The sequence below is a fragment of the Streptomyces caelestis genome (assembly GCF_001279005.1).
In the GTDB taxonomy this organism is placed as follows: Bacteria; Actinomycetota; Actinomycetes; order Streptomycetales; family Streptomycetaceae; genus Streptomyces; species Streptomyces heliomycini.
Window position 1 is genome coordinate 1 of sequence record NZ_LGCN01000166.1, and the last position, 56,480, is coordinate 56,480.

Annotated in this window: 55 protein-coding genes and 1 pseudogene (1 of these 56 running past the window's edge); 25 read left to right on the plus strand and 31 right to left on the minus strand. The window is 69.8% G+C overall.

Annotated elements, in window-relative coordinates:
* Positions 1-238, plus strand: a 238-nt coding sequence (locus ADK41_RS14915) for a transposase (protein ID WP_209438647.1), incomplete at its 5' end; no start/stop codon positions are given.
* 333 nt (positions 239-571) lie between these two features.
* On the opposite strand, the gene ADK41_RS14920 is transcribed toward ADK41_RS14915, so the two are convergent.
* The 9 genes from ADK41_RS14920 to dndB form a co-directional block, all read right to left on the minus strand.
* Positions 572-1,039, minus strand: coding sequence for a DNA phosphorothioation-associated protein 4 (locus ADK41_RS14920; protein WP_030834284.1), 468 nt, complete (start codon positions 1,037-1,039; stop codon positions 572-574).
* A complete protein-coding gene (locus tag ADK41_RS14925; protein WP_030834281.1) occupies positions 1,039-3,093 on the minus strand; it encodes an AAA family ATPase in 2,055 nt (684 codons plus the stop codon). The genes ADK41_RS14920 and ADK41_RS14925 overlap by 1 nt, the downstream gene beginning before the upstream one ends.
* Complete coding sequence (locus ADK41_RS41675) at positions 3,090-3,254, minus strand: hypothetical protein (protein ID WP_158717711.1); 165 nt, start codon at positions 3,252-3,254, stop codon at positions 3,090-3,092. Before ADK41_RS41675 ends, ADK41_RS14925 begins: the two co-directional genes overlap by 4 nt.
* A 27-nt stretch (positions 3,255-3,281) precedes the next feature.
* The gene (locus tag ADK41_RS14930; RefSeq protein ID WP_030834278.1) at positions 3,282-5,426 is read right to left on the minus strand and encodes a DNA phosphorothioation system restriction enzyme; all 2,145 of its coding nucleotides are present in this window, start codon (positions 5,424-5,426) and stop codon (positions 3,282-3,284) included.
* The gene (locus tag ADK41_RS42510) at positions 5,426-7,477 is read right to left on the minus strand and encodes an Lsr2 family DNA-binding protein (protein ID WP_199822418.1); all 2,052 of its coding nucleotides are present in this window, start codon (positions 7,475-7,477) and stop codon (positions 5,426-5,428) included. The genes ADK41_RS14930 and ADK41_RS42510 overlap by 1 nt, the downstream gene beginning before the upstream one ends.
* Positions 7,478-8,790: 1,313 nt before the next feature.
* Positions 8,791-9,171, minus strand: a complete 381-nt coding sequence (gene dndE, locus ADK41_RS14945; protein ID WP_030834271.1) for a DNA sulfur modification protein DndE — start codon at positions 9,169-9,171, stop codon at positions 8,791-8,793.
* On the minus strand, positions 9,161-11,188 hold the full coding sequence (gene dndD, locus ADK41_RS14950) for a DNA sulfur modification protein DndD (protein WP_030834269.1): 2,028 nt from the start codon (positions 11,186-11,188) through the stop codon (positions 9,161-9,163). Before dndD ends, dndE begins: the two co-directional genes overlap by 11 nt.
* Positions 11,175-12,755, minus strand: a complete 1,581-nt coding sequence (gene dndC, locus ADK41_RS14955) for a DNA phosphorothioation system sulfurtransferase DndC (protein WP_030834267.1) — start codon at positions 12,753-12,755, stop codon at positions 11,175-11,177. The genes dndD and dndC overlap by 14 nt, the downstream gene beginning before the upstream one ends.
* Complete coding sequence (gene dndB, locus ADK41_RS14960; protein ID WP_037805139.1) at positions 12,752-13,891, minus strand: DNA sulfur modification protein DndB; 1,140 nt, start codon at positions 13,889-13,891, stop codon at positions 12,752-12,754. The genes dndC and dndB overlap by 4 nt, the downstream gene beginning before the upstream one ends.
* A 245-nt stretch (positions 13,892-14,136) precedes the next feature.
* On the opposite strand from dndB, the gene dndA reads away from it, so the two are divergent.
* A complete protein-coding gene (gene dndA, locus ADK41_RS14965) occupies positions 14,137-15,291 on the plus strand; it encodes a cysteine desulfurase DndA (protein ID WP_030834262.1) in 1,155 nt (384 codons plus the stop codon).
* 6 nt (positions 15,292-15,297) lie between these two features.
* On the opposite strand, the gene ADK41_RS14970 is transcribed toward dndA, so the two are convergent.
* The 3 genes from ADK41_RS14970 to ADK41_RS14975 form a co-directional block, all read right to left on the minus strand.
* Positions 15,298-16,734 carry a DNA phosphorothioation-associated putative methyltransferase gene (locus ADK41_RS14970; RefSeq protein WP_030834260.1) on the minus strand — a complete coding sequence of 479 codons (1,437 nt, stop codon included), beginning with the start codon at positions 16,732-16,734 and terminating at the stop codon, positions 15,298-15,300.
* 421 nt (positions 16,735-17,155) lie between these two features.
* Positions 17,156-17,410 carry a winged helix-turn-helix transcriptional regulator gene (locus ADK41_RS44250; protein ID WP_078662140.1) on the minus strand — a complete coding sequence of 85 codons (255 nt, stop codon included), beginning with the start codon at positions 17,408-17,410 and terminating at the stop codon, positions 17,156-17,158.
* Positions 17,338-17,751: an ATP-binding protein gene (locus ADK41_RS14975; RefSeq protein ID WP_030834256.1), complete on the minus strand. Its 414-nt coding sequence runs from the start codon at positions 17,749-17,751 to the stop codon at positions 17,338-17,340. The genes ADK41_RS44250 and ADK41_RS14975 overlap by 73 nt, the downstream gene beginning before the upstream one ends.
* Before the next feature lie 255 nt (positions 17,752-18,006).
* Here ADK41_RS14975 and ADK41_RS14980 point away from each other — a divergent pair, with 255 nt between their 5' ends.
* The 5 genes from ADK41_RS14980 (at position 18,007) to ADK41_RS14995 (ending at position 20,264) form a co-directional block, all read left to right on the plus strand.
* Positions 18,007-18,855: a helix-turn-helix domain-containing protein gene (locus tag ADK41_RS14980; protein ID WP_030834254.1), complete on the plus strand. Its 849-nt coding sequence runs from the start codon at positions 18,007-18,009 to the stop codon at positions 18,853-18,855.
* A gap of 9 nt (positions 18,856-18,864) precedes the next feature.
* The gene (locus ADK41_RS14985; RefSeq protein ID WP_030834250.1) at positions 18,865-19,056 is read left to right on the plus strand and encodes a hypothetical protein; all 192 of its coding nucleotides are present in this window, start codon (positions 18,865-18,867) and stop codon (positions 19,054-19,056) included.
* 326 nt (positions 19,057-19,382) lie between these two features.
* Positions 19,383-19,499 carry an SMI1/KNR4 family protein gene (locus ADK41_RS44255; protein WP_380955770.1) on the plus strand — a complete coding sequence of 39 codons (117 nt, stop codon included), beginning with the start codon at positions 19,383-19,385 and terminating at the stop codon, positions 19,497-19,499.
* Positions 19,499-19,927, plus strand: coding sequence for a hypothetical protein (locus tag ADK41_RS14990; protein ID WP_158717710.1), 429 nt, complete (start codon positions 19,499-19,501; stop codon positions 19,925-19,927). Before ADK41_RS44255 ends, ADK41_RS14990 begins: the two co-directional genes overlap by 1 nt.
* A 4-nt stretch (positions 19,928-19,931) precedes the next feature.
* A complete protein-coding gene (locus ADK41_RS14995) occupies positions 19,932-20,264 on the plus strand; it encodes a hypothetical protein (protein WP_199822417.1) in 333 nt (110 codons plus the stop codon).
* Between the two features lie 51 nt (positions 20,265-20,315).
* On the opposite strand, the gene ADK41_RS15000 is transcribed toward ADK41_RS14995, so the two are convergent.
* Complete coding sequence (locus ADK41_RS15000; RefSeq protein ID WP_030834244.1) at positions 20,316-20,699, minus strand: DUF6083 domain-containing protein; 384 nt, start codon at positions 20,697-20,699, stop codon at positions 20,316-20,318.
* A 315-nt stretch (positions 20,700-21,014) separates the two neighbouring features.
* Positions 21,015-21,158, minus strand: coding sequence for a DUF6086 family protein (locus tag ADK41_RS43145; RefSeq protein ID WP_324604916.1), 144 nt, complete (start codon positions 21,156-21,158; stop codon positions 21,015-21,017).
* Positions 21,159-21,316: 158 nt separating this feature from the next.
* On the opposite strand from ADK41_RS43145, the gene ADK41_RS15005 reads away from it, so the two are divergent.
* Positions 21,317-21,538, plus strand: coding sequence for a CarD family transcriptional regulator (locus tag ADK41_RS15005; RefSeq protein WP_030834242.1), 222 nt, complete (start codon positions 21,317-21,319; stop codon positions 21,536-21,538).
* 724 nt (positions 21,539-22,262) lie between these two features.
* Here the strand turns inward: ADK41_RS15005 and ADK41_RS15010 are convergent.
* Together ADK41_RS15010 and ADK41_RS15015 are read right to left on the minus strand one after the other, a co-directional pair.
* On the minus strand, positions 22,263-23,084 hold the full coding sequence (locus ADK41_RS15010; RefSeq protein WP_106979574.1) for a hypothetical protein: 822 nt from the start codon (positions 23,082-23,084) through the stop codon (positions 22,263-22,265).
* Positions 23,085-23,216: 132 nt separating this feature from the next.
* Positions 23,217-24,077 carry a class I SAM-dependent methyltransferase gene (locus tag ADK41_RS15015; RefSeq protein ID WP_030834237.1) on the minus strand — a complete coding sequence of 287 codons (861 nt, stop codon included), beginning with the start codon at positions 24,075-24,077 and terminating at the stop codon, positions 23,217-23,219.
* A gap of 187 nt (positions 24,078-24,264) precedes the next feature.
* On the opposite strand from ADK41_RS15015, the gene ADK41_RS15020 reads away from it, so the two are divergent.
* Genes ADK41_RS15020 through ADK41_RS15030 form a run of 3 tightly spaced genes read left to right on the plus strand, consistent with a single transcriptional unit; the run spans position 24,265 to position 25,805 of the window.
* Positions 24,265-25,095 carry a hypothetical protein gene (locus ADK41_RS15020; RefSeq protein ID WP_030834235.1) on the plus strand — a complete coding sequence of 277 codons (831 nt, stop codon included), beginning with the start codon at positions 24,265-24,267 and terminating at the stop codon, positions 25,093-25,095.
* 36 nt (positions 25,096-25,131) lie between these two features.
* Entirely contained in the window at positions 25,132-25,395 is a 264-nt protein-coding gene (locus tag ADK41_RS15025) for a hypothetical protein (RefSeq protein ID WP_030834233.1), read from the plus strand.
* Complete coding sequence (locus ADK41_RS15030; RefSeq protein WP_030834232.1) at positions 25,392-25,805, plus strand: DNA-binding protein; 414 nt, start codon at positions 25,392-25,394, stop codon at positions 25,803-25,805. The genes ADK41_RS15025 and ADK41_RS15030 overlap by 4 nt, the downstream gene beginning before the upstream one ends.
* A gap of 86 nt (positions 25,806-25,891) precedes the next feature.
* Here ADK41_RS15030 and ADK41_RS15035 read toward each other — a convergent pair whose 3' ends face one another.
* The 6 genes from ADK41_RS15035 to ADK41_RS15060 form a co-directional block, all read right to left on the minus strand.
* Positions 25,892-26,560 carry a fasciclin domain-containing protein gene (locus ADK41_RS15035; RefSeq protein WP_030834228.1) on the minus strand — a complete coding sequence of 223 codons (669 nt, stop codon included), beginning with the start codon at positions 26,558-26,560 and terminating at the stop codon, positions 25,892-25,894.
* Positions 26,561-26,675: 115 nt separating this feature from the next.
* A complete protein-coding gene (locus tag ADK41_RS15040; protein WP_030834226.1) occupies positions 26,676-28,244 on the minus strand; it encodes a molybdopterin-dependent oxidoreductase in 1,569 nt (522 codons plus the stop codon).
* 107 nt (positions 28,245-28,351) lie between these two features.
* Entirely contained in the window at positions 28,352-29,104 is a 753-nt protein-coding gene (locus tag ADK41_RS15045; RefSeq protein ID WP_030834223.1) for an anti-sigma factor, read from the minus strand.
* Positions 29,101-29,685, minus strand: a complete 585-nt coding sequence (locus tag ADK41_RS15050; RefSeq protein WP_030834220.1) for a sigma-70 family RNA polymerase sigma factor — start codon at positions 29,683-29,685, stop codon at positions 29,101-29,103. Before ADK41_RS15050 ends, ADK41_RS15045 begins: the two co-directional genes overlap by 4 nt.
* 135 nt (positions 29,686-29,820) lie before the next feature.
* The gene (locus tag ADK41_RS15055; RefSeq protein ID WP_063781736.1) at positions 29,821-30,618 is read right to left on the minus strand and encodes a hypothetical protein; all 798 of its coding nucleotides are present in this window, start codon (positions 30,616-30,618) and stop codon (positions 29,821-29,823) included.
* Positions 30,608-31,123, minus strand: a complete 516-nt coding sequence (locus ADK41_RS15060) for a SigE family RNA polymerase sigma factor (RefSeq protein ID WP_030834214.1) — start codon at positions 31,121-31,123, stop codon at positions 30,608-30,610. Before ADK41_RS15060 ends, ADK41_RS15055 begins: the two co-directional genes overlap by 11 nt.
* 146 nt (positions 31,124-31,269) lie before the next feature.
* Here ADK41_RS15060 and ADK41_RS15065 point away from each other — a divergent pair, with 146 nt between their 5' ends.
* From ADK41_RS15065 to ADK41_RS15075, 3 genes and pseudogenes are all read left to right on the plus strand, one after another.
* Positions 31,270-32,358 (plus strand): sigma factor-like helix-turn-helix DNA-binding protein, encoded by a 1,089-nt coding sequence (locus ADK41_RS15065; protein ID WP_234319040.1) that lies wholly within the window; start codon positions 31,270-31,272, stop codon positions 32,356-32,358.
* Positions 32,359-32,399: 41 nt separating this feature from the next.
* The gene (locus ADK41_RS15070) at positions 32,400-34,028 is read left to right on the plus strand and encodes a transglycosylase domain-containing protein (RefSeq protein WP_234319037.1); all 1,629 of its coding nucleotides are present in this window, start codon (positions 32,400-32,402) and stop codon (positions 34,026-34,028) included.
* A gap of 270 nt (positions 34,029-34,298) precedes the next feature.
* A pseudogene (locus tag ADK41_RS15075) lies at positions 34,299-34,664 on the plus strand (3-oxoacyl-ACP synthase); the annotation flags it as partial.
* 79 nt (positions 34,665-34,743) lie between these two features.
* Here the strand turns inward: ADK41_RS15075 and ADK41_RS15080 are convergent.
* Together ADK41_RS15080 and ADK41_RS15085 are read right to left on the minus strand one after the other, a co-directional pair.
* A complete protein-coding gene (locus ADK41_RS15080) occupies positions 34,744-35,883 on the minus strand; it encodes a Ku protein (RefSeq protein WP_037805131.1) in 1,140 nt (379 codons plus the stop codon).
* Between the two features lie 169 nt (positions 35,884-36,052).
* Positions 36,053-36,856: a nuclease-related domain-containing protein gene (locus ADK41_RS15085; RefSeq protein ID WP_030834205.1), complete on the minus strand. Its 804-nt coding sequence runs from the start codon at positions 36,854-36,856 to the stop codon at positions 36,053-36,055.
* A 99-nt stretch (positions 36,857-36,955) separates the two neighbouring features.
* Between ADK41_RS15085 and ADK41_RS15090 the strand changes: the two genes are divergently transcribed.
* The 9 genes from ADK41_RS15090 (at position 36,956) to ADK41_RS15130 (ending at position 45,429) form a co-directional block, all read left to right on the plus strand.
* Positions 36,956-37,462 carry a protein-tyrosine phosphatase family protein gene (locus ADK41_RS15090; RefSeq protein ID WP_030834200.1) on the plus strand — a complete coding sequence of 169 codons (507 nt, stop codon included), beginning with the start codon at positions 36,956-36,958 and terminating at the stop codon, positions 37,460-37,462.
* A gap of 116 nt (positions 37,463-37,578) precedes the next feature.
* Positions 37,579-38,580 (plus strand): SH3 domain-containing protein, encoded by a 1,002-nt coding sequence (locus ADK41_RS40830; protein WP_030834197.1) that lies wholly within the window; start codon positions 37,579-37,581, stop codon positions 38,578-38,580.
* 43 nt (positions 38,581-38,623) lie between these two features.
* Entirely contained in the window at positions 38,624-39,985 is a 1,362-nt protein-coding gene (locus ADK41_RS15100; protein ID WP_030834194.1) for an FtsW/RodA/SpoVE family cell cycle protein, read from the plus strand.
* 37 nt (positions 39,986-40,022) lie between these two features.
* Positions 40,023-41,480: a penicillin-binding transpeptidase domain-containing protein gene (locus ADK41_RS15105; protein ID WP_030834191.1), complete on the plus strand. Its 1,458-nt coding sequence runs from the start codon at positions 40,023-40,025 to the stop codon at positions 41,478-41,480.
* Between the two features lie 66 nt (positions 41,481-41,546).
* Positions 41,547-42,050, plus strand: coding sequence for a DUF3291 domain-containing protein (locus tag ADK41_RS15110; RefSeq protein WP_030834189.1), 504 nt, complete (start codon positions 41,547-41,549; stop codon positions 42,048-42,050).
* A gap of 109 nt (positions 42,051-42,159) precedes the next feature.
* Positions 42,160-43,098, plus strand: coding sequence for an AurF N-oxygenase family protein (locus tag ADK41_RS15115; RefSeq protein ID WP_030834187.1), 939 nt, complete (start codon positions 42,160-42,162; stop codon positions 43,096-43,098).
* 34 nt (positions 43,099-43,132) lie between these two features.
* A complete protein-coding gene (locus ADK41_RS15120) occupies positions 43,133-43,786 on the plus strand; it encodes a TetR/AcrR family transcriptional regulator (RefSeq protein WP_030834184.1) in 654 nt (217 codons plus the stop codon).
* 64 nt (positions 43,787-43,850) lie between these two features.
* Entirely contained in the window at positions 43,851-44,162 is a 312-nt protein-coding gene (locus ADK41_RS15125; protein WP_030834181.1) for a hypothetical protein, read from the plus strand.
* A 103-nt stretch (positions 44,163-44,265) separates the two neighbouring features.
* On the plus strand, positions 44,266-45,429 hold the full coding sequence (locus tag ADK41_RS15130; RefSeq protein ID WP_030834178.1) for a C40 family peptidase: 1,164 nt from the start codon (positions 44,266-44,268) through the stop codon (positions 45,427-45,429).
* Here ADK41_RS15130 and ADK41_RS15135 read toward each other — a convergent pair.
* Genes ADK41_RS15135 through ADK41_RS15155 form a run of 5 tightly spaced genes read right to left on the minus strand, consistent with a single transcriptional unit; the run spans position 45,393 to position 51,559 of the window.
* Entirely contained in the window at positions 45,393-46,655 is a 1,263-nt protein-coding gene (locus ADK41_RS15135; protein WP_030834175.1) for a styrene monooxygenase/indole monooxygenase family protein, read from the minus strand. The two genes, ADK41_RS15130 and ADK41_RS15135, sit on opposite strands and share 37 nt — an antisense overlap.
* A 33-nt stretch (positions 46,656-46,688) precedes the next feature.
* Positions 46,689-47,327, minus strand: a complete 639-nt coding sequence (locus ADK41_RS15140) for a GTP-binding protein (protein ID WP_030834172.1) — start codon at positions 47,325-47,327, stop codon at positions 46,689-46,691.
* Complete coding sequence (locus tag ADK41_RS15145) at positions 47,308-47,727, minus strand: DUF742 domain-containing protein (protein WP_030834169.1); 420 nt, start codon at positions 47,725-47,727, stop codon at positions 47,308-47,310. The genes ADK41_RS15140 and ADK41_RS15145 overlap by 20 nt, the downstream gene beginning before the upstream one ends.
* Complete coding sequence (locus tag ADK41_RS15150) at positions 47,724-48,227, minus strand: roadblock/LC7 domain-containing protein (protein WP_030834166.1); 504 nt, start codon at positions 48,225-48,227, stop codon at positions 47,724-47,726. The genes ADK41_RS15145 and ADK41_RS15150 overlap by 4 nt, the downstream gene beginning before the upstream one ends.
* Positions 48,224-51,559 carry a sensor histidine kinase gene (locus tag ADK41_RS15155; RefSeq protein ID WP_078662136.1) on the minus strand — a complete coding sequence of 1,112 codons (3,336 nt, stop codon included), beginning with the start codon at positions 51,557-51,559 and terminating at the stop codon, positions 48,224-48,226. Before ADK41_RS15155 ends, ADK41_RS15150 begins: the two co-directional genes overlap by 4 nt.
* Positions 51,560-51,954: 395 nt before the next feature.
* Here ADK41_RS15155 and ADK41_RS15160 point away from each other — a divergent pair, with 395 nt between their 5' ends.
* On the plus strand, positions 51,955-52,755 hold the full coding sequence (locus ADK41_RS15160; RefSeq protein ID WP_030834160.1) for a protein phosphatase 2C domain-containing protein: 801 nt from the start codon (positions 51,955-51,957) through the stop codon (positions 52,753-52,755).
* An 11-nt stretch (positions 52,756-52,766) separates the two neighbouring features.
* Here the strand turns inward: ADK41_RS15160 and ADK41_RS15165 are convergent, their stop codons facing one another.
* Positions 52,767-53,261 (minus strand): MarR family winged helix-turn-helix transcriptional regulator, encoded by a 495-nt coding sequence (locus ADK41_RS15165; protein WP_030834157.1) that lies wholly within the window; start codon positions 53,259-53,261, stop codon positions 52,767-52,769.
* 232 nt (positions 53,262-53,493) lie between these two features.
* On the opposite strand from ADK41_RS15165, the gene ADK41_RS15170 reads away from it, so the two are divergent.
* Positions 53,494-54,318: a lysozyme gene (locus tag ADK41_RS15170; RefSeq protein ID WP_030834154.1), complete on the plus strand. Its 825-nt coding sequence runs from the start codon at positions 53,494-53,496 to the stop codon at positions 54,316-54,318.
* Positions 54,319-54,551: 233 nt separating this feature from the next.
* Here the strand turns inward: ADK41_RS15170 and lon are convergent, their stop codons facing one another.
* A protein-coding gene (gene lon, locus ADK41_RS15175; RefSeq protein ID WP_030834152.1) for an endopeptidase La crosses the window boundary here: on the minus strand, positions 54,552-56,480 show its 3' portion. It continues 486 nt past the right edge of the window; only the last 1,929 of its 2,415 coding nucleotides appear in the window; its start codon lies beyond the right edge, outside the window — the gene reads right to left on this strand; its stop codon occupies positions 54,552-54,554.

Consider the following 56,480-nt stretch of genomic DNA (forward strand, 5'->3'; position numbering starts at 1 on the left):
CTGGCTCGAGATCGTCCAGATCGCCCTCGACCTGCTGGCCTGGATGCCCATGCTCGCCCTCACCGGCACCGCCAGGCTCTGGGAACCCCGCCGCCTGCGATTCCGCCTCTTCTCCGCGGCCGCCCAACTCGTCACCACCGGCCGACGCAGGATCCTTCGCCTCACCCAGCACTGGCCCTGGACCAGCGAGATCGCCACCGCCCTCAAACGACTCACGCTCCTGCCCAACCCCGGCTGACCAGCAACCTCAACCGTCCCGACGACAGCACCACCCGATCCCGGCCAGTGGAAGCCGGCGCCCACCCGACGCGAAAACCGGGCCACCGGCCTGCCCACCACCAGCTCCAGAAAGCGTGAGGGCCCACCGACTCCGTCGGCGGACCCTCACGAAAGATCGAGGCTAAGCTCCCCGCCGCCAGACCGTTGACCAGGACAAATACAGAAATCCTGCTGGAGTATTAACTGGCATATATTTTTCTGGACCGCAAGCACCGAAAACGGACTCGGTCTGCAGAAGACGTCCGGGACTGCAGCCACAATGCCACGTTGGCTTGTCCCGGACTCCTACATGCTACCAATCTAGATCTGCGGCTCGCACCAGTGCGGAGAATTCGTTCTGCCGCTCGTCGGGTGTGGTCAGAGCGTCCATGACTAGGGTGCTGATGATGGAGACGTAGTCGTGGCCGCCGCTGGCGTTGATCTCGCCCTGGATGTAGTTGAGTCCACCGTTTGCGTACTCCTCGAAGATTTCAACCCGGTCGGGCTGGCGCTCGTCGGCGAGGATTTTCGGATCGTTGGGTTCCTCCGCTACTGCGATCATGTCGATGAGTACATCACCGTATTGACGGCCTTCAATCAGCGCCAGGCGAATGGGCTCGCCAGGTTTGTCGAAGGGCTCGCGTTTGCCCTTGTTGCGGCCCAGCACAGCGGCGAACATGAGGACATCCACCATGGCGTTGAAAGGTCCCTCTTTGCCGGCCAGGGCCGAGATGAGATCCTCGTGGGCGGCTGGCCTGCGGAAACGGTCTTCATATGCCATCAGAAGGCCACCTCTTCCAAGACGGTGTGCTCGAAATCTCCGTGCGTGACGTAGGCGACGGCCCGGTTATTGATCTCGATAGTCTCTTGCGCGGCGCCGGTGTTAGGGGTAACAGTGCGCAGCACGTACATACGGGTGGCTGCCCCTTGGAGGTTGTCCATCACTTTGCCGCTCGCTTGGGAGTTGGATAGCAGGGTGACGATCTGCGAGGTGAGCTTCGGCAGCGCTTGAGAGATTTCTTCTTGGTAGGTGAAATCCAGGCTACCGAAGGGGGCGTCCATGACGACCGGGTAAATGCCCCCCTCGCCAATGATGTCCTCGCTGTCTTTGGCCTTGCGCTGGTGGATCTGCTTGGCGATCTCCGAGACTGCGCCGACGAAGGACAGGCCCAGGACCTGGTTTTCGCCTGTGCTGCGGATGGCAATGCCAGCGGGGGACTTCAGCAACAGCTCAAAGGAGTCAGTCAGTTCAGGCTCGTAGGACTTGATGAAAATCCTCGAGAATACCTCCTTGAGCTTCACATCAAGCTGTTCGCGGACCTCTTCGGTCTTCAGTTCCAGTGCTTCGCGGAAGGTGTCCAGAACCTCGTTGACGAGATTGACCTGCCGCTGGACCTTGCGGGATGCTTCGTCCGCTGCCTGCGCGGATCTGAAAAGCCTCTTCATCTTGTCGATCTGGGCTTCAAACTCGATCCGGCGCTCTTCCAGACGGCGATGTTCTGCGAGTCCGTCAATGCGTTTTTCGTCGTACTCCTTGCGCCGCTGCTCGAGGCGCTGTACGTCTTCAATGTTGACGCCCTGCAGTTGGCGGTCGATTTCGCTCTTTTCTTCCTCCAGGCTCTTTATCTCGTTCTGGCAGTTTTGGATTTCGAATGTAGCCTGCCGCAAGTCGTCGAGGAGCTTTTGACGTGCCTCGCTGAGGTGCTTCATCTGTCCACTGACATACATCCAGCGGGATTCCACATCGGCAAGACCAGCGTTATAGCGGCGCTTGTCCAGCTCGTGATATGCCGCGCTCCCCTCAGGAACGGGAGTGCCGCACATGCATATTCCTTCTTCGAGGAGGCCCTCGATGAAGTCGCGTTGGATGCCGGCGGGCAGTTGGCGGCGTTCGCGCATAGCTTCTGCCAGCCCAATCACAGTCTCGTCGATGTGCGACGTGAAGGCAAGAAATGCCCCCTTGGACAGGATCTCACGCTTGCGTGCATACCGGTCCTGCAGTTGCCCGCCCATCTCGTTGATTTTCCATTCGAGTTTTTTGCGAGCATTTTGCAGAGGCTTGGACTCCGAGTGGCTGCGTAGCGCTCGCTCCATCTCCCGAACTTCGCTCTCGTAGCTGCTGATGTCGCGGGAGACTTTCTGCGCACGCCGGGCGGCATCATCACGCTGCTGTTCGAGACCTTCCTGTTGATCGCGCAGCTGCTGAAGGCGGCTGTCGCCACCTTTGTCGATCTCCTTCGCGAGGCGTCGTGCGGCTGCGGGAAGGTGCTCGGTGATCGCCCGCTCCATCGGTTCAAGATCCATCAGGGTCTTGATGGCGCGTTTGACCTCGTCGTTGTTCTCCTCGCCGGCGAACATCTTCTCCATGCGCTCACCGTTGAAGAAGAAGAAGCGACGTAGGCCTTCGGGAAGGATCTTCTCGATGCGGTCCTGGCCGTTGGCTACGGGCTTGCTCTCGCCGTTTCTAATCTCGTTGAGGGTGAGTTTGGCTGCGACAGCTATCTGCTCGTCAGTGTTCTTGACGGTGGCCACCTCACGCAGCGCGGTGAAGATTACCCCTGCGTGTTCGAATTTCAGCTCCACCGAGGCGCTGACCGGCGTGCCGTGCGGGGTCTCCGCCCATTTGTGGTCATGGATGACGCGGTGCTGCTGCTCTACGTCGGCGGAGAACTTGCCGTACAACGCCCAGGCGAATGCATTGAGGAGGGTGGTCTTACCTGCACCGTTGTTACCGAAGATCAGCACCGCCGGCTTGGAGTCATCGACGGCGAGATCCAGCGTCTGACGGCCGTAGAACGCACGAAAGTTGTCCAGGGTCAGCCTCAGCAGCTTCACTTGATCAGCCCCTTCACAGCCGTCACGATCTCATTGACCACGGTGGTGGAACTTCTGATGTGCAAGTTCTCACGCTCCAATTCGATGACGCGCCTCGCCAGTTTGACGCCCTCGGGCGACAGCTGACTTAGCACGTCCTGCGCAGTTTTCTTCTCGCTCACGTCTACTCCGTTTGGTGATGCGGTGGATTAGGTGTCGAGCAGGCCATATCGCAGGCGTAGCGGACGAAGGAGGTCGAGGGTCTCGGCTTCGTTGTCCGCCAGTTGCGCGAACTCCGTCACGCGGGCCAGCTCGCGGGCCACCATGCTGCGTTCGGTGCGGTCCTGCAGATCGGGCATGTCGGTCGGGGGGACCACGACGAAGTCCACGATGTCGGCCATGGTCTTGCCCGGTGCCTGTCGCAGCACTCGGCCGCGGCGTTGAATGAACTGCCGGGGGTTGGAGGAGCTGGCCAGCAGATATGCGGTGCGGGCGGCGGGCACGTCGACGCCTTCGTCCAGGCAGCGCATAGAGGCGATGACTTGCAGCTTTCGATCGGCGAACCGCTCCAGGATTTGGCGACGTTCGGATCGTTTGGTCTCGGCGGTGTAGCGAGCAGCGGGCATCTGCAGCTGGTTGCCGACAAGGTCCAGTACTTGATCGATCTGCGCTGGCTCCGGTGCGGCGCCGTCTTCGTAGGACAGGGGGTGCTGTCCCTCTGCGCAGTACAGCAGCTGATACCACTCCTCACTGCGTTGGCTGATCTCCCGTCGTAGCACTGGAAGTTTCGCGCGGGCGTGACCGAGGAGGTTGGCTCGTTTACGCAGCAGGTGGCCTAGAGGGCTGTTGTCGTCGGCTTGGTCGGAGAACTGTTGCATCGCGAACAGCCTGCCGATCTTTTCGGTGATCTCTATGTAAAGGTCGGTCTCATCGGCATCCAGTTCTACTATCACGGGCTTATAGGTGTAGCGACACAGTGCTCCTGCTTTGATGGCATCACCGAGGCCCAGCTCGAAGACCACCGGGCCAAAGTAGTCGGTGAGTGCGGTGGTGCCTTCGTCATCGAACCAGCGTTCCGGGGTAGCTGACAGTCCGAGGCGAAACTGCGCGCTGTCGGGCAGCTTGGAGCGGATATGCCGGGCGCCAAGGTTGTGTGCCTCGTCGGCGATGAGGAGGAGCTGGCCGCGGTAGCGCTGGAGGATGCTTTGGAAGGCGGTCTCGCCGAAGGTCTTGTTCGTGGTGATGATGACGCCACCACGGATGGCGTGCAGCGCCAGCGCATCCAACATTTGGGAGGCGTGGGGAAACCATGAGGTGGTCGACTCGTAGGCACGCAGGGGGTGCACGCCGAACCACTCGATGTCTTTCGCCCACTGGTCGACCAAGTGCTGGTAGGGGGCGATCACGACGGTGAGCAGTGGTTCGCCGGCCTTGTGGAGCATCTTGGTCACCTGGGCGGCGGCGGACAGGGCGGTGAGGGTCTTGCCGGTGCCGGTTGCCATGCGCAGGATGCCGCAGCCCTGCTGGGCAAACCACTGGGTGACGGCCCTCTTCTGGTAGTCGCGCACTCGCAGCTGCGGAGGGATGGTCAGCATGCCGGTGCGGTCTTCGCGGATGACAGTGATCGGTGCGCCGGACGGGGGGATTACTGTGTCGTCGTTGGGGTCAGCTCCAGCGCAGCTGCTGCGCTCGATGATCTGCTTGGCGGCGTCGGTGAAGGGCATGACACGAAGCAGGGGGGTCTTGTCATGCCACAGGTCGTCGAAGTCTTTGCTGATACGCAAGGCCCGTTCACGGTCTCGCTCGTCCCAGCTACGGAAGACCTCGATGGATTCAAAGTTGCCCACCAGGCCCGACAGCGTCTCATTCGCGCTGCCCTTGAACGCGACGAGGTCGTGGTCATCGCGGAAGACGCCGATCTTTTCGTGATACATGCCGACCCGGCTGCCGGCCGTGACGTAGGCGAGCTTCATGTCCAATCGCCCCTCGGCGATGAGCGCGCCGAGCTTGCCCAGTCCGCGTACCGCCCTGACGTCTTCCGTCGCACGCTCCAGGTCACGTAGGGCAGCCTTCTCCATGACGGCGCGGAGCTCGTAGCCCGCTTCGATCTCGGCGATATCTTCGGCGAGGAGATAGGGCGAGGCCACGATGCGCATCGTCCCAGCGCGCCGGGTGAATTCTTCTATGCCCTCGCCGATGACGGCCAGGACAGACGCCGTGAAATACCCGACAGCACGATCGTACGCGGTCGATGCCCGCAGAGCCGGTACGTAGAACTCATCGACAACATTGCCGCGGTCACTACGGTACTCTCCCCCAAGACCGGCATCCCGGAGAGCTTCAATAGCGTGCACTAGAAGTCCAATCCGAGATCCCGGGCGAGCTGAACACCCGCACTGTTGTCGGCGGGCTCGTCGACCCGGTGCGTGTCGCCTTGGTACCTCCCGCTCTCGAGGTCGCTGAGGCGTTGCACTCGTCCCCCGCGAGCAGTGAAAGGTGCAGAGGAGAACACCTGTCGCAGGGTGGATTCTTTGATGGAAAAAGCTTGCGTCAACACCTTCACGAGCTCGCCACTTTCTATACTGCCGCCCGCCTTATCGACTTCTTCTTCCACCAGTTCACGCACGCTGGTGTAAGGGCGCAATTGCCATTCTGTCAGCGCCCAGGAGTCAATATCGCTGCGCGTGAAACGCAGGTCCGCGGCAAGTTGCACCTTCAAGGACCGCTCATTTACGGTGTCGCCCATGCGTGAGGCGAGTTCGCCGGTCGAAAGCGGATGATCGGCCGCCTGGAGCACTTCCCGAGCGCGCTGCTTAAGCGTTTTCCGGACAGGAGCACCCGCGCTAGCCTGTGCGGCTTCTTCCCTGTCCACGATCCAGCCATTTTCCCCCAGGGTGGCGTTCAGGATGCGGTGGACAATGTTTTGCGCCTGCGGCGGCAGCTCTTCCCCGAGTCTCAAGAGAGAACCGATTGTTATGCCCTGCTCATCGGGGTTTAGCAGAGCAGCGAGCGTCGCGAACTCCTCGGCAAGCGCGCTATCCGGCGAGCGGGAAGGGTCATCCCGGGTGAGAGATAGTGGTGGCGTCTCTCGCGGAGAGGCAGCATGGGACATGTCACCGCGCGCCGCAGCATAGGCTTCTTGAATAACTCTCGAAATACGCCCGCGCTCACCTATGGCAAATCCGTTGCTGCGCGCCCATGCGCGAATAGCCACGGCATCTGCCTGCGATGATGTGCCGTCAGCCGAAGAAGGAGACTCCGAATCCCCGTCATGATCGTGCGTGCCAGACTGTGGCGCACTGTCGAGATTTTTCGCAGGTGGGTGATTGATTGGCGCGGGCTGAGCATCCCGTCGCGGAAGATTACCGAGTTCGAGGGTGGACATGCCACTAAACTGCAGCTGACCCGATTGGGAAGGAATCCCGCAAAAGTCGAGCCAGGCATCAATGTACGCTGCAACCCATCCCCGTTGACTCAATATTCTCCGAGCAACGGGAAGTGCCATAACCTCATCCTCTTCAAAACCAAGGATGCTCAGAGTTTTCTGCACTTGCCCGCACACAGAGGGACGACATATCCATTGTTCCCGCACTTCGGCATGCCGCAGGGAGGACAACAGCGTCACGAGACTCACATCGCTACCCGGCAAAAAGCCGCCTAGCCACGGACGACGGCACTGGAGCTGCGCCATAGGTGTCGGCGTATGGGTGACGTGGTCGAAATCCGCCACGGCTGCCCGCAAAGCAGAGGATGTGGCCATGGCAGCGTCGAAGCGATGGGATAGCTCTTCACAGAGTTCCTGCAAGCGTTCCAAAGGCATGCGGTGCTGCATCGCCAGTGTGGACAGTTCCTGACGTTTTGGGGCACATCGATGCAAGAGCAGGATACTTTGCTCCACGCTGTCCAGCTCACTGAACCACTGTGTTACCGCTACAGCGTGCGAGCTCTCGTTTGGCAGGGCGACTGCACGTATTACAGCACCCAGGAGGGTGACCACCTCATCGTGCGTCAGGGGAAGGTGCAAACTGAGATCATGCGGTGTTATGCCCCGCAAATCACCCAGCGCAAGAACTCCGAACTCCACCAATGCTGCAGTAGCACCGTCGTTTTCCATATCGAGGTCTTCGATGACAGTGGTGGCATGCAAAGCAGGAAAGAGTATTACGCAGTCTTCGTCCACGAGGTTCCCGCTAGACAGCAGAATGCCACCGAGCAGGTCAAAGACTTCTTCCATGGAAGCTCGTCTCATCGCCGTCTGCGTCGGACTTTCCTTACTCCACCACTGAGCGGGTCCCCCGAGTCGTTGGAGGTCGATAAGGTCTGGGGCATCGAGATATTCGACCCACGGGAAAAAATCAATCCACGTGTCAACATGCTCCGACGACTCCGTTGAGAACGCTGACACTTTATGCTCCCACCATGGTTACTTCACTGCCATATCGGATATGCACTTCACCCGTACGGAAGGTCAGCGGCCCGAGAAGTCGGCCTTCATTGATGACCCCGCGGTATTTCTCGCAGCTTCGCATGCGGCAAACCCCCCGCCCCCGATAGTCCGTTACATCGCCGAGCCCCTCAACGGGGCAAGGGCCAGCCCCCGTCGGCCCGAGTATGCAGGGTGGGTTGTCGCCTGCCTTGGGGCAACGGCGTGAGTGCGATGGATGTCGACCGTACTTGCTGCACTTCACCATCGTGTGCCGCCCACGTTCGAAGCTGGGCGTGGGCAGCGGGGCTGCTGCAGCACAGGCGGAGGTCAGACCACACCTGCTGAGCAGGGCACAACCTGAGGGCACCCTGTTGGCCGACCAGTGCCGCCCCTATGGAGCCGCCGCCATCACCGGGTACAGAGTGTGCAGTAGTCGGCGCGCACGTTCCCTCGGCGGCTTGATCCGGTCGTGTGCGGTGCAAAAGGTTCTGCAGCATGAAGAGTTGAGTCCTGCCCTTTCGCGCGTACCAATCACCGAAGGCGACGCATCGTCATGGTGCGACGAGTCAGTGCGGGCAATGCCACGCTCTGCCTCGCACTTTGCGTCTCGGCAAGCGGAACGTGGCGGTGGGGGCGTCCACTTTCCGCCCGGCATCGTAGCGGAACGTGCAGGTAGGCGTCTTCTCTTCGATGTATCACGATTCAACCACTATCCCCCTCGGAGGCTGAATCAGGACCTGCTGCATACCGGGCGCTTGGTGGTGTGAACGGTCCCCCGCTGGATCGCCCTCAATGACATACATGTTCAAATGTGACATACCGTGATGTTCTGCGTGAGTGGTTGCCGCCGTCCCGTCGCATGAATGGCTCCCTGCGGGCCAATTGGTGGCACGGAACGGAGCGTCATGTGCGCACACCCCCTCGCTGCCTGCACGAAGCCGACGTCGCGCTCGGGGGCCGAAAAGGAGCTAAGCGCCCGTTATTGACGTGGAAGCTTGGCCGCCTGCGTGAGCTGCCGGCTGGAGCAAGCTCACGGCGAAGCGGAGCGGTCTCGGTGGCGTCGCAGTCGTGTCCATGGCTCGTGCAAGGCCTCTCCGCGGTGACTGCGCAGGGCGAGGGATACTGCAGAGGCTGCGGGAGCGTGCGGTGCTTCGGACATGAAGTTGTCGGGCACACGAGGGCTCGCATGCCCGACAGAGGGGGGAAGAGTGTGCCTTGTCTTAGCGGACGGGTCGTGGGGCGTGCCAGGCGGGCAAATGTGTGCCCTCGGCAGTCACTCAGGGGGAGGAGCGTCAGGAGGGCACGACGGCGCCGATCATTCCTTCGATGGTGGCCATCGCCTTGTCCGCGCCCAGATATCCGATGCCACGGTGCAGGTGCACGGTCAGCATGCGAGCGACGTTCTCATCGGAGACTTCCTGCCCAATCGCCGCGCATCGCTGCTTGAGTAGGGCCAGATAGACATCACCGTGCTGGCCGGCGAAGGTCTTCCAGGTCATTTCCACGTTGGAGTCGGTGACGATGTCCTTGACCAGCGGAGTCGAGGGGTCTTTGAGGGACAGCAGCAGCGCCCAGCGGCACAGTACGTTCCACTGGGTGATGCCGGTGGTGCGCTTGAGGTAGATCAGCCGGTCCTTGGCTGGCTGGGACAGGCGGACGTTGTCAACCGGCATGCTGTGCTCCTGCGTTCCACCAGTAGCCTTCGACGACAGCGGTGGTGAACTCAGTGTCGTCGTGGACAAGGGTGTAGGTCTGGGCGACGGACTTCTTCAAGCGGCCCAGCAGGTACTCGTCGATCTCCTCGTCGGTGGACAGCAAGAGGACCTGGTCGCTGGCATTGGGGAAGTAGCGGTCGACGAGGTGCTCGCGATGACGGCTGTCGAGGCGGCCCAGCGGGGTGTCGATAACGCTGGGCAGGCGGTTGCCCGCGACCCGCATCAGGCCCCACAGCAAGGAGACGGCCAAGAGCTGGCGCTCGCCGGCACTCAGGCGCGCGGGGTCGATGGGCTCCCCGTCGGCATCGGCGAGGGTGAGGGTGAACTTATCGGTGTCGATGCGCAGGTCGTGCACGAGTCCTTGCTTGCGCATGAGGACCTTGAAGCTCTGCAGAACGGCCACTTCGAGTCGGCTGATGTGCCGCTTGAGGAGTGCGGAGCCGAAGCGTTCGAGAGTGTCGCGGGCCTTTTCAGAGTATTTGATGATCCGCTCGACTTCTTCTGCTTTGACCTTGGTGCGAACGAACTCCTTGTGGGCCCGTTCGAGCAGGGTGGTGACGTGCTCGCGGCGTCGCTTGAGGTCCTCCAGCTTGGCCGTGGCGCGGTCACAGGCGGCTTGGTTGCGGGCAACCTCCACGATCTGCTCATCCCGGGCGACTTGCAGGGCTTCGACCTTGTCCTGGGCAGGGACGCCGGCGAGCTGCCGGTCCAGTTGGTCGAGTTGTTCTGTCAGTTCTGCAGCGCTGTGCAGTAGTTGCTGTGAGCGCTCCTGGTCCCGCTGCAGGAGTTCATTCAAGACGGTGAGCTGAGCCAGTGCGTCGTGCGGCAAGCGTAGGTCCACCGGCAGCTGCGTCTTGTCAGCACGCTCGGCGCGGTCGGCGTCCAGTTGCTTGAGCACATCGGCGCGGACGGTGTCGGGCACCAGATCCAGCAACCACTGGTCACGCGCTTCGAGTACCTCCAGAACCTGTGCCGATTGCTGGGCTTCCTGCTCCTTTTCGGCCTGCCAGCGCACGTCCTGCAGGAGCGGTTGGGCCATCAGCAGGGGCAGCGGGCCCGCGGCAAGCTGGATCAGCTCGGCGCGCACCTGGGCCAGGCGGGCGGCGGTCTGCTTTTTGTCGTTCTCCAGCTCGATGCGCCTAGTGAACAGATCGCCGCCCTCGTCGGCGAACGCCTTCTCCAGGCTGTCCAGCTTGCGCTGCGCCTTACCGAACTCGGCGCGGGAGTGGGCGAGTTCCTGATGGGCGATGTCGTACTGGGAGAGCACCGCTTCGCGTTCGACTTCCTGGGTGCGGATGTTATCCAGCAGGTGCTGTTCCTCGTCGGACAGCTTCTGGCGACGCTGCAGGGCCAGCAAATCGTTGCGCAGCTGCTGGACGGTGCTCACGCCCAGGAGAGAGTGGACGGCGGACTCGATGACGGAGGCGGCCCGTTCGGGGTCGGCCAGTGATTCGATCTTCTCACCATCGAAGAAAGCCAGGGAGGCGATCTCCAGAGGGAGGAGGGATTCGACGTGGTCGGCCCAGCCCTCGCTCAACAGCCGATTGAACTTGCCCTCGGGCGTGACGTCGCGTTGGGTCTTTGCGCGTGCGCCGTAGGTGTCGTCAACGTAGACGTTGAGGAATTCCTTGAGGGTTTTGCCGCTGATGTGCCAGCTGCGGACGACGCGGTAGTAGTGCTCGTGCCCGCCGGTCATGACGGTGAACTCGAGAGTGATGGCAGAGCCACGGGTGGGGTCGGCCTTGCGGTTGATGCTTTCGCGCAGGTAGGCGTCGTAAGCCTTGGTGCCGCGCCCGCTGCAGCGGGCCCGGTTTCCGTAGAGCGCCAGCTGGATGGCATCGAGAAGGGTCGTCTTGCCGCACCCGTTCAACCCGCCGATCAGGATGATCGGCTTGTTCTTCTTGGGGGTGAGATCAAGAGACTGCTTGCCGCGGTAGGCCCCGAATTCTTCGAGGGTGATCTTACGCAGGAGCATCAAGTTCGTTTTCGTCGTCGAAGGTCAGGTTCTCAGCGATGTCTTCACGCCACTTTTTCTTGCGCGTAGCGAATTCCACGGCATCTTCGTGGTTGTCGTAGTAGCCCTTTTGCACGGCTTGCTCGAGAGCCTGGAAGAGGCCGGAACGGCGAGCCATGGTGCGGTACTTCCGCTCGACGGCGAGGAGTTCGCGGACCATGTTGTAGTGCAGGTCGTCGCCGTCGCACACCTGCTTGAGGACATCCATCTCGTCAGAGCCCATGACAAGCTGCTCATCCAGCGGGCCACCCGGGAACGGCTCGCCGGTGGCGTCCCGGTAGATCTGCGGCAGGCTGTCCTCGACCTCATGCTTGTCGAACACCCAGATCCGGCGGATCTCATGGAGTTCGTCGAGCGTGATGAGTTCGATGTTCTGCACGTGCTCGGGCGCGTGGGCACGGATCCATGTTTGCGCCTGGAGCAGCTCCTTGAGCCACTCTTCGCGGTAGGACTGCAGATAGGGGCCGTGGATGGCACCGTCGTTGAACAGCATCACCTTGCCGTTCATCCGGCGGAAGTCACGGGCCGGCTTGTCGGGGCGCGGGAAGGGTGCCTTGCGGCCGGGCGGGAGATCGGGGTCGCCCTCCTGGTAGTGGCCGAAGGGGGCGTCGAGCTTGTTGCGCAGATCCAGCAGGGGGAGCATCCACTCCTTTTCCTCGTCGTTCTGGATCATGGCGGACATGGACTTGTCCTGCTCGACGAGGGTGCAGGTCCAGCAGCCGAAGCGGCTGGAGCCGCAGGAGGGGGTGGTGGAGTCGACCACGAGGGGGCATTCGCCGTCCCCGGAAGCACCCTGGTACATGGTGAGCAGGTCCTGATTGTTGTAGCCCCAGGGGTTGGGCTTCTGCATCAGGAACTCCCACACATCGTCGTTGGTCCAGTCCTCAACAGGGCTGTAGACGAGGGAGTTGGGCAGGTTGGCGTTGGGGGAGAGGCGGTCGCGCACGCGCCGCTTCTCATGCTTTTCCATGGCGCGGGCGCGGGCTTGGCTTTCTGCCTTGCGAATACCCAGCACCATGATCGCTTCGCCGTGGGCAGCGACCACGCTGCGGATGAAGCTGTTAGACGGCTTGATCTTCAGTCGTTCGGTGCACCAGCGGAACTTCGGGCGCGGGGCAGGATAGCCGCGGCCGATGAGGTTCACCCAGAAGGTGTCCTTTATCTCCGGCGTGAGGCGGTGCGGTTCGATCGGCAGGCTCTGCGCCTGTGCCGCGTCCTGCATGGTGCCCAGCGAGGCGGAGACCCAGGCTGCGACGACGGGGTTCTCCACGAGGGTGTCGGTGGAGATGACGTGCACGGCCTTGGTGCGCTGCTCGGCGGGCAGGTCTGCGAGGGCCATCCACACCAGCTGCAGGACGGCGGTGGAGTCCTTGCCTCCGCTGTAGCCGATGACCCAGGGCACCTGGTCAGCGGTGTAGAGCTCGCGGATCTCCTCGGTGAGCTCGGTAACGACCTCGTCCAGCGAACGCCCGTTAAAGGGCTTGCGACGTACGGGGGTGAGCCCGAGGTTGAGGGGGATGGTGGTCATGCCTCGCCTCGCAGGTATGCGTCTTCCACGCGCTGTTCTTCTGGGCTCAGCTCCAGACCCAGATGCTTGCGCAGATAATTTACGGTGAGTGTCACGTTTTGATGGCTTTTAGAGACGCGGCCGCCGACGATAGCGCGTCCCTCCCAGTCGGTGTTGGCCCGGCTCCAGTCCACGTGCTTCAGCGGAGCCAGCCTCTTCTTCCATGCGGTCGCCTTGGTTGATTCCCGCAGCAGGGAGTTGCCGATACGACCGAGCGCATGCAGGGCGATGCCGTGGCTGTGGATGAAGTCCCGGCGCATCTCCTGAGCGGACAGCTGCTTGTCACGCACCATCGCCCACTCGGGCAGCGCCGTATCCATGGTCTCCCAGAACGACTGCGCAAGCTGGCTGGCCTCCTCCTGCTTCAGCTCGAGGCCCTGGAGCAGGGACTGGTTGCCGAAGTACAAGGCGCTGAGGGTGAACAGCTTGCGGGACCGGGCGGACAGGGTGCTCTTTTCCATCTCCACAAAGCCCTTGAAGATGGTCGAGCGCTCGGTGAGGGACCGGGTGATCTGTGCGTTGACGTCCCGGTGGTCGTACAGCACGCCGATGGAACGCGCCGGGCGGACGGCGTGCCGGTTGAGGTCGGCGAACATCTGCTGGGAGCGGGCGAGCCCAGTGTCGTGGAAGAAAACCACGGCGATGGTCTCGTCACCCAGGTCCGGGTTTTCCTTCAACGCCAGCTCGATTGCGGCACGACGGTGCTGTCCGTCGTTGATGAGGAAGCGTGCGTCCATCGGGATGCGCAAGTGCCCGGTGCGGTGCGCCGCTCCTTCGGCTCCCTGGCTATCGAAGAGCATGTCTCCGTCCACGGAGGCGGTGAGGGCACTGAAGACGTAGTCCTCGGGGTTGTCGAGGATGTAGCGGGCGAGCGCCGGCAGGCGTCCCTTGTTCAGGACGCGCTGGGCTCTCAGTTCGGCAGAGAGATCATCTTCGTCGAAAAGGAAGATCTTTGGGATGAGCCGCAACGGGCACATCGATGCATAAAACTCCCGTCCCGCCTGCACCCCGCGGATCGCAGGGAAGATGTACTCAAAGCCATTAGACACTCGCGAGACAGCCCGCCCCGCAGCTTTGCTCGCCGCTTCAGTCTGCACCCGTGCACTCTAGCGTGCGCGTACGTCTCCTGAGAAACGTACGTCACTCTCGTCTCGACGTACTCAGGTGCACAAAATGACGTACCACTCCTTCGACCATGCGTCTGCAGTCGGCGAAGCGACACGGGAACAAGCACCGCAAGGACGATGTTGACGTACTGGGGCGATGGCTTCGTGCGCTGCAGTCTCAGCATGTACGTTAACCACTTGACGTACGACCGTTATGCAAGCGTGCAAAGAGGCGGGTGAGCGCCGTGGTGGCGTATCTGGATGTGGCGGCGACGACACGGGTGGACCCGCGGGTTGCCGAGGTGGTGCTGCACTGGATGACCGAAGACTTCGGCAACGCTGGCAGCCGCACCCACGAGTACGGTGCACGCGCCAAGAAGGCGGTTCAGCAGGCGCGTTCCTTCATCGCCAGCACCGTGGGCGCCAAGACGGAAGAAGTGATCTTCACCAGCGGGGCGACGGAGTCCAACAACATCGCTTTGCTCGGGCTGGCGCCGCACGGCGAGCTCACGGGTCGCAAGCACATCATCACCTCCGCCATCGAGCACAAGGCGGTACTGGAGCCGCTGACGCACCTACGCGATACCCGCGGCTTCGAGGTCGACTTCCTCTCCCCCGGCCCCAGCGGCCGCATCACCGCCGACGCCGTGCTGGAGCGGCTGCGTCCGGACACCCTGGCGGTGTCGCTGATGCACGTCAACAACGAAACCGGCGTCATCCAGCCGGTCGCCGAACTCGCCGAGAAGCTGCGCGTCACGCCCACCTATCTGCATGTCGACGCCGCTCAGGGCTACGGCAAGGTCCCCGCCGACCTGATGGCGCCCATCGACCTGATCAGCATCTCCGGCCACAAGATCGGCGCCCCAAAGGGCGTCGGCGCTCTTGTCACCCGCCGACGGGGATGGGACAGGGTGCCGCTGGAGCCGATCATGTTCGGCGGTGGACAGGAGCGCAAACTGCGCCCTGGCACCCTCGCTGTTCCATTGATCATGGGTCTGTCCGAGGCCGTGAAGATCTTCACCGAGAGCCGGGAAACTTGGGAGCGGGAGGCGAAGGCGATGCGCGAACGGATCCTTGCTGCGCTCAGCGCGACGCGCTTCCGCCTCAACGGAGACCCCGAGCACAGCGTCCCCCACATCCTCAACGTCAGCTTCGATGAGCTGAATGCCGAAGCACTCATCGTCCGTCTCAAAGACCAGGTCGCCATCGCCACCGGCTCGGCCTGCACCAGCGCCTCCTACACGCCCAGCCATGTCCTTCAGGCGATGGGCCTGGACGACGCCGTGGCTGCCAACGGGCTGCGTCTTTCCTGGTTCCCTTCCCAGGCAGCCGATTTCGATCCACTCCCGCTCGCCGAGACGATCGCCAGCATGCAGCCTCAGGGAGGTTGACCAGCCCTACGCCTCGGAGCGACGCACCAGCCGGTGCCCGCGTAGCTGTCGGCCGCACCTAACGAGCTCGGCGTCCCAGCCGTTCTCGGTCCCGATCAGGTGCGGCCGTTCATACAACCCCGCCCGCATCTCACCCTCGGTCAACCGGCGGTATCGCGGCACGTCCGGATCATCCGGTGCCAGGAACTCGTGCTTGCGGTGCAGCAGCGGCCGGTTGGCCGAGCTCTCGTATGAGAGATGGGACGCCTCAAGCGTCTGCAGGTCCACCATGTAGGAGGACCGGATCCGTGGATGCGGGTCTTTGTCAAAGTCCGGGTAGTCCAGCCACGACACCGCTCGCCCTTGGTGCTTGAGCTTGGCCACGGTCCACTGCTCCGGGCGACCGGCAGCGATCGATGCGCAGTGCTCGTACAAGCGCAAAACCGTCGGGATCCGATCCAGCGCGCGTCGATGCACATACAGCGCCGTCGGTGTCACCTTGCCGGCAACGGAGGCATTCATAGCATTGCGCACATAGCCGTCCTCGCGGAGCTTCAACAACAGTCGGTCAGCCCGCTGACACGCTTCCTTGTAGGAACTGAAGAACGTGCGCACGTCCTGTTGCAAGCCCACTGGCAGGCTCCCGAACGGCCCGCGACCGTTGAACAGCTCCACCGCCAGGTAGAGCAACGTGTTCAGCGTCGATCGCTTAGCTCCCGCAGTGGCCCGCTCAGGATCAGCACCATCCCGCACCAGGCGCTTGACGTCGCCAGGCCGCAGGTGAGCCAAGAGCTCCGCGACGGTCCGCGGCATCTCCTCAATCCGCGGCGGACGTCCCCTGCGCTCGAAGAAGTCCACCACCGCACGCACCGCTGAGGCAGTGTCCTCGGAAGCAAGCCACTCGGCATCCGGAATCACACGCTGCGCCAGATAGCTCAGACGGGCGCCCTCGTCCCGGAACGCGTAGACGACTCCGGGCGCAGCCGCCACCACCCGCACGCCGGTCACCTGCTCCACATACTCCCGAAGCTCACTCGCGGCGTATAGATGCTGGAACGTCTGCCGACTCGTCAGTAGGCCATCACCGAACTGCTGACCGCGAACCTTTGACTGCTCCCAGGTCAGCCGGGCTGAGACAACCAGCAGCGTCGAGGTCAGCTCCCACGCCTGCTTTAAGGTCTGCCGACGCTCTACCGGATCCTCGATCACGTTCAACACGTAGGTCAGCAACACGACGTCGCTTGCGACCAGTTGAGTGTCGGAGCGGTAATACGGATCCCACCCAGCCACCTGGCAGTCCAATTGCTCCAAAGCTCTAACATCGTCACCACGGCCACAGCCGTAGTCGAGGATCGTCCGCTCAGGTAGCAACTGGCGGTCCGCCAGCGCCTGACGCGCGGGCACCGACAACGCCATCCGACCGATCGCCGTGCGGCGACGCTCACTACCCCACATCTGCTGCATCACAGGCACTGCATCCAGGTAACGACACGATCAGCAGGGTAGAAGACAGACGCCAGGCACGCTCACGCAACGACGAACATGCCCCTCAAGTGTCAACAAGGCACCGTCCCGGGGTGTGGCCTGCGACGATGCCTGAAAGGCGATCCCCCCTCCGGAGCCGTGTACGCAGGTTCGACTCCTGCCGGGGGCACACTGTGTAAGTGCGACTTGGATCCCGTCATCAGCGGAAACGCTGATGACGGGGTCTTCGCGTATGTACAAACGGATGCCGCCCGAAGCGTCCCTACGCTGAGCCGGTGGGCCAGAGGCGGACGGAGTCTTGGGCATTGCCACAGGTGAGACGGCTGGCCGGCCGGTCAGCGAAGAGGGCTTGTCCCACGGCTGCTCTCAGTTCCGTCGTCTTGTGTCGAGGTCTCCGTCTTCAGTCCCGCAAAGCCCGGAAGGCAGGGTCGAGGCGGTGTCCACTCCAGGTGAGTTCGTGGCGCACTCTCGGTGGCCGGCCTGGTCGACGGGCGCGCTCGACGATTCCGACTTCGCCGAGTTGGGCCAGCCGGTCGGACAGCGCAGGCAGGGCCGTGCTGTCCGACCGGCTGTTCTGCCGGGTCAGGCGCCTTGGCGGAAAGAGAGGCCCGCGATCACGGATGTTCCGCGCGTGGGGCGGGGGCGGACGGTCCAGGCGGTGGCGAGGCGGTCGACGAGGAGCAGGCCCCGGCCGCTCTCGGAGTCCGCGTCCGGGTGGGCCAGTACGGGCTTGCCGGTGCCGGGGTCGGAGACGGCGAGCCAGTAATGGCCGTCGGCGGGCCACAGCACGAGTTCGATGAGGTCCTCGTCCTCCCGGCAGACCCCGTGGCGGATGGCGTTGGTGACCAGCTCGGAGGTCAGGAGGCCCAGGTCGTCACCCAGGCGCGGGCGGAGGACGTGCGGCAGCGATTCGGCGACGGCGTGACGGGCCCTCCGTACGGAGGCGGGGTGGGCGGGGAAGTGCCAGTGGACGGGTACCAGGGGGATTTCGGGCATGACGAACTCCATTGCAATACGAGGGGTTTGAGGTCGCCGGTGGCCTACCGCCCTGGTCGCGGGCACACCCGTCCCAGGGCAGGCGGGCATGCTCGCGCGGTGCGCTTCCGATATTGCGGTGCGTAGCTTGCGCGATACTGACAGTAGAGCAGCCGGTGGTAAATTTCCCACGCACTCAAGAGAAATCACCACGGAGAGGTAGGGCGGCCTCCGAGTGCCGCCGAGCGACCCCTGCCCCGGACGGAAGGAATCCCGATGCCCCCGAGGACGACCCCCACAGAACGACAGAAGAGGCTGGGAAGCGAGCTGCGGCGGATCCGTACTGCGTCAGGGATGTCCGCAGAGTTCGCGGCGGGCCTGCTGGGTGTGGACCGAGGCAAGATCTCCAACATCGAGTCCGGCGTCCGGGGCATCAGCGCCGATCGCCTGCGCACATTGGCCTGCAACTGTGATGTGACCGATGAGACGTACGTCGAGGCGCTCGTCGAGATGGCTCAGGCGCGTACGGGCTGGTGGGAGCGTTACCGAGGCATCCTGCCTCAAGGCTTGCTGGACATCGCGGAGACGGAAAGCCACGCGGTGCGCATGCGTGGCGCCAACACCGTGCACGTGCCCGGCCTGCTCCAGACCTCGGAACAGGCGATGGCCATCTTCCGGGCTGCGGTTCCCGCCTTGCCCGAGCACGAGGTTGCTCTGCGACTTGCGCTGCGTGCCGAACGCCAACAGGTGATCACCGGCGACAGGGCGGTCCCGTACGTCGCGGTCATCCACGAGGCGGCACTCCGGATGCAGTTCGGCGGTACCGACGTGGCCCGTGCCCAGTTGGAGTACCTGCTGGAGGTCTCTGAGCGGGACAATGTCACCGTGCTCGTTCTGCCCTTCGCCCACGGTGCCTTCCCTGGTGCCGGGCAGACGGTCGTCCACATCGAAGGGCCCGTTCCACAGCTCGATACGGTGCAGGTGGACAGCTCCCACGGGCCCACTTTCCTCCACGCCGAAAGTCAGTTGGCGAAATACCGGGCGCAACTCGATCTGTTGGAAAGTTTGGCTCTGCCGCCAGAGCAGTCCAGAGACTTCGTTCGTGACATCTCACGCCAACTATGAGGAGCACCGATGCCCGACATCATCTGGGAAGACCCGTTCTGCGCCGAGGGCAGCTCCTGCTTCCGTCTCGGTACCGATGCCGACGGCAATGGGTACATAGCTGTCGCCGGTCAGGAGGAGAGCCCTCTCACCGACTCCCTCGAAGCTCTGCGCACCCTCATCACCGACATCAAGGCCGGTAAGGCCGATCACCTGCTGTAGGGCCCACAGCGCGCCGTCACCAAGCGGCACGGCGGACGGTACGCGTTGTCGATCGGCTTTCCCAAGGGGGTCGGCTCCCGGTAGCTGCGGACCACCCGTGGACAGGCCCGGTCGGGCGATCCCGGCACCCCCGGCTCAGCGGCCTGGGGTTTGTCCTTGCTCCACGGAAAAATCCGGTGCCGGTACGGTGCGCGTCTCACTAGCGTGAGCCCGTGAGCGAAGAGATGTGGGCAGGAGTGCGGGAGCGGGTGCTTCGGCGTGCCGGACGTCCCGGAGCGGACAAGATCTTCGGGGCCCGGGGGCATGGCTTTCGCCTCGGTCCGGTCATGAGCGAAGAACAGGTCCGAGCGCTGGAAGCGAACCTGGGCACCGGTCTGCCGGCGCAGTACCGGAGTTTCCTGCTCCACGTCGGAGCGGGGGAGCCAGCCCCCACTACGGTCTGATGACACCGACCATGGGCGACGGTGGGTGGCAGTGGCTCGGCGCCGGACTTGTCTTCCCCGCACAGCCGACCACCGCCGAATTCGCCGGACGCCCCTTCGCGGCCGAGGTGCTGCGAAGCGAGCCCGCCGCGGTCGAGGCAGAGGAGCCCACACCGGACGCCTTCGCGACCGACGAGGAGTTCAGTCGCGCGTACGCGGCCTGGGAGGCACGCTACGAGGAGCTGTACGACGCGCAGGAGGCGGGAGCGGTGTTCCTCAGCGAGCAGGGATGCGGCTACACGTCGCTGCTCGTGATGACGGGCCCGCACCGAGGCGCCGTCTGGGAGGATCCGAGACCGATGGGCGGAGGAATCGAGCCGACCGGGCATGACTTCGCGCACTGGTACCTGAGGTGGCTCGAGCGCACCGAGCGACAGCTCGGGACCTGACGGGGTGAGGACGATGCGGTACTGCGAACGCCATGAGATGCACAACTGCGCCGACTGCGGCGCTCCGCGCACGCCTCACGGCAGCGTGCCTCCCACCGGCGAATGGGACGGCTGGCCGACGGCCTCGATCATCATCCACGCCAGTGGCAAGGCCCACCTTCCGGGCTGCACGCACATCGTCCCGGCCGACATCCGGCCGCCCCGCTACGGCTGGGTGCTCACCCCCTCGCCCGGGGCATGGCGTCGTCTCGCTCCCTCCAGCCCGCTGCGCGCCACCGAGGGCAACACCGAGCGGGCGGCTGTCAGCCGCTGCGAGAGCTGCGACGCGACGCAGTAGGGGGCACTCCTCGGTGCGCGGACCTCGGCCGGCAAGGTGACCTGCTGAGCGTCAGCCGACGTCCGGCCATTCCTCGGGCGGCGGAGACGGTTCCGGGTCTTCCTGCCGGGCTGCTTGCCGGGCGTTCTCCTCCCGCAGGGTCGTCAGCCATCGCCACAGGTCCGGCAGAGGTTGTTCGGGGCAGGCGAGGCGGTGTTCGATGCGGCAGCGCTGGAACTGGTCCGGTGGGCATACTCCGTAGACCGTCACCCGGCCGTCGGACAGTTCGATCCAGCGGTGCTCCGCCGGCACCGTGTGGGCCAGTGGGTGCATGTCGGGTTCCAGCAGGACCCAGTCGTGCTCCAGCGTTGCCGCCCGTTCCTGCGGCAGCCCGCAGTACGGGCAGTGGAACCGTCCACCGCCCAGTCGCCGCGGCTCCTCCTCCAAAACCCCCATACCGTGAGAGTCGCCAGCTCGGCGGCCCAGGCGTAGAGCGCGAACCGGACGGGACGTCTGGGGCGGGAGTCCGTCGGCGGGGTGGAAAGCGACGCAGCAGGTGCGGTCGGCAACCGACGGACGACGGCACACGGCCGAAATGCGGCGAAACCCCTCGGTCCTCACGGGGCGGGGCCGAGCCGGAGAGGCGGGTTCAGGGGAGGCCGGCGCGGAACGATCAGCGCGCATCACAGCCATGCGGGAACCCGCCCGGCCCCGGTGGGAGGCAGCCGGCGACAGGGACGCGCTCCAGCGGTTCCTCGAGGGCAGCGGGTGTCACGGGGGTGGAAGCGGTGTTCGTGACCCCCGAGGTGCGTCGAGCTCCGCCTTGAAGACCCCGGTCTGCTGTAGGAAGAGGCGGCCGGCGCCGTTCGACGGGTTCCGCAGTGTCTCGCCGCCAGTGTCGAAGTACACGCTCATCGCGGATCCCCCGCCTCCGCGCAGCCGCCTCGACGCAGGTCAGAGGCCCAGATGGTCGGCGGCCACCCGGACGAGAGGGACCCTGACGGGGCCTGACCCTCCGGTCTCCCTGAGCATCTCCGACTCCCTGGGCCCGTGATGGGCGCATACTGGAGGCAATGACAAAGTCTGCTGCGCCCAAACGCCATCTGCCCACCAGCCCCTTCAAGGCCCCGGTCGCGCTGCCTCCCAAGCAGTTCGCCGTGGGCGACCAGGTCACGCACGACATGTACGGCCTCGGCCGGGTCACCGGTATCGAGGAGGGGATCGCCGCGGTCGTGGACTTCGGATCGGCGGAACGGCGGATCCTGAGCCCGTACTCCAAGATGACCAAGCTGTAGGACCGCTGTGCCCTGTCACAGTACGTCGGGTCCCCTCAGGGGCTCGTCATGAATAGGAGCCTCTCATCGACCTGACCTCGCAGTTCTCCGCTCCGGAAGGAGCCCCTCGCCCTGCTTCCGCAGTGGCTCCGCCTCCGGCGACGCAGCCCTTTTGCGCCCCGGACTTCGGGGACGACGAGTACCTCCACCCGGAGGACGGTCCGGAATCGTTCCCGCACGCGGGTGCGGTGCGGCCCAAGGCGGCCGGCCGCCGTTCGTGACGGCGGTCCGGCGTGCCCCTGCTGAGGCCGGGCGGCACCGGAGGTGACCGGGCTCACCCGCTGGAAAGCGGACGGGCCCGGGAAGCGCCTCGGCCGTCTTCAGCTCGGTTCGTCCTGCTGCTGCCAGGTACGGGGCCAGTTGCCGGACGGTGGAGGCGACCCTGAAATGCCGAGGTCACGCCGGGCGAGCGCGTAGAAGTCATCGCGTGCTCGGCTCATCCTCCGTACCGCGCTCTCCTCACCTGCGGGGTCGTGCTTGAGGCCGCGTGCGTAGAGTTCGACGTTCCAGACCGCCTCATGCCACTTCCGGGCCGCTCCTATGGTCTCGGCATCCCCTGCGAGCAGTACGGATTCCCCCGTTCGGCTGACGCGGACCGTCGGGGCACAGTGCCGTACTCGAAGACTTCGCAGTAGACGGCTTCGCGGACGGCGGCACGCCCCGGGGTGTCCGAGGCGCGCACTGCTTACGGGGTGGTCGTCGCCGGGGGATGGCTCGGGTGCAGTGAGGGGGACAGCGGGGCCAGGGAGGCGCAGAGCGAGGTCGGGAAGGCGGGCTCCCTGCGCTGGATGTCCTGGCAGCCTCCGGCCGAGGTGCGGAAGATCGGATCCCAGCCGGATTCCTTCGCGCGGAAGAACCAGCGGTCGCCCAGCCGGGACGAGCAGGCGGGGTCCGGGGAACCGCCGCAGGCCGGTCCCGTGCGCCAGGAGAAGTCCAGCACCAGCCACTTCCCGTCGCACTTCTCCGAGTTCCGGTAGGTGTGGTCGGGCGCGTTGACGGCCATCAGCGCCTGCTCGTAGGAGGCGGTTGTGCAGCCGGTGGCCGGTGGCGTGCAGCCCAGCTCCCCGCACAGCCGCAGTGCGGGCGGCTTGGCGCCGTCGGCGGTGAAGCGCGTGTAGTTGTCGACGATCACGTCCCTGTCGCCCAGTGGCTCGGGCAGCCTGACCTCCGCCGTGGCCGTGCGCTCCTCGGTGCATCCGGAGGACCTGTCCCCGGACGGGGAGGTGAAGGTGATCTGCACCCGGGCGAGGTCTGTCATCGGGTCGGTGAGCACTGCCTTGAGCTCGCGCACACAGGGGTGCGGGCCGCTGGGCACCCGCGTCTCGAGGAGCAGGGTGCGGTGGTCGTCGCCGAGACGGGCTCCGGTGACGGCGGAGGGCTGCGCCGTGGTCCAGGGGATCGGCTCGGTCGCCGCCGACGACGGTGCCCTCCCGCCTCCCCCACCGGCCGCTTCCGTTCCGCATGCGCCGAGGAGCAGTACGACGGCGGAGCAGAGCAGGGCGATCACGCCCGTTCGTCGGGTCCCACCTGGCCGCAAAGTGTTCAACCCCCTCGCACGGCAACGTCGTTGCCCCGGGCCACTATAGGTGTGGGGGAAGGACGACCGGCCGGAGTCGCAGGAGTGCGCGGTCCGGTGGGGTCACGCGGGCCCCGGGGCGCCCGGCCAGGTCGCGGTCACCAGCCAGTGGCGGGCCGTGAGGTGTACGCCGTTCTCCGTCTCGTAGGCGCGGAAGGCGTCGGTGGCGGCCTGGCGGGCGTGGTCGACGGCCTCGGGGGCGGCGTCGCGCAGCCAGTGGCGCATCGGGCCCCAGCCGAAGAGGAAGCCGGCGGCGTCCGTCGCGTCCGCGCCCCACATCTGCGGTACTTCGAGTGGTGCGACCTCGATCGTTTCGAACCCGGCTCCGCCCAGGACGCGTGCGGTGCGTTCCGGGTCCGCGAAGGCGGCGGGACCGGTCTCCGTCTTCTCGGAGAAGTCGGGCAGGGGTACGTGCTCCCCGATCGCCGTGAAGATCACCGACTGGTCCATGCGGTCGACGGACTGCGGGCAGACGAAGGCCAGGCGTCCGCCCGGTCGCAGGGCGCGTCCGATGTTCGTGAACGCGGCGACCGGGTCGGCGAAGAACATGATGCCGAAGCGGCTCAGGGCGAGGTCGAAGGCGGCCTCCTCGAACGGGTGCACCTGGGCGTCGGCCCGGAGGTGGGTGACGTTGGTGAGGTGCTGCGCGGCGGCGCTCGCGCGGGCGCGTTCCAGCATGGGCGCGGAGAGGTCGACCCCGACGGCACGGGCGGCGGTACGGGCGGCCAGGCGGGTGAGGTGGCCGTTGCCGCAGCCGATGTCGAGGACGCTGTCCGTCTCCCGGATGCGGGCGGCGGCCAGGAGCGGGGCGTTGGCGGGGTCGTTGAGGGCGTCGTAGCGGGACTGGTGGTCGGCCCAGTGCCGGCCCTCGTAGCCGTTCCACGCCTCGGACTGGTGGGTGTTCACGATCCGGTTCTCGGCCATACGGCCCATGGTGCCGTGCGGGAGCCTCCCGCGGGGCCCGTCGGCCCGCTCCCGCGGCCGCGGTCGTTCGTCCGGGCTCGCGTCGGGGGCGGTCGAGGGGCGGCGGGGCGGCGGTACGGTGGCCCTGCGGTGGGGAGTACGTCGGCTTACGGCGGGGCGCGGGCTCCGCGGTGGAACGGGGGTGGGCATGGCCCTGGCCATGTGTCCGTTGTGCAGTGACGACGAGGACGTCGAGGTGGTCCGGAACCTGGAGGGCGGGGGCCGGCTCGTCAGGCACCGGTGCGGCTACGCGTGGGAGCACGCGGCGCCCGCCGCTCCCAAGAAGGAACGGGCGCCTTCCTCCTTCTCCTTCGACGAGCTCGCGGCGCGCTTCCCGAAGGCCGAGGACGTCGAACCCGGCAGGCTGGAGCACGTGGCCCGGCTCAAGGAGCGGTATCTGGCCGGACGGCCGGACTTCGACCCCCGGGTCGCGGCCTACTGGGCGGAGTACCGGGAGATCTTCTCCCCCGAGGGGTTGCGCACGTGCGACCCGAGGCGTCTGAAGGACTTCGCCAACTCCGAGGTCGGCGCCCGCCCCGGCAACCAGGCGACCTTCAACTCGGCCTGGAGCGCCATGGGTGACGCCGCCGCCGGGGAGGCGACCCGCGAGACGATCGCGTACCTCCTGTACGGGCCGGACGACGTACCGCTCGGGGACCGGCTGCAGCGCCTGCTGTCCGGGATCGAGTCGTTCGCCATGACCGGGTTCAAGGAGGCGCTGCTCACCCGGGTGTTGTGCGTGGTGGAGCCCGAGCGGTTCCTGACGATCCTCAAGTACACGACGGAGGCGGGCGGCAAGCGCGAGATCGCGCGGAAGGTCTACGAGCTGGAGCTGCCGGCGCCGGAGTCGGTGAACTGGACGCTCGGGCGGCTCATCCTGTGGAGCAACGACCTGCTGCGTTCCCTGGTCGGTGATGGCTTCGCGAATCAGCAGCACGCCGCCGCGTTCCTGTGGTGGGCGAAGGACCAGCCCGCCTGACACCCTTGCGGGAGGATCGCAGGTAGGATAAGTGACATGAGCGAGCCTACCGGTAAGTATTCGATCACGATGCCGCGTGACATCGCCGAAGCGGCCAAGGCCCGCAGTGGCCCGTCGGGGCTGTCCGCCTATGTCGCCGCCGCCGTCGCCCGCCAGATCGAACGTGACAATCTCAACGAACTCATCACCGTCGCCGAAGCCGAGCACGGGCCCGTCACCGAGGACGAGATCCTGGCCCTGCGCGATCAGCTCCACCAGGCCCGGCGGCAGCAGGCGTCGCGCGGAGCGAACGCCACGTGAGCCGCTTCCCCGCCGTCCCGGGCGGCACGCTGGTGCTGGACAGCGAAGGGCTCGCCAAGGCCGTCCTCCGCGACCGCGCGGTCACCGCCTGGCTCGCCCTCGCCCGTGCCGACGACCTGCGGGTGATCACGTCCACGGCAACGCTCGTGGAGGCCGTTCACCCTCGCATCAACCGTCCGGCCCTGGAATGGACCCTTTCCCGCCTCGTCGTCGAACCCGTCACCGAGCCGATCGCCCGCCACGCCGCCGCCCTGCTCGCCGACACCGGACTGCACGGGCACGAGTACGCCATCGACGCGATGCTCAGCGCGACCGCCCTGGCCGCTCCCGGGCCCGTCACCGTGCTCACCTCGGATCCGGAGGACATCACCGCGTTCTGCGGGGGACGCGCCACCGTCATCAAGGTCTGACGCCGGGGATCGTCCCGTCCGGTGCGGAAGGCCCGCCCCGGGCGCCGCCTCTTCCTGACGGCGTCCGGGACGGGGGCGGTGGGGCGTCAGGAGGCCGGCATCAGGACCGTGTCGATGATGTGGACGTCGGCGTTGGCGGTCTTGACGTTGCCGCAGACCACCTTCGCGGAGTCGTTGACCGTGTAGTCCTCGTCCGCGCCGGACGTCGTCAGCTTCGACTTCTGGAGGGTTTCGTAGGAGCCGTTCTCCAGGTCCTCGGGGGCGAGCCGCTGGCCGACCACGTGGTAGGTGAGGATGTTCGTCAGCTGCTCCTTGTCGGCCAGCACCTTGTCCAGGGTGTCCTTGGGGATCTTCGCGAAGGCGTCGTTGGTGGGCGCGAACACCGTGATGCCCTCGGCGTTGTTGAGGGTGTCGACCAGGCCGGCCTTCTTCACCGCCGTCACCAGGGTGGACAGGGCCGGGTTGTGGGAGGCGGCGGTGGCCACCGGGTCCTGGGCCATGCCGTCGAAGGAGCCGGCGCCGTCCTTCGGCACCGAGGCGCAGGCCGGGCCGAACGGCTCGTCCGCCGGGGTGGCGCCGCCCATGCCCGCGTCGGACTCGGACGCGGGGTCCGACGCCGGCGCCGACGCCGTCGCCTTGGCGGAGGAGTCCGACTTCGCCGAGTCGCCGCCGTCGTCGGAGCAGGCGCTCAGGGCGAGGGGGAGGGTGACGGCCGCGGTCAGGGTGAGGGCGATACGGCGCATACGGGGGTTCATGTGTGTTTCTCCTGTGGTGGGAACCGCTGATTTCAAAGAGGTCAGAAAGTTCAGGGGGGCAAGGGGCAAGGGGCAGGGGGTTCGGAGGGCTCAGGGGCAGGGCGGGTTCAGGGGGTCACTCGACGGTCACCACGACCGAGTGCCATCCGCTCGCCCCGTCGGGGGCCGTGCGGGTGCGGCGTTCCGTCTGGGTCTCGCCGGTGCGGTCGGTGGCGCGGACCGTGAGGGTGTGGGTGCCCTTGGGGGCCTGCCAGGCGTAGGACCACTGGCGCCAGGTGTCCCGCGAGTCCTCGGCCGCCGGCCGGGCGCGCCGCCAGGGTCCGTCGTCGACGCGGACCTCGACCCCGTCGATGCCGCGGTGCTGCGCCCAGGCCACCCCGGCGACCATGACGAGGCCGGCCTTCGGGCGGGCGAAGGGCTTCGGGGTGTCGATCCGGGACTGGGTCTTGACCGGCGCCTCGCGGGCCCAGTCGCGCTTCACCCAGTAGGCGTCGTAGGCGTCGAACGTGGTGAGCTCGATGTCCTCGATCCACTTGCAGGCGGAGACGTAGCCGTACAGGCCGGGCACCACCATGCGGGCCGGGAAGCCGTGGTCGAAGGGGAGGGGGCGGCCGTTCATGCCGAGGGCGAGCAGGGCGTCACGGCCGTCCATCAGGTCCTCGACCGGGCTGCCGATCGTCATGCCGTCCACCGAGCGGGCCACCAGCTGGTCGGCCGGTCCGCCCCGGGAGGGCGGTGCCACCCCGCACTCGGCGAGCAGGTCGGACAGGCGTACGCCGAGCCAGCGGGCGTTGCCCGCGTAAGGGCCGCCGACCTCGTTGGAGACGCAGGTGAGCGTGATGTCGCGCTCGATCAGGTCGCGCCGCAGCAGGTCGTCGTAGGAGAGGGTGGCCGGGCGGGTGACGCCCTCGCCGTGGATGCGCAGCCGCCAGGCGGTGGCGTTCACCCGGGGGACGGTCAGGGCGGTGTCCACGCGGTAGAAGTCGTCGTTCGGGGTGGTGAACGGGCTGATGCCGGGGATGCGGAGTCGGGCTCCCTTCGGGATCGCGGGGGCGGGTGAGGCGGGGGCCGGGAGCACGACGGCGTCGCGTGAGGCGACCGCGTCCCGGCTGCCGGCGCCCCGGAGGGCGCGGCCCAGGGCGCCGGCCCCGGCGGAGGCGGCGGCAGCGGCGGTGGCCGCGAGCAGGAAGCCCCGCCGGTCCCAGTCCCCCGGCCGGGACCCGTGGTCCGCACCGGGGCTGCGGAGACGGCGGGCGAGGAGGGACAGTACGGCCGCCCCGGCCACCGCTCCCACCAGCGACGGCAGCGCGTCGACGGGGCCGGCCGCGTCCGGGCGGCTCACGGCCGCGGCGCCGCCGACCACTCCGAAAAGCAGAACTCCCGCCGCACCGGAACGCCGGAACCGGAGCTCCAGAATTCCCAGCGCGAGGGCGGACAGGGTCAGCACGGCGAGGATTCCGAGTCGCAGCACCAATTTGTCGTCGGTGCCGAATTCCCGGATCGCCCAGTCCTTCACGGCGGCGGGCGTGCGATCGATCGCCGCGCCCCCGACCGCCAGGACCGGTCGGGCCTGCGGGTTCACCAGGGCCGCCACCGGTTCGGCGACGGCGAGCGCGGAGAATCCGGCCAGTACTCCGCTCAGCGCACCCAGGAGGTGTCGCGTTCTCTTCTCGTCGTCGGTCACGTGGGGAATCCGGGCCGGAAAGGCCGGCGGATTGGTCGCTCACCCGATTCGGTGAATCTTTTTTTCCGGGTGGTTCGGACCCATCCGCGGGCGTTCCGGCAACGGATTCAGGCGGGGAGTTCCATCAGGGCGACCGGGGCGGAGGTCGGCCGGCGGGAGCCGCCCTCGGGTTCGACGGTGATGCCCAGGGCGGACGCGCCGTCGACGGCGCCCTCCATCAGGACGGCCTGGTCGGCGCGGCCGGGGTCCATCAGGCCCGCGGACCGCATGGCGCCGCCGTCGTCGAACCACAGCTGGTAGACCTTGCCGCCGGGCGGGCGCGCCATCCCGGAGGCGACGAACACCGCCCGGTCCCGGTCCCGGGAGACGACGACGGCGCCGGTGGCCCCGTCGCCCAGGGCGGCCGCCCGGGTCGTGGCGTCCGGGGCGGCCAGTACGGCGGCGATCTCCTCCGCGCCCTGTTCGGCGCGGCGGGCCTGTTCCCGGGCGTCCTCGGCGCGTTCGTACTGCCAGACGGCCGTGCCGCCGAGCGCGGCGGCCGCCGCCAGGCAGGCGGCCAGCGCCCAGCGGGACAGCCGTCGTGCCCGCAGGGCGGTACGGCCCGGGCGGGGGGCGTCCGGTGGGCCGGGCGGCTGCTGGCGGACGGTGGTGATGCGGCGCAGCACCTGTTCCCGCATCTCGGGGCGGGGCGGCGCGGAGAGGGCGAGACCCAGGCGGGCGGCGGTGGCGGCGAGCTCGGCGGTCTCCTGCGCGCACGGCTCGCAGCCGGCGAGGTGGCGTTCGAAGCTCTCGCGTTCGTCGTCGGGCAGGGCGTGCAGGGCGTAGGCGCCGGTCATCCGGTGCAGGTCGGCGGTGGTCACGCGGTCACCCCCAGGCAGTCGCGGAGCCGGATGAGGCCGTCGCGCAGCCGGGTCTTGACCGTGCCGAGCGGCAGCGTCAGCGCTTCCGCCACCTGGCGGTAGGTCAGGCCGCGGTAGTAGGCGAGGGTGACGGCCTGGTGCTGGATCTCGGTGAGGGTGCGCAGGCAGCGGCGTACCTGTTCGCGCTCGATGCGGGCCTCGACCTGTTCGACGACCTCGTCGTACTCGGGCGTCCGGGCCAGGGCGGCGGCCTTGTGGTCGCGGGCCGCCGCGGCCTGGACGGAGCGCACCCGGTCCACGGCCCGGCGGTGGGCCAGGGTGAGGATCCAGTTGATGGCGGTGCCGCGGTCGGGGCGGTACGCGGGGGACGTGCGCCACACCTCGACCAGGACCTCCTGGGCCACCTCCTCCGACTGGGCCCGGTCCCGCAGTACGGAGCGGACGACTCCGAGGACCGGGCTCACCACCCGGTCGTAGACCGCGGCGAACGCCTCCTCGTCCCCGAGGGCGACACGTCCCACCAGTTCCTGGAGATCCGGTTCCCACGAGGGGTTTCTGCCGATATGGACTGCTTCTTTCACGTGGGTCCTCCGGGGTCGGGACGTCTCCGGGCGTAATCCGATCCTGCGGGCGCCGCGGATGGGTCGCCGGGGGGAGAAATCCCAGGTGGATGCCGAGGGGTCGCATACGGCAGTGGGCGGGGGCCGGCAGGGCGGTCAGCCGTCGGCGCCTTCCCCGGCCGCCGAGGGCCCGACGTGGTCCGCGGTCCCCGGAGTCGCCGCGCTCTCCACTCTCGGCGGCGCGCTCTCCACTCTCGGCGGCGCGCTCTCCGCCCCCGTCGGCGCGGTCTCCGTCGCCGCCGCGCTCGGGGAGACCGTCGAGGTGATCTCGATGCGGTCGCCCGCCCGTGCCCGGGTGTGGAACCACTGCGCGTCCGCGGGGCTCATGCCCAGCCAGCCCGTACCGGCGGGGAGGGCGGCGAGCGCCTTGGTGTCGAAGGCGAGGGCGCCCGCGTAGACCGGTCGCCGGTCGGGGGTGCGCAGCTCCACCAGGTACGGGACCTTGATCTCGGTGCCGAACTTGGTGCCGCTCTCGAGCCGCAGCAGCTTGGCGCCGTCCTTGGCGACCACCGTCATCCGGCTGCCCGGCGGGAACCGGCCGAAGGAGTGCGAGTCGACGCGCATGACGCGCTCGCCGACCGTGAGGGTGTGACGGCCCAGGTCCAGGATGCCGGCGGAGACGGGAACCGGGGTCGCCGTGCTCGGGGCCGGGGTGGGTCCGTCCGCTGCCGTACTCGGGGTCCGGCCGTTCCGGCCGGGGTCCTCGGTGTGCAGGGTGAACGCGACGGCCGCCAGCACGCAGGCCGCCGTGGCCGCCGTGCCCAGCGCGGTGGTCGTCCTGCGGCGGCGGGAGCGGCGCCCGGCGCGGTCGCGGATCTCCGCGGCGCCGACGCGCGGCGGGGTCTCGTGCTGTGCCGCCAACTCACGCAAGGCATCGGCGAGTTCATCCGACACGGCCGCCCTCCCTCCAGGCCGGCTCCTCGGCCTCGTCCACCGCCAGATGTCTGGCCAGTGCCGCCCGTCCGCGGGACAGCCTGGCCTTGACCGTGCCCACGGGCGCACCCGTCTCGGAGGCTACCTGTTCGACGCTGAGGTCGCACAGGTGGTGCAGGACGACGGCCATGCGCTGGTGCTCGGGCAGTTGGCGCAGTGCGGTGACCAGGGCGGCGCGGTCGGGGCCCGGACCGGGGGTCGTCTCCTGCGGCGGGGTGCGCCGCACCAGTTCCAGCCAGCGCCTCGCACGGCGCCAGCGGCTCACCGCGAGGCGCATGGCGACGGTGCGTATCCACGCCTCGGGCGCCTCGTCGGCGAGCAGCTTCCGACGCCGGTCCCAGGCCCGTACGAACGCCTCCTGCACCACGTCCTGGGCCTCGCCGAGGTCCCCGGTGAAGGCGTACAACTGCCCGGTCAGACGAGGGAACGCGGCCGCGTAGAAAGCGTCGAACTCTTCCTCGGTCATGCCCTCCACCGGTGTCTCGGATTTCCCGTGCAACCCGGCCGTCCCCGCCATGCGTACAGGTTCCGCAGGTCGCGCACATCGAAGCACACCCCTGGAGGAAGACGTTGAACACGGGTGCAGGGATCCATCGGCCCACCGTCACGGACGTGGCGCACTCCCCTCTCCGCCCGGCGTGTTCGCCCCGGGTGCGGCCCGAGGACAGTGACTTCGCCGGGTACGCGCGTGACCGCTGGCCGCGGCTGGTCGTCACCGCCCGGCTGCTCGCCGAGGACGCGGGTGCCGCCGAGGAGTTGGCGCGGCGGACGCTGGTACGGGTGTACGCGCGGTGGCGGCGGATTCCGCGCAACGACGTCGACTTCCACGTACGGCGGTCCCTGGTCCGGGTGTACCGGCGCGGACGTGCCCGCCGTACGGACGGCCGGCGCCGGGTGGTCCTGGTGCTGCGGTACTGGGAAGGGCTGGGCGAGGCCGAGATCGCACAGGTGCTGGGGTGTTCGGTGGGAGCCGTGCGCGCGGTGCTGCGGCGCGCGGGGAAGCGCGTCCGGGCCGAGGAGCGGCGGGCGGGGTTCGCCGCGGCGCTCGCCGGTTTCGTGCCGCCGGCTGTTCCGCTCGACGGTGTCCGGCGGGACGGCGCGCTCCGGCGCCGACGGCGGGCGGGAGTCGTCGCCGCCGGGTGTGCCCTGCTGCTCGCCCCGCCGGCCGTCCTCGCCGCCGGTCCCCTCGGGGGCGATGGCGCCACCGGGGCCTCAAAGGCACCGGACGGTCCGGCGCCCGGGCCGGTGCGGATCGTCTCTCCGGGTGAGCGGGTGGCCGCCGCTCCGGGTGTGGACGTCTGGCTGACTTCGGACGGGCAGCACTGGTCCTCCCCGCAGGCGTCGAACCGGTTCCGCCCGGTGAACGACGGAAACCTCGACAGCACCGGGGCGGGTGTCTCCGTCCAGGGCGAGGAACTCGACGACGGTACGTACTTCCAGTCCGGTGTGTACCGCGGCCTGTCCGCCGACCCCGTCCGCGTCGAGATCCGCACCGGCGGCAGGACGGTCACCGCGAACGTCCTGACGCTGGCGGGCAGTCCGGGATGGGGGGTGTGGTACGCGCGGACACCACTGGCGGAAACCGTGGCCGGCGGCGGCCGGACCGTCACCGTGTACGACGCGTTCGGTGACGTCCTGATGCGGTCGGACCTCGGGCCCTCGGTGGCGCAGCCGGTGCGCGTCGGGGCGTGGCGCCCGTGACGCCGCCCCGGCTTTCGCGCAGGTCCCCGGACCGCCCCCGCGTGCCGCTCCGTACCCGCCTCCGCCGCAACCGCGGACGCCTGCTGCGGCGGCTGCTCGTCGCCTGCCTCACCCTCGTCGTCCTCGTCTGCGGCGGGGTCGTGGTCGCGTACGAGCTGATCGTCGTTCCCGAGCCGCATCCCGAGACCGTCGTGCAGAGCACGGTCTTCGTCGACGCCGACGGCTCCTATCTGGGCCGGCGCGGTCCGGTCGACCGGCAGGAGGTGCCGTTGTCCCAGGTGCCCCGGCATGTCCAGGACGCGGTGATCGCGGCGGAGAACCGGTCCTTCCGTACGGACACCGGGGTGTCCCCGCGCGCCGTCGCCCGCGCGGTGTGGGCCACGGTGTCCGGCGGCGCCCCGCAGGGCGGTTCCACCATCACGCAGCAGTACGTGAAGAACGCGCTGCTCACACCGGAGCGGTCGCTGACGCGCAAGGCGCGTGAGGCGTTGATCGCCGTCAAGCTCGACCGTACGCGCGACAAGGACGAGATCCTGGAGGGCTATCTCAACACCGTGTACTTCGGCCGGGGCGCCGCCGGGGTCCGGGCCGCCGCCCGGAACTACTTCGACGTGGCGCCGGAGGACCTCACCGTCTCCCAGGGCGCGGCACTGGCGGCGATCGTCAACATCCCGTCGCACTACGAGAAGGCGGGCTCCGACCCGAAGGTGACGGCGAAGCTCCGGGACCGGTGGGAGTGGGTGCTCGACGCGATGGAGGCCGGCGGCGGCATCACGGGCGAGCAGCGGGCGGACGCCCGCTTCCCGGCGTTCCGGTTCTATCCGCCGGGTGGGACGGAGGGACAGCGGCAGTACCTGATCGACGTGGCCGCGCAGGAGGCCGCCGGCCGGCTCGGGATCACCGAGGACCAACTGGCGCGCGGTGGCTACACCGTGCACACCACCTTCGACCTGGCGTTGCAGGACGCCACCGCCGAGTCGGTGAAGAACCGGGTGAAGGGCTCCGGGGACGACGTCGTCCGGGTGCACACGGCGGTGGTGGGGATCGAGCCGGGCGACGGGGCGGTACGGGTGCTGTACGGCGGGGCGGACTACGCCCGGCAGCCGTTCAACGACGCGGTGAGCGGGGCGGTGGAGGCGGGCTCGGTGCTCGATCCGTTCGACGGCGTACGGCTCGGCGGTCCGCTGCGAGGACTGCGCGGCGCGACGGCGCCGACTCCGCTGCGGCTGGCCTCGGCGTACGCGGCCGTGGCGGCGGACGGGGTGTACGCGAAGCCCCGCACGGTGGCCCGGATCACTCGCGAAGGGCGGACCGTTCACACCGCGCGACCGGAGACCCGGCGGGTGCTGGACGGAAAGGGCGTGTTCGCGGTGACGGCCCGGGCGCGGGAGGGCTCCGGCGGGCAGTCCGTTCCTCTGGCCGCCCGGGCCGACGGGAAGGAGGGGAGCGGCGCGTTCCTCACCGCCGGGGCCGGTGGTGGAATCACCCGGCGCACCGTCTGGTCGGTCGGGTACGACTCCCGGCTCGCCCTGGCCGTGGCGCTGTTCGCCGACCGGCCGGGCGCGAAGAAGGACACCACCGCGCCCGCGCAGCTGCCGAGCGATCCGTCCCCGACGGAGTGCGCCGAGGAGCTGTCCGGGGGGATATGGCATGTGGCGAGTGATTCATGATGTTTCGCACACGCGGACCAGGGTCGGGTAACTCACCCGACCCACGGGTGAATTGCCGACCGTGTCCCCCGCCGTCCGCCTGACGGAATGCGGCAAGGCGGGCGTGCCCGCGATTCGGCAAGGGCTCGTTCGCACGTGGTGCAGAACATTCGCGACCCCCTCCCGTACGACAGTTCGGAGCGGAGAGAGCATGCGCGGCCATGACCCACTCCCCCGAAACGCCTGAAGTACCCATACACCGGTACGTGGTTACCGCCGCCGAGGCCGCGGGGCCGGGTGGCGGACGTGGTCCACGTCAACGCGCACGCCACCGCGACGGCCGACGGCGGTCCCGCGGAGGCCCGGGCGCTGCGGAGTGTGCTCGGGCGGCGGGTTGTGCCGGTCACGGCCCTTGAAGGGGCACCTGGGTCACCGCCAGGGGGCCGCGGGCGGGGTGGAGGCGGTCGCCGCGGTGCTCACGCTGCACCACGGGGTGGTACCGGCGATGGCGGGCTGTGGGGAGGTCGACGACGCGATCGACCTGGACGTGGTGAGGGGGAACCGCGGGGGCTGCCGGACGCCGGTGATCCGGTGCCGAGCAACCCGTTCGGGTTCGGGGGGCACAACGCGGTGCCGGCGCTGAGGCGGGTGGCGTAGGCGGAGCCGGTGGCCCGCCGCGGAGGCCGTCCGCACGCCGGCGCCACGGGGGCGGCGTGCGGACGGCCTCCGCGGCGGGTCAGGCCGAGCGCTTGCGGGACGCCGTCCTCGTCGCCGGGGTCTTCTTCGAGGGCGTCTTCCCGGCCGCGCCCTCGGCCGCGCTCCCGGTCGTGCTCTTCGCCGTCGTCCTCTTCGCCGTCGTCCTCTTCGCCGTCGTCCTCTTCGCCGTCGTCCTCTTCGCCGTCGTGTTCTTCGCCGTCGTGTTCTTCGCCGTCGTGTTCTTCGCCGTCGTGTTCTTCCCGGACCGGCTCGTCCTCGTCGCCGGCTCCCGCGCCGAGGACGTCTTCTTCCGCTCCGTCGTCGACGGGGACTTCCCGCCGCCGGTTCCCTTGGAGGAGGGGCGGGACGTCCTGCGCCGCGGCGGCCGCTCGGCCTCGGGCTCCGCCGGCTCACCGCGGAGCGCGCGGACGCTCCGCTCCAGGGCGGTCGTCAGGTCCAGGACCTCGACGCCGCGCTCCGGTTCGGGCACCTCGGGCAGGGCCTCGCCGGAGATCTTGGCGGCGACGACCTGCTCCACCGCCTCGCGGTACTCGTCGCGCAGGTCCTCCAGGCCGACCCCGCTGAGGGCGTCCATCAGGGCGTCCGCGAGGCGCAGCTCCTTGTCGTGGAGGGTGACGTCCGCGGCGGGGGCGATCCCCTCGGGGGCGCGGACCTCGTCCGGCCAGAGCAGACCGTGCAGGGTGATCGCCTCGCCGACCACGCGGAGCATGCCCAGGCGCTCCCTGCCCCGCAGCGCGAACTTCGCGATGGCCACCCTGTTGCCGCGCTTCAGGGTCTCCCGCAGGAGCGTGTACGGCCGGGCGGCCGGCGCCCTGCCCGCCGCCAGGTAGTACGCGGCGCCCAGCTGGAGCGGGTCGATGCTGTCCTCGGGGACGAAGGTGACGATCTCGATCGTCCTGGCGGTGGGGATCGGCAGGTGGGCCAGGTCCTCGTCGGTGATCGGGATGATCGTGCCGTCCGCCTCCTCGTAGCCCCTGCTGATCTCCTGGGCGGCGACCTCGCGGTCCTCCAGCTCGCAGAACTTGCGGTGGCGGATCCGGCCGCCGTCCTCCGTGTGGATCTCGCGGAAGGGGACCGAGTGGCTCTCGGTGGCGTTCACGAGCTTGATCGGGACTCTGACCAGGCCGAACGAGATCACGCCGTTCCAGATGGATCTCATGTGCGGCACCTTCCCGGTCGCCCGCCGCTCACCGTCGGGATGTTTGTCGCATTATGCGGGAGATTGCCCTCTTATGATGCACGTCGCCGGGACGAACGGCGACGGCTCGCGCCCGGCGATCCGGAGGGGGCGCCACGCCGGACGGCCCGAGGGCCGGGGCCCCGGCCGGTCACAGCCGGGCCCAGGTGTTCCGGTCCCGGGCCATCGCGTGCAGGGCCTCCGTGTCGGCCGGTTTCAGGACTCCGCCCGTACGGGCCAGGGCCTCCATGTCGGCGTCCGTCAGGACGCGCACCCCGCGGGGCGGGGCCGAGGCCGTCACGGCCGACGCGCCGACCAGGACGAGCACCGGGCGGACCTCGGCCGTCAGGGCGTAGGAGGCGCGGTCGGCGTCGGCCCGGACCCGGCGCAGCAGGGGGCGCGGTGCGTGGCGGCCCAGGCCGACCTCGGGGTCGGCGACCGTCACCCGCTGCCGGTGGGCGTACAGGGCGTGGACGGCGTACAGACCGCCGGGACCGATCAGCAGGTGGTGGATGCGGTCGCCGCCGGGGAGCGGGATCGAGTGCAGGGCGTGCCAGCCGGCGGCGTCCATGCGGTCCAGCGCCTCGCCCACCGCCCGCTCCGCGGCGAGCGCCCTGCGGCGCGGGTCGGGGCGGAGCCGGCGGGCCGGGCCGGGGTCGCGGTCGAGGTCGATCAGCAGCGCCTCGCCGGGGCGGTTCGGCGCGAGGTCGTCGTCGGGGTGCAGGGACAGCCGGGCCAGCTCGGCGGGGGTGGGGACCGGGGGCGGGCCGACCGGGACCGGACCGGTGAGGAAGGGGCCCAGCGCGCTGAGCACGTCCTCCTCGTGCGCCGCGTCGAGCAGGTTCACCCGGGCCGTCCCACGGTCGTACCAGGCGAGGTTCCTGCCGTCCGGGAGGCAGACGTACAACCTCTCCCGGCCGTGCCGGTAGGTCGGTATGACGCGCAGTCCGTCCATGCATCACCACCTCATGTCCATGGGAACAGGAGGGGTGCTCCAGGGCAAGGAGCCGGTTACCTTGGGGAGGAGTCGGGCGGTGAGGGCGGGGAGGCGCCGTTGCGTACCCACAGGGAGCAAGCCGGCGTACCGGCTCCGGACAGTCCGTGGAACGAGATCGTGCCCGGCCTGTGGATGGGCGGGCACGAGTTCCGGGGCCTCTCCGGTCGGCTGGAGTTCGCCGTGGCGGGCCGGCAGTTCGATCTCGTGCAGACGCTGCTGCGGCTGCCCGGGCACGGGCCGGATTCCGGGGTCGAGCACCATGTGTGGCCGATCCCCGACGGGCCGCTGGACGGGACACAGCTCGCGGGCGTGATCCGGCTGGCCGAGGCGGCGGGCGAGGCACTGGACGGCGGCCGCACGGTCCTCGTGCGCTGTTACCACGGGTACAACCGCTCGGGCCTGGTGGTCGCGCACGCGTTGATGCGGCAGGGCCGGACCGCCGAGGCGGCGATCCGGCTGATCCGGTCCCGTCGCTCGCCCTGGGCCCTGCACAACGACCTGTTCGTCGACTACCTCCGTGCCGGGCTGACCACGGCGCGGCTGCTGGAGGAGCTGGCGGAGTAGGCGGGGCGGGGGCGCCGTCCCCGATGGCGCAGCAAGGCGGGCGGGCGTGGAGGGGCGCTCCTAGTGTGGCGATAAGTCTCCTTCGACCCGCTTTCCCCGCATGTGGAGGTACTGTCATGTCCCTGCGTCCCCCGCTCACCCGCCGCCTGCCCATAGCCCTCGCGGCCGGGGCCCTGGCGGTCGCGACCGCCGTCACCCCCGCCGTCGCCGCCGACGACCCGAACCAGGGCGGTGGCGGCCAGGGGCACTGGAACCAGCAGAGCGGCAACGGAAACGGTAACCAGCAAGGCGGCAACGCCTACCGGCCGGGCAACGGCAACCAGCAGGGCGGCAACGCCTACCGGCCGGGCAACGCCAACCAGCAAGGCGGCAACGCCTACCGGCCGGGCAACGCCAACCAGCAAGGCGGCAACGGCAACCAGCAGGGCGGTAACGGGAACCAGCAGGGGGGCTACCAGCAGGGCGGCAACGCCAACCAGCAAGGTGGTAACGCCAACGGCCACCAGCAGGGCGGCAACGGCAACCAGCAGGGGAGCTACCAGCAGGGCGGCAACGGCAACGGCAACCAGCAAGGTGGCAACGGCAACCAGCAGGGCGGCAACGCCAACCAGCAGGGGGGCTACCAGCAGGGCGGCAACGCCAACCAGCAAGGCGGCGGCAATCAGCAAGGCGGCAATGGCCACCAGCAGGGCAACGCCAACCAGCAAGGCGGCAACGCCAACCAGCAGGGCGGCGGCAACCAGCAAGGCGGCAACGCCAACCAGCAGGGTGGCAACGCCAACGGCCACCAGCAAGGTGGCGGCAATCAGCAAGGCGGCACCGGGAACCAGCAGGGCGGCACCGGCGACTTCAACAACCCGGCCGGCGGCCACCACGGCGACCAGGGCCAGTACAAGGGTGTCGTCACGGCGCCGTCCCTGGCCCTGCGCAGCGCCCCGAACCGGGGATCGCAGATCATCCGGTACGCCCACAAGGGCGATGTCGTCTCGATCTTCTGCAAGGTCCCGGGCGACAAGGTGAACGGCAACCCGCTCTGGTACCTCCTCACGGACGGCACCTGGGCGTGGGGTGCGGCCGCCCACATCGACAACATCGGTCCCGCGCCACGCTGGTGCTGATGGTCAAAGCACACAAAGCGCCCTCTTTGGGTAAGTTCCGGGCATGAGTAAGGTCGGCATCACCCCGGCGACGGCGGATCCGCCCGCGCCCACCGTCCGCCTCACCGGGCGCCGCGGCGTCGAACTCGCCCTGATCGTCCTGGCCGTCCTGTTGTCGGTGTACGGCTACTGCGCCGTCGGCCTCGCCAGGAACGGCACCGTCCCGCCCGGCGCCGCCGGTTACGGCGCCGGGCTCGGCGTGCTCGCGCTGGTCGCCCATCTGGCGGTGCGCTGGCGCGCCCCGTGCGCCGACCCGGTGCTGCTCCCCATCGGGGTGCTGCTCAACGGCCTCGGCCTGGTGCTGATCTACCGGCTCGACCTGGAGACGCCGGGCGATGCGGCGGCCCCGGCCCAGCTGATCTGGTCGACGCTGGGCGTGGCGCTGTTCATCGTGGTCGTCCTGGTGCTGCGCGACCACCGGGTGCTCCAGAACTACACCTACGTCTGCGTCACCGCCGCGCTGGTCCTGCTGACGGTCCCGATCCTCTTCCCGGCGGTGAACGGGGCCCGGATCTGGATCCGGGTCGCCGGTTTCTCCATCCAGCCCGGAGAGTTCGCGAAGGTGCTGCTGGCGGTCTTCTTCGCCGCGTACCTCGCCGCGAACCGGGGCGCCCTCGCCTACGCCGACCGCCGCGTCCGGTGGCTGCGGCTGCCCACCGGGCGGGTGCTCGGTCCGATCGTCGCCGTCTGGCTGGTCAGTGTGGGCGTGCTGGTGCTGGAGCGGGACCTCGGCACCTCGCTGCTGTTCTTCGGTCTGTTCGTGGTCCTGCTGTACGTCGCCACCGGCCGCACGGGCTGGATCGCGGTGGGGCTGCTGCTGGCCTCGCTGGGGGCGGTGGCGGTGGGCCGGCTGGAGCCGCACGTGCACCACAGGATCGAGACCTGGCTGCATCCGTTCGGCTCCATCGAGGCGGGCGAGGGCCCGAACCAGATCGCCCAGTCCCTGTTCGCCTTCGCGGAGGGCGGGATGCTCGGCACCGGGCTCGGGCTCGGGCACTCGGTGCTCATCGGCTTCGCGGTCAAGTCCGACTTCATCCTGGCGACGGCCGGTGAGGAGCTGGGCCTGGCCGGGCTGTCCGCGATCTTCCTGCTCTACGGGCTGCTGGTGGAGCGCGGCTACCGGGCGGGGCTGGCCCTGCGCGACCCCTTCGGACGACTGCTCGCGGTGGGCCTCGCCTCGCTCGTGGCGCTCCAGGTGTTCGTGATCGCGGGCGGGGTGACCGGGCTGATCCCGCTGACCGGGATGGCGATGCCGTTCCTGGCGCAGGGCGGCTCGTCGGTGGTGACCAACTGGGCGATCGTGGCGCTGCTGGTCCGGCTGAGCGACTCCGCGCGGCGGCAGGGCGACGGGGGTGCCGTCCGGTGAGCCGGCGCGTCCGGCGCGGCGGCGGGGGTGCGCCCCGGTGACCCGGCACATCCGGCACGCCGCGCTGTTCTGCGCCCTGCTGCTGGTGGCGCTGCTGGTGAACGCCGCCCGCGTCCAGGTGCTGCGGGCCGACGTCTACGACAGCAACCCGGCCAACCGCCGGGCCGCCATCGCCCGCTACCAGCAGCCGCGCGGCGACATCCTGGTCGACGGGCGGCCGGTCACCGGCTCACGGGACACCGGGGAGCACCTGCGTTACGAACGGACGTACCGCGAGGGGCCGTTGTACGCCCCGGTGACCGGCTTCGCCTCGCAGGAGTACGGGACGACGCTGCTGGAGGACACGGAGGACCGGCTGCTGTCCGGGTCCGCCCCGCTGCTCGCGCCGCTGCCGCTGTGGAACGAGTTCACGCGCTCCCGCAACGCGGGCGGCGACGTGGTGACCACGATCGATCCGGCGGCGCAGCGGGCGGCGTACGAGGGGCTGCGCTCGCGCAAGGGCGCGGTGGCGGCGGTGGAGCCGGCGACCGGCCGGATCCTGGCGCTGGTGTCGGTCCCGTCGTACGACCCGGGGCTGCTGTCCGGGAACGGCGCGACGGCGCGGGACGCCTGGGCGCGGCTGAACGCCGATCCGGACCGGCCGATGCTGAACCGGGCGGTGCAGCGGACGTATCCGCCGGGTTCGACGTTCAAGGTGGTCACCGCGGCGGCGGCGCTGGACGCGGGCGTGGTGAAGGACCTGGACGAGCCGACCGACTCCCCCGACCCGTACACCCTGCCGGGGACGAGGACCCGGCTGACCAACGGGTCCGAGGGCTGCGAGGACGCCACGGTGCGGGAGGCGTTCGTCTGGTCCTGCAACACGGTGTTCGCGAAGCTGGGAGTGGCCACGGGGGTGGCGAGGATGAGGGCGACGGCCGAGGACTTCGGCTTCAACGACCCGGACGTGCGCGTCCCGTTCCGGGTGGCGCGCAGCACCTTCGACACCACGGTGGACCGGGCGCAGCTCGCGCTGTCGTCGATCGGGCAGTACAACACCCGGGCGACGCCGCTGCAGATGGCGATGGTCGCGGCGGCCGTGGCGAACGGCGGGCAGGTGCGGGAGCCGTACCTGGTGGAGCGGACCACGCGAGCGGGCGGCGGCACGGTGTCGACGGCGGGTTCGCGTCCGGTGCGGCGGGCCATGGATCCGGCGACGGCGGTGCGGATGCGGAAGCTGATGCGGGGCGTGGTGGAGGACGGCACCGGTACGAAGGCGGCGATCCCCGGTGCGATCGTCGGCGGCAAGACCGGCACCGCCCAGCACGGTCTCGGCAACTCCGGTACGCCGTACGCCTGGTTCATCTCCTGGGCGCGGGGCGGTGCGGACATGGAGGCGAAGGTGGCGGTGGCGGTGGTGGTCGAGGACGCGGCGGCGAACCGGCGGGAGATCAGCGGGGGCGGGACGGCGGCGCCGATCGCACGGGCGGTGATGGAGGCGGTGCTGAACCCGTAGGCATGTCGGACCACTTGGTGAGACGGGGATGCCGGACCACGACCTCCCCGACCTAGCGTTCGGTACATGACCGAGACCGCGTACGAACTCGCCCAGGTGAATATCGCCCGCCTCAAAGCCCCATTGCAATCGCCGCAGTTGAAGGACTTCGTCGACGGCCTCGACCCGGTGAACGCGGACGCCGACGCCGCCGACGGCTTCGTCTGGCGCCTGCAGAGCGAGGGGGGCGACGCGACGGACATCGCCGTCTTCGGCGACTCCTGGCTGATCATCAACATGTCGGTGTGGCGGGACACCGGCACCCTGACGGCGTTCATGTACCGGGGGCGCCACCGCGAGATGCTGGCCCGGCGCAGGGAGTGGTTCGAGCGCGTCGAGGAGGCGATGGTGGCGCTGTGGTGGGTCCCGGCGGGCCACCGCCCGACGGTCGCGGAGGCCGAGTCCCGCCTCCTCCACCTGCGCACCCACGGTCCGACCCCGTACGCCTTCACTCTGCGCACGTCGTTCCCGGCGGGGGGCGCGGAGCCCTTGACCGGCGAGGTGCCGGAGGGGCTGGGCTGCTCGGCGTAGCGGCGGCCGCCGGCACGTCGTGCGCGGGGGATTGACGGGCTTGCTGACAGGTAGTCTCATAAGTGGGTGACCCGCCGGTAACCCCAGACACCCCCGAGGTGGAACCGTCATGACGACCCTGTCGGAAGCCGACGCGCTCGATGGCCTGCGGGACGCGCTCGGACTGCTCAAGGACCGGGAACAGGTGGCCCAGCGGCTGCTCGACGCGTCCGCCAGGCACTCCTTCGACCCGGACGAGGAGCTGGACTGGGACGCGCCCTTCGAGGAGGGCAAGTGGTTCTGGCCGCCGGAGCTGGTGTCGCTGTACGGCACCCCGATGTGGCGGCGGATGAGCGAGGAACAGCGCCTCCTGCTCTCCCGGCACGAGGCGGCGGCGCTCGCCTCGCTGGGCATCTGGTTCGAGCTGATCCTGATACAGCTGCTGGTCCGGCACGTCTACGACAAGGCCGCCACGAGCGCGCACGTGCGCTACGCCCTCACCGAGATCGAGGACGAGTGCCGGCACTCCAAGATGTTCGCCCGGCTGATCACCCGCGGCGGCACCCCCTGGTACCCGGTGAGCCGCGCCCACCGGAACCTCGGCCGGCTCTTCAAGACGATCTCCACCACCCCCGGCTCCTTCACCGCGACCCTGCTCGGCGAGGAGATCCTGGACTGGATGCAGCGGCTGACCTTCCCGGACGAGCGGGTCCAGCCGCTGCTCCGGGGCGTCACGCGCATCCACGTCGTGGAGGAGGCCCGGCACGTGCGCTACGCCCGTGAGGAGCTGCGGCGCCAGATGGTGACCGCGCCGAAGTGGTCGCAGGAGTTCACCCGGGTCACCTCCGGGGAGTTCGCCCGGGTGTTCTCCGTGGCCTTCGTGAACCCCGAGGTCTACACGAACGTCGGCCTGGACAGGCGGCAGGCGGTCGCCCAGGTCAGGGCGAGCGCCCACCGCCGGGACGTGATGCAGCAGGGGGCGAGGAGACTCACCGACTTCCTCGACGACATCGGCGTGCTGCGCGGCGTCGGACGGAGACTGTGGCAGTCGTCCGGACTGCTGGCCTAGGCGGGCGCGCGGGGCGGGCGGATACCCTGCGGGCATGACCCCGCAGGCCCCCACCCCCGCCTACCGGAGGCTCAGCGTCGAGGAACGCCGCAGCCAGCTGCTCGAGACCGCGCTGTCCCTCTTCGCCCACCGCGCCCCGGAGGACATCTCCCTGGACGACGTGGCGGAGGCGGCCGGCGTGTCCCGCCCCCTGGTGTACCGGTACTTCCCGGGCGGCAAGCAGCAGCTGTACGAGGCGGCCCTGATGTCCGCCGCCGACGAACTGCGGCACTGCTTCGACGAGCCGCACGAGGGTCCGCTGCTGCCCCGGCTGTCCCGGGCCCTCGACCGCTACCTCGCCTTCGTCGACCAGCACGACACCGGGTTCAGCGCGCTGCTGCAGGGCGGGAGCGTCGTGGAAACCTCCCGTACGACCGCCATCGTGGACGGCGTGCGGCGGGCCGCCGCCGAGCACGTCCTCAGCCACCTCGGGATCGCCGAGCCCGGGCCCCGGCTGCGGATGACGATCCGGATGTGGATCACCGCCGTGGAGGCGGCCTCGCTGATCTGGCTCGACGAGGGCAAGCAGCCGCCGCCGGACGAACTGCGCGACTGGCTCGTGGAGCAGTTCGTGGCGGCGCTGGCGGTGACCGCGCGGCGCGACGCGCAGAGCGACGCACTGGTGCGGGCGCTGGCCGCGGACCTGTGACGGACCGCGGACCTGTGACGGGCCGCGGACCTGTGACGGGCCGCGCATCGCCGACACTGGGGGCGTGAAGAGCGAAGACACCCCGTTCGAGGGCGGGCCCATGGACGGGCGCGTCCTGCCCGTGCTGCTGGGCATCACCGGGCACCCGCCGCAGACGTACCGCATCCCCGTCCCCGCCCCGGACGGCGGCCCGCCCACCGTGCTGGTCTACCGGCGGGCGCCCCGGGCGCGGAGTACGCGGACCGGGCTGACACGGGGCTGGAAGTACCTGTACGACCCCACCGGGCAGGCCGGCCGCCGGAAGTGGCCGTGGTCGAAGGCCGCGCCCGATCCAGACGCCACGCCGAAGGGCAAGCCGGACGACGCCGACGGGTGACCGGGTTGCGCCGAAGCGCGCACACTCGGCGAGCGGGCCGCGCACACCCGCCCGATGCTCGCGATGCGGAGCGGACGAGCCGTCCCGCGTCGGAGGTGATGGAGTGTCAGGAAAGCTTCTGCGTCTGGTGTGCGCGGCGGCGCTGGCGGCCGGGGCCGTCCTCGCCCCCGTGCCCGCGGCGGCCGTCCCGGAGCCGGGCGGCAACACCGGCGAGCGTTCCGTCGCCGAGCTGCTGACGGAGCTTCAGACCCTGTACCGGGAGGCCGAGAAGGCCACCGAGACCTACAACGCCACCGAGGAACGGCTGAAGAGGCAGCGCGCCGAGACCGAACGGCTGGAGCGGGCCCTGGCCCGCACCCGGCACTCCCTGCACGACAGCCGGGGCGCGGCCGGACGGCTGGCCCGCCAGCAGTACCAGAACGCCGGCGGCCTCTCCCCCTACCTACGGCTGCTGCTCGCGCGCGACCCGCAGCGCGTGCTCGACCAGGGGCACGTGATCGGGCGGCTGGCGCGGGAGCGGGCCCAGGCGGTGGGCCGGCTGACCGGCGACGAGAGGGAGGCCGGCGCGCTGGCGAGCCGGGCGCGCAAGGCCCTCGACGCCCGCCTCGCCCTCACCGAGCGGCGCGGGAAGGAACGCGACGAGGTCCTCGAGCGGCTCCACGCGGTCGAGGAACTGCTCGCCTCGCTCACCGCGGAGCAGCTCGCCGCGCTGGCCGAGCTGGAGCGGGACACGGTGGCCGAGGCGCAGGAGGAGCTGGTGACCTCCGGCGCGCTGGGCAGCGGCGGCGCTCCTCCGTCGGCGGCGGGCGAGCGGGCCGTGCGCCACGCCGTGGAGCAGCTCGGGAAGCCGTACGAGTGGGGTGCGGAGGGGCCCGCCGCGTACGACTGCTCGGGGCTGACGTCCGAGGCGTGGGCCGCCGCCGGGACGCCGATCCCCCGCACCAGCCAGGAGCAGTGGGCGCGGCTGGAGCGGGTGCCGCTGGCGGAGCTGCGGCCGGGGGACCTCGTCGTGTACTTCCCGGAGGCCACGCACGTCGCCCTCTACCTCGGCGACGGCAAGGTGGTGCAGGCGCCCCGCCCCGGCGCGCGGGTCAAGGTCTCACCGATCGCGGCCAACCCGGTGCTGGGCGCCGTGCGCCCCGACCCGGCCGGGGAGCCCCTGCCGCGGTACGTGCCGCCTCGGCTCCCCGGAGGGGCGGCGGAGGGGTCCGACGAGGGATACGCCTCCGGTCACGCGCCGGAGGCGCCCGAGACCTCCATCAGGTAGCCCTCGGTCTTCTTCGGGTCGTAGAAGAAGTTCTCGAAGTCGGCCGGGTCGTCGAAGCCGTTGGCGAAGCGGTCGGCGACCGGCTGGAGCTGTCCGGCCGCGCCGATCAGGTTCAGGACGTGCTCCGGCGGCGGGGCGAGCATGGCGTTCGTCCACTTGGTGACGTGCCGCGCCGTCTCCCAGTAGCGGTCGAAGGTCGCCCGCATCCAGGTCTCGTCGAACTCCTTCTCCCCGTGCTCCAGGATCGAGGCGAGGTAGGAGGCGGCGCACTTGGACGCCGAGTTGGAGCCCTGGCCGGTGATCGGGTCGTTGGCGACGACCACGTCGGCGACGCCGAGGACGAGGCCGCCGGAGGGCAGCCGGCCGATCGGGTCGCGGACGGTGGGGGCGTAGCGTCCGGCGAGGGTGCCGCCGGCGTCGGTCAGTTCGACCTTGGTGGCCCGCGCGTACTCCCAGGGGAGGAACCTCTCCATGAGTTCCAGGGTCAGGGAGAGGTGCTCCGCCGGGTCCCTGACGTCGCTGAAGGCGTCCAGCGGGCCGCCGGGGACGCCCTCCCAGAACAGGATGTCGGCGCGGCCCGAGGTGGTGAACGTCGGCATGACGAACATCTCGCCGACCCCGGGGACCAGGTTGCAGCGGACCGCCTCCGTGTCCGGGTGCTCCGGACGCGGGCCGAGGCCGTGGACGTAGGCCACCGCGAGGGCGCGCTGCGGCTCGCCGTACGGGGACCGCTCCGCGTCGCGGGCGAACATCCGCACCAGTTCGCCCTTGCCGGCCGAGACGAGCACGAGGTCGTACGTGCGGGAGAAGTAGTCGAGGTCGCCGACCGCAGCGCCGTGGATGACCAGCTGGCCGCCGCGCTGGGCGAAGGTCTCCATCCAGCCGGCCATCTTCACCCGCTGGTCCACCGACTGCGCGAACCCGTCGAGCCGGCCCAGCCAGTCGATCGCGCGCTGCGACGGGCCCGGGTCGAAGGAGCCGGGGGCCGCGACCGAGACGCCGAGTCCTTCGATCCTCGGGGCCTGGGACTCCCAGAAGTTCAGCCGGAGGTCGCGCTCGTGCCGCAGGGCGGTGTGGAACATGCACTGCGTCGACATCACCCGTCCGGCACGGATCTCGTCCGCGGTCCGGTTGGACATCAGGGTGACCTCGTACCCGTGCGACTGGAGGCCGAGGGCCAGCTGGAGACCGGACTGGCCGGCTCCGACGACGAGTATCTTCCGCATACGGGGAACGCTCCTCAGAGGGCTGCTCGGGGACTACTCCGGGGTTTCGTCGAGCGCGTGGCCCACGAGGGACAGGAGGGTCTCGATGACCGAGATCCGGCGGCGCGCGTCCATGATCATGACGGGTATGTGCGCGGGGATCGTCAACGCCTCCCGCACGTCCTCGGCCTCGAACCGCTCGCTGCCGTCGAAGTGGTTGACCGCGACGACGTACGGCAGTCCGCAGCTCTCGAAGTAGTCCAGTGCCGGCCAGCAGTCCTTCAGACGGCGGGTGTCGGCCATGACGACGGCGCCGATCGCGCCGCGCACCAGGTCGTCCCACATGAACCAGAACCGCTCCTGGCCCGGTGTGCCGAACAGGTAGAGCACCAGGTCGTCGTCGAGCGTGATGCGGCCGAAGTCCAGGGCCACGGTGGTGGTCAGCTTGCCCGGCGTGGCGGTGAGGTCGTCGGTCTCCGCGCTCGCCTCGGTCATCAGCGCCTCGGTCCGCAGGGGCGTGATCTCCGAGGCGGAGGTGACCAGCGTGGTCTTGCCGACGGCGAATCCGCCCGCCACCACTATCTTCGTGGCGACGGGTGCGCGGGTGCGGTCCATCTGCCAGGGCAGCAGCGGCTCGTCGTCCTCGACGAGCGGGGAGACACCGTGAGCGGCGTCAGAGACGACGGAGTCCACTCAGCACCCTTTCCAGCAGCGCGCGGTCCGGGCGGCCCGTGCCGTGGCCGGTCCCCGTTCCGTAGACACGGATCTTTCCCTGGTCCGCGAGGTCGCTCAGGAGGACCCGGACCACGCCGAGCGGCATCCTCAGCAGCGCGGCGATTTCGGCCACCGTGCGCATACGGCGGCACAGTTCGACGATGGCCCGCATCTCCGGCGTCACGCGGGAGGTGAGGTTCCCGTTCGTCAGCTCCTTGCGCTCCTCGGCGGCCTCGAGCGCGGCGGTGGCGCCGACGAAGGTCTCGACGAGCAGGACGTGGCCGAAGCGGGTGCGGCCCCCGGTGAGCGAGTAGGGGCGGACCCGGGCGGGTTTGCGGTCGCCGCCGCGGACCGGGAGCTGTTTCCTGGGCTTGCTCATCGGCGGCTCCCCATGGGCTCGTTCTCCAGGGACTGGCGCAGCTCGCTGCGGAGTTCCGGGGTCAGGACGTGGCCGGCGCGGCCGACGAACAGGGCCATGTGGTACGCCACCACGCTCATGTCGCAGTCCGCGGAGCCGTGCACGCCGAGCAGGGAGCCGTCGCTGATGGACATCACGAACAGGCTGCCCTCGTCCATCGCCACCATCGTGTGCTTGACCGGACCGAAGTCCATCAGCTTCGAGGCGCCGACGGTGAGGCTGCCGATGCCGGAGACGACGGTGGCCAGGTCGGCGGCGGAGCCGCGGGGGCCGGTGCGCTTCGCGCTCCGCGCGTCGCGGGCCTCGTCGATCCGTGAGTCGTCGGAGGAGAGCAGGAGCAGGCCGTCGGAGGAGACCACCGCGACGGAGAGGATGCCGGGCACCTCCTCGACGAGGTTGCTCAACAGCCAGTGCAGGTTGCGGGCCTCACTGCTCAGTCCGACAGTACTGGGCGCGGTCAACTGCTTGCCTCCTCGACTGTGCCCTCCGCGGGCTCTTCGGATGTGGCGGCCGGGTCGGACGGCGCCCGGTGGCCACCGGTCCGTTCGGCGAGTTCCGCCTCGACGTCCCGGCGCCCGGCGTCCGCCCCCCGGCGGAAACCGCCGAGCCGGCGGCGCAGGGTCTCGGCGTCGACGGACCCGGCACGCGGGCGCGGGGCCGCGGTGGGCTCGGTGATTCTCGGCGTGCGCTTGGGCAACCCCTTGGCCGTGACCGGTTCCTCGTCCTCGTCCTCGTCCCCGTTTCCGTCCCCGTCCCCGTCGGCGACGCGCGCGTGCTCCGCGTCGGTGCCGCCCTCGGACGCGGCGCCCGGCCGCCGCGGGAGTCCTGCCGGGTTCCCGGCGTCCGCCGCGGGCCGGTCCTCGGGCCCGGCGTCCGCACCGGACGCGTCGTCGGGAGCGGCGCCCTCCGTGGCCTCATCGGCCGACCGGCCCGGGGCGCCGGAAGGGGCTTCCCCGTCTGCGGTCGCGTGACCGGCACCCGGACGGACGTCGTCGTCCGCACCCGCGTCGAACGGCTGCGGAGCAGCGCCCGCGGTACCGGACGGGGCGTCGTGCCCGCCCGCGTGACCCGGCCCCGGGCGGACGCTCTCGTCCTCCGGCCGGCCGGTGGCCCCGGCGTCGGGCCCGGCTCCGGCTGCCGCTCCGGTGACGGCGTCGGGCTCGGCCTCCCGGGCGGCTTCCGGAGAGGGCTCCGGCTCGTCGGCCGCCTCCGGCTGCGCCGGGATGAGCAGCTCCATCGTGACCTCGGCGGGCCGCTCGGGCGGCGCGTCGGCGCCCTCCGCGTCCTCGTGCCCCGCGTCCTCGTGTCCCGCATCCTCGTGTCCCGCGCGCTCCCGCGCGGAGTCCTGCGCCGCCCCGGCAGGGGCCTGCGGCTCCGCCGGCCGGTCGGCGCCGCTCTTCGCCGGCTCGTCGGCCTCCTCGGCGCGGGTCTCCTCGGGCCGCCCGACGGGGCTTTCCGCCGGTTCCTTCGCAGGGGCCGACGAGGACTCGTCCGCGTCGGCCGCCGCAGTCGGCTCGCCCGGGGTCTCCCCGCCGGACGGGTCCTGGTGGCGCACCGCCTTCTCCGCCAGGGCGACCAGCGGATCGTCCGACTCCGTGCGGCCTTGGAGGACGTTGGAGTTGGCTTCGGCTTCGGCGCCCGGGAGGGAGTGCGCGGGGGCGTTGCCGGCGACGGAGGCGGGGACCGCGCCGGGGGCGGCGGGCGCCAGGAGGGGGACGGGGAGGACGACGACCGCGGCGATGCCGCCCTGCTTCTGCTCGCGCAGCCGGACCCGCACCCCGTGCCGGTGGGCGAGCCGGGCCACGACGTACAGGCCGAGACCGAGACCGTCCTCGGCCTCCGCGTCGTACGTGGCCTCCGGGTCGAAGTCGGACAGCCGGGAGTTGAGCCGCTCCAGCCGCTCCCCGGTCATGCCGATGCCCTCGTCCTGGACGGAGAGCATGACCTCGCCGTTCTCCAGCAGCCAGCCGGAGACCTCGACGGGCAGGTCGGGCGGGGAGAACGAGGTGGCGTTCTCCATGAGCTCGGCCAGCAGGTGGGAGAGGTCGTCCGCGGCGAACCCGGCGATGTGCGCGTGCGGCGGCAGCGCAGCGATACGGACCCGCTCGTACCGCTCGATCTCGCTGACCGCGGCCCGTACGACGTCCACCAGCGGGACCGGGCCCGCCGTCTGCCGGCCCTGCTCGGTGCCGGCGAGGACGAGGAGGTTCTCGCTGTGCCGGCGCATGACCGTGGCGAAGTGGTCGAGCTTGAAGAGGGTGGCCAGCCGGTCCGGGTCGTCCTCCCGCTCCTCCAGCCCCTCGATGACGCCGAGCTGCCGCTCGACGAGTCCAAGGGTGCGCAGGGCCAGGCTGACGAACGTGCCGCCGATGCCGGCGCGCAGCCGCTCCAGGTGTGCGGCGGACTCCGCGAGTTCGGTGCGCAGCTCCTCGCGGGCGTCGGCCATCTTCTGCCGCTGGCCCACGAGGTGCTTGCGGTCGGCCTCCAGGGTGGCGATCCGCTCGGCGAGGGCGACGGCGCGCGCGTGCAGGGCGTTGACGGAGCGGACGACCTGGGCGAACTCGTCGTTGCGGCCGGTGAAGGCGACCGGCTCCTGGCCTGCGGGGTCCTCCGCCTCGGCGAGGCGGGCGGAGCCCCGGCGCAGCACCGACAGCGGGCGCGTCAGGGTGCGGGCCATCGCGGTGGCGATGCCGACCGTGAGCAGCACCAGGGCGCCGAGGGCGGCGATCCGGATCTCCAGCGCGGTGACGTCGTCGTCGCGCAGCTGGGTGAGGTCCTTGGTGCGCTTGTCGAAGAGGGCGGACTCCACCCCGCGCATCGTCTCGACCCGCGCGGTGAGCGCGGCCTGCAGCTTCTTGACGCTGGTGTCGAGGTCCTCGGCGGAGAGGGTCGGCTCGTCGGTGAGACGGGCCAGGTACTTCTCGGCGGTCTCGACCTCGGGGCCGGTGACCGTGGAGTCGTAGGAGGCGCGGGCGGCCTTGGGCGCGGACTCGCGGAAGTCGGAGAGGGCGGCGTCGGAGCGCAGCCGGGCCTGGAGCGCGGCGGCGGTCAGCTCGTCGCGCCGCTCGGTGTCGGCGTCCGAGGAGCCGGCGTTGGCGGACGGCAGTCCGGTGACCGGGTCGATCACGGTCTGGGTGGTGCGCGGCACGTTCAGCGCGGCGAGCAGCAGTCCGCGGGTGGCGGCGGCCTGCTGGACGGCGGAGTCCAGCTCGGTGAGCGCGTGGGCGCCCGAGCCGGCGCGGGGCGGGGTCCGCTCCGCCAGCTGTCCGGCGAGCCGGTGCAGTCGCGTGATGACGGTGGAGTACGCCTGATGCGCTTCGAGGGCGCTGCTCTTGCCCGTGAGCGCCGCCCTGCGCACGGCGGCGACGGCGTCGAGGCCGTCGCGCAGCTCCTGCGGCATGTCGGTGTCGGCGCGCAGCTCCTCGACCTGTCGGTCGACGCGGGCGCTGTGCTCCTCGGAGGGCGCCTTGGTCCTGGGGCGGCCGGCCGCGATGTAGGGGACGACCTCGTCGCGCTCGTCGGCGAGGGAATGCGCCAGGGTGAGGGCGTCCTGGGTCTGCTCGGCGAGCGTCACCAGGTCCTGTGCGTCCTTGAGCTCCCCGGAGGCGGCGAGCACGGAGGGCGCCCCGGCCGCGGCGATCGCGGCGGCCACCACGGCCACGGCCACGATGAGCCGGTTGCGTACATGGGTGGGGCGGCCCCTGCCTACGCCGGTCGTCCGCTCCGCGTCCCCCGTGGGGGCCGTCTGCTTGCCTGTGCGACGAGGCCGCGACTTCTGCACCGGTGCTCGCATTCCTGACTCGTGTACCCGTGGGTTCGGGTGACGCTCCGTCAACGGGTGCGGGCGTTCACCCCGAGCTCTTGACCGCGCTCGGACAGCGAGGCGCCCCCATCGCTCCCCGACCCTCCCAGTGACCGTGGACAGTGGATGCGCATCACCTGACCCGCCACTCGAAGGAGTGAACCCCGGAGGTGAGTTGAGGGGCAAGTTCCGTCGCCTCCCGCAGCGGCCCCACGGGGCACGCCGGTTGGACGTCTGCGGCGGGCGGTGGCAGTATTCGCCGCCACGCCTTCTCGGAGCACTCCATTCCCTCCCAAATCAGGCGTCTGACCTGCGCGGTCGCATGGTTCCGGCGACCGGCGAGGGCCTTTCGCGAGCCGCGTGGACGGCTCGTGCAGACTGGCTGGATGCGTACGGAGCTTGTTTCGGAGCCCGGTGATCCCGGCCGCCCCAACGAGGACTTCGCGAGCGTCGGGCTTCCGGCTTCCGGGCAGGGCGGTTCGCTCGTGGTGCTGGACGGGGTCACGCCTCCGGGGGACGGCGGCGGGTGTCTGCATTCCGTGCCCTGGTTCACCGCGCGGCTGGGCGGAGCGCTGACCGAACTGACCGTTTCCCTCCCGGATGTGCCCCTGGTCGAACTGCTGTCCCGGGCTCTCGCGCGTACCGCCGACGGCCACGCGGCAACCTGTGACCTTTCTCACCCCCGTACGCCGCAGGCGACGGTGGCGCTGGCCCGCTGGTCACCGGCCTCGGTGGACTGCCTGGTGCTGTCCGACTCGGTCCTGCTCGTCGAGTCCCCCGACGGGACGGTCACCCCGTTCCTGGACGACCGGCTGAGCCGGCTGCCCCGCTCGGCCCTGGCCAGTCACACCCTGGTGGACACCACGCTGCGCAACAAGGAGGGCGGCTTCTTCACCGCGGCGGCGGATCCCTCCGTGGCCTCCCGCGCGGTCACCGGTTCGCTGCCGCGCGACGAGGTGCGCGCCCTGGCCGCCCTGACGGACGGGGCGGCGCGCTGGGTGGAGAGGTTCCACGCGGGCGACTGGGCGGACTGCCTCGCCCTGGTCCGCGAGGAGGGCGCCCGGTCCCTGGTGGACCGCGTACGGGCCCTGGAACGGGCGGACGCGGAGCGGGCGGCGCCGCGTCGCGGCAAGACGCACGACGACGCGACGGTGGTGTACGCCGAGCTGTCACCCCGTGAGCGGTAGCCCGTACGGGGTCACTTCTCCATGCCGCGGTTCAGCTGGCTCAGCAGCCGGGCGAGTTCCGTGACCTCGGCGGGGTCCCAGTCGGCGAGCCGTCCGGCGTAGCGGGCACGGCGGGCCTCGCGGACCCTGCGGACCCGTGCGTGGCCCTCCTGGGTGAGGGCGATCAGCCAGGCGCGGCCGTCGGCGGGGTCCGGCTCGCGGGCGACGAGACCGAGCTCCTCCAGCGCGCGCAGCTGGCGCGACATCGTCGCCTTGCCGACGCCGATGTAGGCGGCGAGCTCGGTGGCCCGCTGCCGGCCGCACTCATCCAGACGGACCAGCAGCCCGTACGCGGACGGCTCCAGGTCGGGGTGGACCGCGCGGGCCATCTCCCCCTGGCTGGCCCGGGCGCGCCGCAGCAGCACCGTCAACTCGCGTTCCAGCGCGAGGAATCCGGGCTGGTCCACACCCTGCGCGGGCCGCGGGGAGGCGGTGCGCTCCTCGCCGCCCTGTCCGTCTTCGTGCACGTCCGCCCCTGCTTCGGTTTTCCGGTTCCGATGGTCTTCCGCCAAGTGGCGACGTCGCCGCAGCTCCACCAGTATTTCGCAGGCGTGGACCAATGGCAGCGCGCGGACGCCCCGCCCCCGCCGCGGTCCACGTGCGCGGTCTCCCCACCGGGCGACTGCGTGGCATGCCCACCACATGGGACGTGGGTCGCCTTCCGGGTTCGCCCCCACACCGACCTTTCGGAGATGCGTCATGCCTGTGCACAGATCCGCCCTTCCCCGCATACGCGCGCTCGTGACCGCCGGCGCGGTCCTGCTCGCGGTGCTCTCCCTCCCCCGCCCGGCCGTCGCGGCCGAATCCGCTCCCGGCGCTCCTCCGCGCGGCTCCGCCCGCATGGGCATGGGCGTGCTCGCCCACGACGGCCGCGGCGGTCTGCCCACCGTCCGCACCACCCGGACGGAGGGCGTGGACGTCTCCAGCCACCAGGGGAACGTCGCCTGGACGACCCTGTGGAACAGCGGCGTCCGCTGGGCCTACGCCAAGGCCACGGAGGGGACGTACTACACCAACCCGTACCACTCCCAGCAGTACGGCGGCTCCTACGACGTCGGCATGATCCGCGGCGCCTACCACTTCGGCACGCCCGACACGGCGAGCGGCGCCGCCCAGGCCGACTACTTCGTCGACCGCGGCGGCGACTGGTCCGCGGACGGACGGACCCTGCCGGGCGTGCTCGACATCGAGTGGAACCCGTACGGCGACGCCTGCTACGGCAAGTCGCCGAGCGCGATGGTGAGCTGGATCCGCGACTTCCTGGACCGGTACCGGTACCGCACCGGCCGCGACGCCGTCCTCTACACGGCCACCAGCTGGTGGAAGCAGTGCACCGGCAACTACGCCGGCTTCGCCGCCACCACCCCGCTGTGGATCGCCCGGTACGCCTCCACCGTCGGCGAACTGCCCGCCGGCTGGGACGCGTACACGATGTGGCAGTACACCTCGACCGGGCCGACCGTCGGGGACCACGACCTCTTCAACGGCACCCCGGACCGGGTGCGGACCTTCGCGCTCGGCTGACCCGGCCGATCCTTCCCGGGCGGCACGGAAGCTGCCGGCGGCGGGACGCCGACGGGAACGGATCTCCCGCCGGAACGGCCCTCCGGCGGCGTGTCGCCGGGAGATCCGCTCCCCTCGTGGCCCCGGGGCCCGCGCCGGGGAGCGGTCCACGGATTCGCCGGCGGCGGCCGGGCTCGGTGAAGGCCCGGGCCTCCCTCACGGGACCCGGGCCTCCCCTCGTCCGATCGCCCCCGTCACGCGGCGACCGGAACCTCCGGCGCCGCGCCGTTGGTGGCGGGCGACAGCGCCAGTTCCAGGACCTGGCGGACGTCGGTGACGGCGTGGACGTCGAGCCTGTCCAGCACCTCCGCCGGGACGTCGTCCAGGTCGGGCTCGTTGCGCTTGGGGATGATCACGGTGGTGATGCCCGCGCGGTGCGCGGCGAGCAGCTTCTGCTTCACCCCGCCGATCGGCAGCACCCGCCCGGTCAGCGAGACCTCACCGGTCATCGCCACGTCCGTGCGGACCAGCCGGCCGGAGAGCAGCGAGGCCAGGGCGGTGGTCATGGTGACGCCCGCGCTCGGACCGTCCTTGGGCACCGCGCCCGCCGGGAAGTGGATGTGCGCGCCCCGGTCCTTCAGGTCGCCCACCGGCAGCTCCAGCTCGGCGCCGTGGCTGCGCAGGAAGCTCAGCGCGATCTGCGCGGACTCCTTCATCACGTCACCCAGCTGGCCGGTCAGGGTCAGCCCCGCCGCGCCCGTCTCCGGGTCGGCCAGGGACGCCTCCACGTAGAGGACGTCCCCGCCCGCGCCGGTCACCGCGAGCCCGGTGGCGACACCGGGGACGGCGGTGCGGCGCTCGGCCGGGTCCTGGGCGGACTCGGGCACGTGGTGCGGCCGGCCGATCAGGTCGCGCAGGTCGGCGTCGGTCACGGTGAACGGGAGCTCCCGCTCCCCCAGTTCGTGCCGGGCCGCCACCTTGCGCAGCAGCCGCGCGATGGACCGCTCCAGGGTGCGCACGCCGGCCTCGCGCGTGTACTCGCCGGCCAGCTTGCGCAGCGCGCCCTCGTCGATCGTGACCTCGTCCCCGGCCAGCCCGGCGCGCTCCAGCTGGCGCGGGAGCAGGTGGTCGCGGGCGATGACGACCTTCTCGTCCTCGGTGTAGCCGTCGAGGCGGACCAGCTCCATCCGGTCGAGCAGGGCCTCCGGGATGGCCTCCAGGACGTTGGCCGTCGCCAGGAACACGACGTCGGACAGGTCGAGCTCGACCTCCAGGTAGTGGTCCCGGAAGGTGTGGTTCTGCGCCGGGTCGAGGACCTCGAGGAGCGCGGCGGCCGGGTCGCCCCGGAAGTCCGAGCCCACCTTGTCGATCTCGTCGAGGAGCACGACCGGGTTCATCGACCCGGCCTCCTTGATCGCCCGCACGATCCGGCCGGGCAGCGCGCCGACGTACGTACGGCGGTGGCCGCGGATCTCGGCCTCGTCGCGGACGCCGCCGAGGGCGACGCGGACGAACTTCCGGCCCATCGCGTGGGCGACGGACTCGCCGAGGCTGGTCTTGCCGACGCCGGGCGGGCCGACGAGGGCGAGCACGGCGCCGCCGCGCCGTCCGCCGACGATGCCCAGGCCCCGGTCGCTGCGCCGCTTGCGCACCGCCAGGTACTCGGTGATCCGCTCCTTCACGTCCGCCAGGCCCGCGTGCTCGGCGTCCAGGACCGCCTGGGCGCCCCGGATGTCGTAGGCGTCCTCGGTGCGCTCGTTCCACGGCATCTCCAGGACCGTGTCGAGCCAGGTGCGGATCCAGGAGCCCTCGGGCGACTGGTCGGAGGACCGCTCCAGCTTGTCGACCTCCTTGAGCGCGGCCTCGCGGACCTTCTCCGGCAGGTCGGCGGCCTCGACGCGGGCGCGGTAGTCGTCGGACTCCTCGCCCTCCTGCTCGCCGTTGAGTTCGCGCAGTTCCTTGCGGACGGCCTCCAGCTGGCGGCGCAGCAGGAACTCGCGCTGCTGCTTGTCGACGCCCTCCTGGACGTCCTTGGCGATGGTCTCGGCGACGTCCTGCTCGGCGAGGTGGTCGCGCAGCTGCTGGGTGGCGAGCTTCAGCCGGGCCACCGGATCGGTGGTCTCCAGCAGGGCGACCTTCTGCTCGGTGGTCAGGAACGGCGAGTAGCCGGAGTTGTCGGCGAG

Bases quoted from the DNA above. Each gene is read 5' to 3' on its own strand.
- ADK41_RS14920 (WP_030834284.1), bottom strand. From the start codon at position 1,039: ATGGCATATGAAGACCGTTTCCGCAGGCCAGCCGCCCACGAGGATCTC.
- dndE (WP_030834271.1), bottom strand. From the start codon at position 9,171: ATGCCGGTTGACAACGTCCGCCTGTCCCAGCCAGCCAAGGACCGGCTG.
- dndD (WP_030834269.1), bottom strand. From the start codon at position 11,188: ATGCTCCTGCGTAAGATCACCCTCGAAGAATTCGGGGCCTACCGCGGC.
- dndC (WP_030834267.1), bottom strand. From the start codon at position 12,755: ATGACCACCATCCCCCTCAACCTCGGGCTCACCCCCGTACGTCGCAAG.
- ADK41_RS14970 (WP_030834260.1), bottom strand. From the start codon at position 16,734: ATGCAGCAGATGTGGGGTAGTGAGCGTCGCCGCACGGCGATCGGTCGG.
- ADK41_RS14975 (WP_030834256.1), bottom strand. From the start codon at position 17,751: ATGCCCGAAATCCCCCTGGTACCCGTCCACTGGCACTTCCCCGCCCAC.
- ADK41_RS14980 (WP_030834254.1), top strand. From the start codon at position 18,007: ATGCCCCCGAGGACGACCCCCACAGAACGACAGAAGAGGCTGGGAAGC.
- ADK41_RS14985 (WP_030834250.1), top strand. From the start codon at position 18,865: ATGCCCGACATCATCTGGGAAGACCCGTTCTGCGCCGAGGGCAGCTCC.
- ADK41_RS44255 (WP_380955770.1), top strand. From the start codon at position 19,383: ATGAGCGAAGAACAGGTCCGAGCGCTGGAAGCGAACCTGGGCACCGGT.
- ADK41_RS14990 (WP_158717710.1), top strand. From the start codon at position 19,499: ATGACACCGACCATGGGCGACGGTGGGTGGCAGTGGCTCGGCGCCGGA.
- ADK41_RS15000 (WP_030834244.1), bottom strand. From the start codon at position 20,699: ATGGGGGTTTTGGAGGAGGAGCCGCGGCGACTGGGCGGTGGACGGTTC.
- ADK41_RS43145 (WP_324604916.1), bottom strand. From the start codon at position 21,158: ATGAGCGTGTACTTCGACACTGGCGGCGAGACACTGCGGAACCCGTCG.
- ADK41_RS15005 (WP_030834242.1), top strand. From the start codon at position 21,317: ATGACAAAGTCTGCTGCGCCCAAACGCCATCTGCCCACCAGCCCCTTC.
- ADK41_RS15015 (WP_030834237.1), bottom strand. From the start codon at position 24,077: ATGGCCGAGAACCGGATCGTGAACACCCACCAGTCCGAGGCGTGGAAC.
- ADK41_RS15020 (WP_030834235.1), top strand. From the start codon at position 24,265: ATGGCCCTGGCCATGTGTCCGTTGTGCAGTGACGACGAGGACGTCGAG.
- ADK41_RS15025 (WP_030834233.1), top strand. From the start codon at position 25,132: ATGAGCGAGCCTACCGGTAAGTATTCGATCACGATGCCGCGTGACATC.
- ADK41_RS15035 (WP_030834228.1), bottom strand. From the start codon at position 26,560: ATGAACCCCCGTATGCGCCGTATCGCCCTCACCCTGACCGCGGCCGTC.
- ADK41_RS15060 (WP_030834214.1), bottom strand. From the start codon at position 31,123: ATGACCGAGGAAGAGTTCGACGCTTTCTACGCGGCCGCGTTCCCTCGT.
- ADK41_RS15080 (WP_037805131.1), bottom strand. From the start codon at position 35,883: ATGAGATCCATCTGGAACGGCGTGATCTCGTTCGGCCTGGTCAGAGTC.
- ADK41_RS15085 (WP_030834205.1), bottom strand. From the start codon at position 36,856: ATGGACGGACTGCGCGTCATACCGACCTACCGGCACGGCCGGGAGAGG.
- ADK41_RS40830 (WP_030834197.1), top strand. From the start codon at position 37,579: ATGTCCCTGCGTCCCCCGCTCACCCGCCGCCTGCCCATAGCCCTCGCG.
- ADK41_RS15100 (WP_030834194.1), top strand. From the start codon at position 38,624: ATGAGTAAGGTCGGCATCACCCCGGCGACGGCGGATCCGCCCGCGCCC.
- ADK41_RS15110 (WP_030834189.1), top strand. From the start codon at position 41,547: ATGACCGAGACCGCGTACGAACTCGCCCAGGTGAATATCGCCCGCCTC.
- ADK41_RS15115 (WP_030834187.1), top strand. From the start codon at position 42,160: ATGACGACCCTGTCGGAAGCCGACGCGCTCGATGGCCTGCGGGACGCG.
- ADK41_RS15120 (WP_030834184.1), top strand. From the start codon at position 43,133: ATGACCCCGCAGGCCCCCACCCCCGCCTACCGGAGGCTCAGCGTCGAG.
- ADK41_RS15135 (WP_030834175.1), bottom strand. From the start codon at position 46,655: ATGCGGAAGATACTCGTCGTCGGAGCCGGCCAGTCCGGTCTCCAGCTG.
- ADK41_RS15145 (WP_030834169.1), bottom strand. From the start codon at position 47,727: ATGAGCAAGCCCAGGAAACAGCTCCCGGTCCGCGGCGGCGACCGCAAA.
- ADK41_RS15155 (WP_078662136.1), bottom strand. From the start codon at position 51,559: ATGCGAGCACCGGTGCAGAAGTCGCGGCCTCGTCGCACAGGCAAGCAG.
- ADK41_RS15160 (WP_030834160.1), top strand. From the start codon at position 51,955: ATGCGTACGGAGCTTGTTTCGGAGCCCGGTGATCCCGGCCGCCCCAAC.
- ADK41_RS15170 (WP_030834154.1), top strand. From the start codon at position 53,494: ATGCCTGTGCACAGATCCGCCCTTCCCCGCATACGCGCGCTCGTGACC.